The 57,490-nt window shown below is 66.5% G+C and carries 48 protein-coding genes, 1 other RNA gene and 1 riboswitch (2 of these 50 running past the window's edge); of the genes, 23 read left to right on the forward strand and 26 right to left on the reverse strand.

Annotated elements, in window-relative coordinates; genetic code table 11:
- Nucleotides 1-619 carry the 3' portion of an aldo/keto reductase gene (locus ABQ039_RS16050; RefSeq protein WP_349778665.1) on the forward strand. Its footprint begins 452 nt before the window's first position, so 619 of the gene's 1,071 nt are visible here — the last part of the coding sequence; its start codon lies beyond the left edge, outside the window; the stop codon is at nt 617-619.
- A gap of 193 nt (nt 620-812) precedes the next feature.
- Here the strand turns inward: ABQ039_RS16050 and ABQ039_RS16055 are convergent, their stop codons facing one another.
- From ABQ039_RS16055 to ABQ039_RS16070, 4 genes are all read right to left on the reverse strand, one after another.
- Nucleotides 813-1,451 (reverse strand): response regulator transcription factor, encoded by a 639-nt coding sequence (locus ABQ039_RS16055; RefSeq protein WP_349778664.1) that lies wholly within the window; start codon nt 1,449-1,451, stop codon nt 813-815.
- Between the two features lie 179 nt (nt 1,452-1,630).
- Nucleotides 1,631-2,680 (reverse strand): ABC transporter substrate-binding protein, encoded by a 1,050-nt coding sequence (locus ABQ039_RS16060; protein ID WP_046344227.1) that lies wholly within the window; start codon nt 2,678-2,680, stop codon nt 1,631-1,633.
- Nucleotides 2,680-4,065 (reverse strand): sensor histidine kinase, encoded by a 1,386-nt coding sequence (locus tag ABQ039_RS16065; protein WP_039510483.1) that lies wholly within the window; start codon nt 4,063-4,065, stop codon nt 2,680-2,682. Before ABQ039_RS16065 ends, ABQ039_RS16060 begins: the two co-directional genes overlap by 1 nt.
- Nucleotides 4,058-4,759, reverse strand: coding sequence for a response regulator (locus ABQ039_RS16070; RefSeq protein WP_349778663.1), 702 nt, complete (start codon nt 4,757-4,759; stop codon nt 4,058-4,060). Before ABQ039_RS16070 ends, ABQ039_RS16065 begins: the two co-directional genes overlap by 8 nt.
- A gap of 236 nt (nt 4,760-4,995) precedes the next feature.
- Between ABQ039_RS16070 and ABQ039_RS16075 the strand changes: the two genes are divergently transcribed.
- The 4 genes from ABQ039_RS16075 (at nt 4,996) to ABQ039_RS16090 (ending at nt 9,933) form a co-directional block, all read left to right on the forward strand.
- A complete protein-coding gene (locus ABQ039_RS16075) occupies nt 4,996-6,189 on the forward strand; it encodes an OprO/OprP family phosphate-selective porin (RefSeq protein ID WP_024938964.1) in 1,194 nt (397 codons plus the stop codon).
- A 102-nt stretch (nt 6,190-6,291) separates the two neighbouring features.
- Complete coding sequence (locus ABQ039_RS16080; RefSeq protein WP_024938963.1) at nt 6,292-7,620, forward strand: CitMHS family transporter; 1,329 nt, start codon at nt 6,292-6,294, stop codon at nt 7,618-7,620.
- A 121-nt stretch (nt 7,621-7,741) separates the two neighbouring features.
- Nucleotides 7,742-8,482, forward strand: a complete 741-nt coding sequence (gene phbB, locus ABQ039_RS16085; protein ID WP_024938962.1) for an acetoacetyl-CoA reductase — start codon at nt 7,742-7,744, stop codon at nt 8,480-8,482.
- A gap of 419 nt (nt 8,483-8,901) precedes the next feature.
- Nucleotides 8,902-9,933 carry a LacI family DNA-binding transcriptional regulator gene (locus ABQ039_RS16090; protein ID WP_349778662.1) on the forward strand — a complete coding sequence of 344 codons (1,032 nt, stop codon included), beginning with the start codon at nt 8,902-8,904 and terminating at the stop codon, nt 9,931-9,933.
- Nucleotides 9,934-10,112: 179 nt separating this feature from the next.
- Here the strand turns inward: ABQ039_RS16090 and ABQ039_RS16095 are convergent, their stop codons facing one another.
- Entirely contained in the window at nt 10,113-11,432 is a 1,320-nt protein-coding gene (locus ABQ039_RS16095) for an MFS transporter (RefSeq protein WP_184379220.1), read from the reverse strand.
- Between the two features lie 267 nt (nt 11,433-11,699).
- Between ABQ039_RS16095 and ABQ039_RS16100 the strand changes: the two genes are divergently transcribed.
- From ABQ039_RS16100 to ABQ039_RS16110, 3 genes are all read left to right on the forward strand, one after another.
- Entirely contained in the window at nt 11,700-14,156 is a 2,457-nt protein-coding gene (locus ABQ039_RS16100) for a TonB-dependent receptor domain-containing protein (RefSeq protein WP_349778661.1), read from the forward strand.
- Nucleotides 14,157-14,190: 34 nt separating this feature from the next.
- The gene (locus tag ABQ039_RS16105; protein WP_349778660.1) at nt 14,191-16,110 is read left to right on the forward strand and encodes an alpha-amylase family protein; all 1,920 of its coding nucleotides are present in this window, start codon (nt 14,191-14,193) and stop codon (nt 16,108-16,110) included.
- A gap of 342 nt (nt 16,111-16,452) precedes the next feature.
- Nucleotides 16,453-16,529, forward strand: a non-coding RNA gene (locus tag ABQ039_RS16110) — sX9 sRNA.
- Nucleotides 16,530-16,596: 67 nt separating this feature from the next.
- On the opposite strand, the gene ABQ039_RS16115 is transcribed toward ABQ039_RS16110, so the two are convergent.
- The 3 genes from ABQ039_RS16115 to rsgA all read right to left on the reverse strand — a co-directional run bounded on the left by ABQ039_RS16115 (nt 16,597) and on the right by rsgA (nt 19,866).
- Nucleotides 16,597-17,277 (reverse strand): type 1 glutamine amidotransferase domain-containing protein, encoded by a 681-nt coding sequence (locus ABQ039_RS16115; protein ID WP_349778682.1) that lies wholly within the window; start codon nt 17,275-17,277, stop codon nt 16,597-16,599.
- A 235-nt stretch (nt 17,278-17,512) separates the two neighbouring features.
- Nucleotides 17,513-18,775, reverse strand: coding sequence for a flavohemoglobin expression-modulating QEGLA motif protein (locus ABQ039_RS16120; protein WP_104556107.1), 1,263 nt, complete (start codon nt 18,773-18,775; stop codon nt 17,513-17,515).
- The gene (gene rsgA, locus ABQ039_RS16125; protein ID WP_349778681.1) at nt 18,775-19,866 is read right to left on the reverse strand and encodes a ribosome small subunit-dependent GTPase A; all 1,092 of its coding nucleotides are present in this window, start codon (nt 19,864-19,866) and stop codon (nt 18,775-18,777) included. The genes ABQ039_RS16120 and rsgA overlap by 1 nt, the downstream gene beginning before the upstream one ends.
- Nucleotides 19,867-20,019: 153 nt before the next feature.
- On the opposite strand from rsgA, the gene ABQ039_RS16130 reads away from it, so the two are divergent.
- The 3 genes from ABQ039_RS16130 (at nt 20,020) to ABQ039_RS16140 (ending at nt 22,712) form a co-directional block, all read left to right on the forward strand.
- Complete coding sequence (locus ABQ039_RS16130) at nt 20,020-21,291, forward strand: pyridoxal phosphate-dependent aminotransferase (RefSeq protein ID WP_024938954.1); 1,272 nt, start codon at nt 20,020-20,022, stop codon at nt 21,289-21,291.
- Nucleotides 21,291-21,968, forward strand: coding sequence for an SGNH/GDSL hydrolase family protein (locus ABQ039_RS16135; protein WP_349778684.1), 678 nt, complete (start codon nt 21,291-21,293; stop codon nt 21,966-21,968). The genes ABQ039_RS16130 and ABQ039_RS16135 overlap by 1 nt, the downstream gene beginning before the upstream one ends.
- A gap of 72 nt (nt 21,969-22,040) precedes the next feature.
- Nucleotides 22,041-22,712 (forward strand): methyltransferase, encoded by a 672-nt coding sequence (locus ABQ039_RS16140; protein ID WP_003483442.1) that lies wholly within the window; start codon nt 22,041-22,043, stop codon nt 22,710-22,712.
- A 940-nt stretch (nt 22,713-23,652) separates the two neighbouring features.
- Here ABQ039_RS16140 and ABQ039_RS16145 read toward each other — a convergent pair.
- Both ABQ039_RS16145 and ABQ039_RS16150 read right to left on the reverse strand, forming a co-directional pair.
- Nucleotides 23,653-25,842 carry a TonB-dependent siderophore receptor gene (locus tag ABQ039_RS16145; RefSeq protein ID WP_349778680.1) on the reverse strand — a complete coding sequence of 730 codons (2,190 nt, stop codon included), beginning with the start codon at nt 25,840-25,842 and terminating at the stop codon, nt 23,653-23,655.
- 290 nt (nt 25,843-26,132) lie between these two features.
- The gene (locus tag ABQ039_RS16150) at nt 26,133-26,924 is read right to left on the reverse strand and encodes a polysaccharide deacetylase family protein (RefSeq protein ID WP_181123469.1); all 792 of its coding nucleotides are present in this window, start codon (nt 26,922-26,924) and stop codon (nt 26,133-26,135) included.
- Nucleotides 26,925-26,969: 45 nt separating this feature from the next.
- On the opposite strand from ABQ039_RS16150, the gene grxD reads away from it, so the two are divergent.
- Nucleotides 26,970-27,896 (forward strand): Grx4 family monothiol glutaredoxin, encoded by a 927-nt coding sequence (grxD, locus tag ABQ039_RS16155; protein WP_054592925.1) that lies wholly within the window; start codon nt 26,970-26,972, stop codon nt 27,894-27,896.
- Nucleotides 27,897-28,061: 165 nt separating this feature from the next.
- Entirely contained in the window at nt 28,062-28,931 is an 870-nt protein-coding gene (locus ABQ039_RS16160) for a hypothetical protein (RefSeq protein ID WP_349778683.1), read from the forward strand.
- A gap of 290 nt (nt 28,932-29,221) precedes the next feature.
- Here the strand turns inward: ABQ039_RS16160 and ABQ039_RS16165 are convergent, their stop codons facing one another.
- The gene (locus ABQ039_RS16165; RefSeq protein ID WP_349778679.1) at nt 29,222-29,782 is read right to left on the reverse strand and encodes a DUF924 family protein; all 561 of its coding nucleotides are present in this window, start codon (nt 29,780-29,782) and stop codon (nt 29,222-29,224) included.
- Between the two features lie 140 nt (nt 29,783-29,922).
- Between ABQ039_RS16165 and ABQ039_RS16170 the strand changes: the two genes are divergently transcribed.
- From ABQ039_RS16170 to ABQ039_RS16190, 5 genes are all read left to right on the forward strand, one after another.
- Nucleotides 29,923-31,323, forward strand: coding sequence for an amidohydrolase (locus ABQ039_RS16170; RefSeq protein WP_349778678.1), 1,401 nt, complete (start codon nt 29,923-29,925; stop codon nt 31,321-31,323).
- Nucleotides 31,320-32,600: an amidohydrolase family protein gene (locus tag ABQ039_RS16175; RefSeq protein WP_039519020.1), complete on the forward strand. Its 1,281-nt coding sequence runs from the start codon at nt 31,320-31,322 to the stop codon at nt 32,598-32,600. Before ABQ039_RS16170 ends, ABQ039_RS16175 begins: the two co-directional genes overlap by 4 nt.
- A 37-nt stretch (nt 32,601-32,637) precedes the next feature.
- The gene (locus ABQ039_RS16180) at nt 32,638-33,033 is read left to right on the forward strand and encodes a DUF2809 domain-containing protein (protein WP_349778677.1); all 396 of its coding nucleotides are present in this window, start codon (nt 32,638-32,640) and stop codon (nt 33,031-33,033) included.
- 157 nt (nt 33,034-33,190) lie between these two features.
- Nucleotides 33,191-33,517, forward strand: coding sequence for a membrane protein (locus tag ABQ039_RS16185; RefSeq protein WP_024938943.1), 327 nt, complete (start codon nt 33,191-33,193; stop codon nt 33,515-33,517).
- Between the two features lie 246 nt (nt 33,518-33,763).
- Entirely contained in the window at nt 33,764-35,365 is a 1,602-nt protein-coding gene (locus tag ABQ039_RS16190; protein WP_349778676.1) for a rhamnogalacturonan lyase B N-terminal domain-containing protein, read from the forward strand.
- Between the two features lie 500 nt (nt 35,366-35,865).
- Here the strand turns inward: ABQ039_RS16190 and ABQ039_RS16195 are convergent, their stop codons facing one another.
- Entirely contained in the window at nt 35,866-36,681 is an 816-nt protein-coding gene (locus ABQ039_RS16195; RefSeq protein WP_046344285.1) for a cellulase, read from the reverse strand.
- A gap of 476 nt (nt 36,682-37,157) precedes the next feature.
- On the opposite strand from ABQ039_RS16195, the gene ABQ039_RS16200 reads away from it, so the two are divergent.
- The gene (locus ABQ039_RS16200; protein ID WP_054592930.1) at nt 37,158-38,102 is read left to right on the forward strand and encodes a DegV family protein; all 945 of its coding nucleotides are present in this window, start codon (nt 37,158-37,160) and stop codon (nt 38,100-38,102) included.
- Between the two features lie 602 nt (nt 38,103-38,704).
- Here ABQ039_RS16200 and ABQ039_RS16205 read toward each other — a convergent pair.
- From ABQ039_RS16205 to ABQ039_RS16230, 6 genes are all read right to left on the reverse strand, one after another.
- Nucleotides 38,705-40,285: a CocE/NonD family hydrolase gene (locus ABQ039_RS16205; protein WP_349778675.1), complete on the reverse strand. Its 1,581-nt coding sequence runs from the start codon at nt 40,283-40,285 to the stop codon at nt 38,705-38,707.
- Between the two features lie 366 nt (nt 40,286-40,651).
- On the reverse strand, nt 40,652-41,626 hold the full coding sequence (gene thiL, locus ABQ039_RS16210; protein ID WP_349778327.1) for a thiamine-phosphate kinase: 975 nt from the start codon (nt 41,624-41,626) through the stop codon (nt 40,652-40,654).
- Between the two features lie 110 nt (nt 41,627-41,736).
- Nucleotides 41,737-42,216, reverse strand: a complete 480-nt coding sequence (gene nusB, locus ABQ039_RS16215; protein ID WP_016902286.1) for a transcription antitermination factor NusB — start codon at nt 42,214-42,216, stop codon at nt 41,737-41,739.
- The gene (gene ribH / locus ABQ039_RS16220; RefSeq protein ID WP_005997267.1) at nt 42,213-42,677 is read right to left on the reverse strand and encodes a 6,7-dimethyl-8-ribityllumazine synthase; all 465 of its coding nucleotides are present in this window, start codon (nt 42,675-42,677) and stop codon (nt 42,213-42,215) included. Before ribH ends, nusB begins: the two co-directional genes overlap by 4 nt.
- A 258-nt stretch (nt 42,678-42,935) precedes the next feature.
- A complete protein-coding gene (gene ribB / locus ABQ039_RS16225) occupies nt 42,936-44,075 on the reverse strand; it encodes a 3,4-dihydroxy-2-butanone-4-phosphate synthase (protein ID WP_039519001.1) in 1,140 nt (379 codons plus the stop codon).
- Nucleotides 44,072-44,674 carry a riboflavin synthase gene (locus tag ABQ039_RS16230; RefSeq protein ID WP_024940586.1) on the reverse strand — a complete coding sequence of 201 codons (603 nt, stop codon included), beginning with the start codon at nt 44,672-44,674 and terminating at the stop codon, nt 44,072-44,074. Before ABQ039_RS16230 ends, ribB begins: the two co-directional genes overlap by 4 nt.
- A 162-nt stretch (nt 44,675-44,836) precedes the next feature.
- A riboswitch (FMN riboswitch) is annotated at nt 44,837-45,014 on the reverse strand.
- A gap of 219 nt (nt 45,015-45,233) precedes the next feature.
- Between ABQ039_RS16230 and ABQ039_RS16235 the strand changes: the two genes are divergently transcribed.
- Nucleotides 45,234-45,857 (forward strand): hypothetical protein, encoded by a 624-nt coding sequence (locus tag ABQ039_RS16235; RefSeq protein WP_024940587.1) that lies wholly within the window; start codon nt 45,234-45,236, stop codon nt 45,855-45,857.
- A gap of 95 nt (nt 45,858-45,952) precedes the next feature.
- On the opposite strand, the gene ribD is transcribed toward ABQ039_RS16235, so the two are convergent.
- From ribD to ABQ039_RS16260, 5 genes are all read right to left on the reverse strand, one after another.
- Entirely contained in the window at nt 45,953-47,047 is a 1,095-nt protein-coding gene (ribD, locus tag ABQ039_RS16240; protein ID WP_349778328.1) for a bifunctional diaminohydroxyphosphoribosylaminopyrimidine deaminase/5-amino-6-(5-phosphoribosylamino)uracil reductase RibD, read from the reverse strand.
- Nucleotides 47,044-47,529, reverse strand: a complete 486-nt coding sequence (locus tag ABQ039_RS16245) for a GNAT family N-acetyltransferase (protein WP_349778329.1) — start codon at nt 47,527-47,529, stop codon at nt 47,044-47,046. Before ABQ039_RS16245 ends, ribD begins: the two co-directional genes overlap by 4 nt.
- The gene (nrdR, locus tag ABQ039_RS16250; protein ID WP_006453216.1) at nt 47,526-48,050 is read right to left on the reverse strand and encodes a transcriptional regulator NrdR; all 525 of its coding nucleotides are present in this window, start codon (nt 48,048-48,050) and stop codon (nt 47,526-47,528) included. The genes ABQ039_RS16245 and nrdR overlap by 4 nt, the downstream gene beginning before the upstream one ends.
- A gap of 102 nt (nt 48,051-48,152) precedes the next feature.
- A complete protein-coding gene (glyA, locus tag ABQ039_RS16255) occupies nt 48,153-49,406 on the reverse strand; it encodes a serine hydroxymethyltransferase (protein WP_046344297.1) in 1,254 nt (417 codons plus the stop codon).
- Between the two features lie 191 nt (nt 49,407-49,597).
- Nucleotides 49,598-50,113 (reverse strand): RcnB family protein, encoded by a 516-nt coding sequence (locus ABQ039_RS16260; protein ID WP_054592507.1) that lies wholly within the window; start codon nt 50,111-50,113, stop codon nt 49,598-49,600.
- Nucleotides 50,114-50,339: 226 nt separating this feature from the next.
- On the opposite strand from ABQ039_RS16260, the gene ettA reads away from it, so the two are divergent.
- Entirely contained in the window at nt 50,340-52,001 is a 1,662-nt protein-coding gene (gene ettA / locus ABQ039_RS16265; protein ID WP_024940592.1) for an energy-dependent translational throttle protein EttA, read from the forward strand.
- A gap of 60 nt (nt 52,002-52,061) precedes the next feature.
- Here the strand turns inward: ettA and def are convergent, their stop codons facing one another.
- Nucleotides 52,062-52,577 carry a peptide deformylase gene (gene def, locus ABQ039_RS16270; protein ID WP_046344300.1) on the reverse strand — a complete coding sequence of 172 codons (516 nt, stop codon included), beginning with the start codon at nt 52,575-52,577 and terminating at the stop codon, nt 52,062-52,064.
- A gap of 211 nt (nt 52,578-52,788) precedes the next feature.
- Nucleotides 52,789-53,211 (reverse strand): arsenate reductase (glutaredoxin), encoded by a 423-nt coding sequence (gene arsC, locus ABQ039_RS16275; RefSeq protein ID WP_349778405.1) that lies wholly within the window; start codon nt 53,209-53,211, stop codon nt 52,789-52,791.
- Between the two features lie 658 nt (nt 53,212-53,869).
- Here arsC and ABQ039_RS16280 point away from each other — a divergent pair.
- Both ABQ039_RS16280 and ABQ039_RS16285 read left to right on the forward strand, forming a co-directional pair.
- On the forward strand, nt 53,870-54,283 hold the full coding sequence (locus ABQ039_RS16280) for a post-PEP-CTERM-1 domain-containing protein (protein WP_024940595.1): 414 nt from the start codon (nt 53,870-53,872) through the stop codon (nt 54,281-54,283).
- Nucleotides 54,276-55,934 (forward strand): PA domain-containing protein, encoded by a 1,659-nt coding sequence (locus ABQ039_RS16285; RefSeq protein ID WP_046344304.1) that lies wholly within the window; start codon nt 54,276-54,278, stop codon nt 55,932-55,934. The genes ABQ039_RS16280 and ABQ039_RS16285 overlap by 8 nt, the downstream gene beginning before the upstream one ends.
- 237 nt (nt 55,935-56,171) lie before the next feature.
- Here the strand turns inward: ABQ039_RS16285 and ABQ039_RS16290 are convergent, their stop codons facing one another.
- A protein-coding gene (locus ABQ039_RS16290) for a cellulose synthase subunit BcsC-related outer membrane protein (RefSeq protein ID WP_349778330.1) crosses the window boundary here: on the reverse strand, nt 56,172-57,490 show its end. Its footprint extends 3,226 nt past the window's final position; only the last 1,319 of its 4,545 coding nucleotides appear in the window; its start codon lies off the right edge, out of view — the gene reads right to left on this strand; the stop codon is at nt 56,172-56,174.

The following is a 57,490-nucleotide window of genomic DNA, read 5'->3' on the forward strand; positions in this document are numbered from 1 at the left end:
GTCGGGCAAGGTGCTCTACCTCGGCATCTGCAACACCCCGGCCTGGCGGGTGGCGCAGTTGCAGACATTGGCCGACCTGCGTGGCTGGTCGCCGCTGGTGGCGCTGCAGATCGAATACAGCCTGGTCGAGCGCAGCGTCGAACACGAGTTGCTGCCGATGGCACGCGAGCTGGGCCTGGGCGTGTTGCCATGGTCGCCGCTGGGCGGTGGCATCCTGACCGGCAAGTACAGCCGCGCCGATCTCTCCGACGACAACGCAGCCGAGGTCTCGACCAGCCGCAAGGGCGTGATCGCCTCGACCGGGCATCTCAATGCACGCTCGCTGGAGATCGCCGATGCGGTCGGTGCGGTCGCCGAGGAACTGGGTGCCTCGCGCTCGCAGGTGGCACTGGCCTGGACCTTGCGCAATCCGGCCGTGGTCTCGCCGGTGATGGGCGCGCGCACGCTGCAGCAGGCCGAGGACAACTTCGGTGCGCTGGAAATCGTCTTGAGCGATGAACACCTGGCTCGACTGGATCGGATCAGCGCGCTGGCGCCGATCTTTCCGGAGCGTTTCATCGGCCGGCCGATGGCGCAGCAGCTCATCTACGGCACCTACAAGGTGCAGTTACGCAGTTGATGGATACATCGCCGACGGACGATCCGTCGGCAGCGATGCACTGCCTCACGTGCAATGATCTTTCACCGACAACGGCACGACCGATCAATCCGTCGCGTCATCGCGCGTTTGCATCGCCGTTCTGCAAGGCGCTGCGTCCCAGCACGTCATCGTCATCGCAAAACACGATGCAGCACACGATCACCAGGAGCGATCAGCCCTCGCCTTCCGGCTCCAGCGCCTTGACCAGCACTGCCGCCTGCGTGCGGCTGTAGCAATCCAGCTTCTTCAGGATGGCGGTGACGTGCACCTTGACAGTGTTCTCGGCCAGCCCGAGTTCGTGCGCGATCTGCTTGTTGAGCAGGCCGTCGGCCAGGCTCAGCAGCACGCGGAACTGTTGCGGGGTGAGCTGGGCGAGCTTGGAGGCCAGTTGCGCGTCGGCCTCCGAGCGCTCGGCGGTCATCGGCGGGAACCAGGTGCCGCCCTCCAGCACGCTGGCCACCGCAGTGCCGATCGATTCGGCCGGGGTGGATTTGGGAATGAAGCCGGCCGCGCCGAACTGCTGCGCGCGCCGGATCACGCGTGGGTGATCGTTGGAGGAGATCACCACCACCGGGATGTCCGGATGCTCGCCACGCACGTGCAGCAGTGCCGAGAAGCCGCGTGCGCCGGGCATCGCCAGGTCCAGCAGCACCAGCTCGGCCTGGGGGTGCGAGCGCAGCATCGCGCTCAGCGTGACGGCGCTGGAGGCCTCCACCACGTCGGCTTGCGGCAGGGTCTGCTGCAGCACATGGATCACGGCGGCACGGAACAACGGGTGGTCGTCGGCGACGAGGATGGTGAGATCGGCCATGCGCCAAGTCTGGCACATGGCTGTGTCGGTTTCCCGCGTCCGGGCATCCATCCCCGCCTCGCTACGCGGGCATCCGGCCTGCCGGGCAGCCAGCATGGGCGTGGAAATCGCCGCCTCCATGCCCTGCACGCCAAGGCCGGCAGCGCGCGCCGCGCCGGCAAACAATCGTTATTGCTCGCCTAGCGCGGCGGCTGCGTGCTGGCCCGCCAGGCATCCAGGAACTGCCGGCGTTTGAGCTTGTCCAGATACACCAGCAGGCCGGGGCCAAGCGGGATCGGCCGGAACGGCGGCTGCGCCGAGCCGCCACGGCCGCCGGCGGCCGGCAGGATAGGCATCAGCCGCGCCTCGCGCGAGAGCACCTGCTGGCCGCGCGGCGAGAGCAGGTAATCCAGGAACCTGCGCGCCTCCGGCGCGTGCGGTGCAGTCCTGGGGATCACCGCAGTGCGCAAGGCTACCAGCGTGTAGTCCTGCGGCTGCACGATGCCCAGCGGCGCGCCGGCGTCGATGCGCGTCTGCGCGTAGGAGCCGAGCACGTTGTAGGCCAGCAGCAGCTCGCCACGGCTGACGCGGTCGAGCAAGGTGCCGGTGCGTTCTTCCAGCCTGACCTGGTTGGCCCCCAACGCGGCCAGCAACGCGCCGGCAATGCTGCCGACCTGCCCGTCCTGGGTGGCGAACAGATAGCCCACGCCGCTGCGCTCGACATCGTAGGTGCCAACCCGGCCGCGCAGCGGCGCGTCGGGCGCGCGCAGCAAGGCCAGCAACTGCCGGCGTGTGCGCGGCACCCGCGCGGCCGCCAGCTTGCGTGTGTTGTAGACGATCGCCACCGGCTCGTAGCTGATGCCGAACACTTCGTGCCGCCACTGCGCCCAGGCCGGCAACGCTTCGGTCTGCGCGGAGCGATGCGCGAGCGCGTGGCCGTCGTTCACCAGCTTGGTCTGCAGGTCCATGCTGGCGCTGATCAGCATGTCGGCGGCAGGCGTGGCCTTGCCCGGATGCAGATAGCGCTCGTAGATATCCCAGGCAATCACGTCCTCGTAGATCACCTCGGTGCCCGGATGCAGGCGCTGGTAGTCCTGGATGACCGCACCGAACACTTCCAGATCGGTGGAGCCTTGCACGCGTAATTGCGCCTGCTTCGGGCCGTGCGCGGGAAACACCCGCACATCGCCGGGCGCGGCGCGCGCAACAACCGGCGCCAGCAAGACCACCATCAGCAACAGCACGCGCATCACCGCGTCCCTCCAGGAAAATGCAACGAGGCGATCAGCCCGCCACCGACGCGGTTGCTCAGATCGATGCGCCCGCCGTGCGCTTCGACCACGCGCTTGACGATGGCCAGCCCCAGCCCCGCGCCGCCGGCCGGCGCATCCGGCCCGCGGACGAAACGCTCGAACACGCGCTCGGCTTCGGCGGCGGGAATGCCGGGGCCATGATCGGCGATGGTCAGCACGTGATGGCTGCCGTCGCTGGTGAGCGCCACCTGCAACGGCGCCCCGGCACCGTATTTGCAGGCGTTGTCGATCAGGTTCTTCAGCGCCTCGCGCAGCAGCAATGCATCGCCGCGCAATAGCGCCGGTTGCGGGTCGATCGCCAGGTGCACGCGCGGTGCGCCGTCGCTGCGCGGCAAGGCCTCGTGCAAGGCCTGGTGCAGCACTTCGGCCAGGTCCACGGTGGCAAAGCGCTGCAGGTTGGCGCGGTGGATCACGCTGGCGTCGCTGAGCAATTGATTGAGCAGCCGGCTCATATGGCTGGCATTGCGCTCGATCGCCACCAGGCTGCGTTGCATCTCGCGCGGGTCGTCGTCGTCCATCGCCAGCTGCGCCTGCGCGCGCAAGGCGGCCAGCGGCGTGCGCATCTGGTGCGCGGCTTCGGCCATGAAGGCGCGCAGGGTTTCGTTGCTGGACGACAGCCGCGCCATGAAGCGGTTGAGCGCGGTCACCATCAACTGCATTTCCTGCGGCGCCGGCACGCTGAGCGGTTTCAGGTCGGAGGGCTCGCGCCGCGACAGGTCGCGCTCGATACGCTGCAACGGGCGCAGGGCGCGATACACGCCCAGCCACACCAGGCCCAGGGCGAGCAGCGACAGCACGCCGATCGCCACCAGCGCGTTGAGCACCACATCGCGTGCCACCGCATCGCGCGCGCGCCGGGTCTGACCGACCTGCACGCGCACCTCGCCCTGCCCGGAGGCCGATGCCACCCGATGCATCACCACCGCAAAGCGCACCGGCTCGCCGCTGTAGTCGGCATCGAACAGCACCGGGCGCTCGTCGCCGGGCGCACGCGCCGGCAACGGCAAGCTCTCTTCGCCGGTGATGGTGCGGCCTTGCGCATCGAACACGCGGTAGAACACGCGGTCTTCCGGTGCCATGCCGAGCAGGTCCAGCGAGGCATACGGCAGGTCCACCTGCCAGTCGCCGCCGACCAGCGCCACGCTGTCGACGATGGACAGGGCCGAGGACACCAGCAGGTGGTCGTAGGAGCGGTTGGCGGCCCGCTCGCCGTAGTCGCGTGCGGCAAAGAACAGCACCACCGCGCCCAGCACCGACAAGCTGCCCAGATACAGCAGCAAGGTGCGCCGGATCGACGGTGCCACCATGCGCGGCTCAGCCATCGACGCCCGGCTCCACCGGCGCATGCGGATCGGCTTCTTCGAGCTTGTAGCCGGCGCCGCGCACGGTGATGATGCGCAACGGCGCTCCCGCCAGCTTGCGACGCAGGCGGCCGACATACAGCTCGATCGCATTCGGCCCGGCATCGTCGTCGAAACCGAACAAGCCGTTGCCGATCTCGTCCTTGCCCACCACATGGCCCAGGCGCCCGATCAGGATCTCGAACAGGCGGTATTCGCGATTGGGCAACTCGATCGGCACCCCGTCCAGCACCAGCGTGTGCGCGGCGTTGTCGAACACGAACCCGCCGATCTGCACCACCTCGCTGGCCTGCCCGCGGTTGCGCCGCAGCAGCACCCGGCAACGCGCCTCGAACTCGCGGAAATCGAACGGCTTGCCCAGGTAGTCGTCGGCCCCGACATCCAGTGCCTGCACGCGGTCTTCGATGCCATCGCGCGCGGTCAGCATCAGCACCGGCGTGGTATCGCCACGCTCGCGCATCCCGGCCAGCACGCGCAGTCCATCCAGCTTGGGCAGGCCGATATCCAGCACCACCAGATCGAAGCTCTGATAGCGCAGCACACTCGCCGCCGCCAGGCCATCGGACTGCCAATCCACCGCATGCCCGCTACGGCGCATGCGCCGCACGATGGCATCGGCGAGATCGGCGTTGTCTTCGACTAGCAGCAGGCGCATGGGCGGGGATTGGGGAGTCGGGATTGGGAATTCGCAAAGGCGGTTGGCCGCGGCCGGAAGGTAACAGGCCACGCAAACAAAAGCTTCTTTGACTCTTGCCAATCCCGACTCCCCAATCCCCGCCCCAAACGACAGGTTCATGACAGCTTCACCGGACTAGGCTGCTGCCAACGCGCCGCAGCGTGCTTGTGCGGTGCATCGCTGAACGTGATTCACACATGTACCTGGGAGGGTCTGTGAGCAACGACACCTTGCGTCTGCGCGTCTTCACCACCTGCGCCGCGCTGTGCCTGGCACCGGCCGCGCATGCGGCCGAGGGCGACGGCCCGGTCACCGCCGAGGTGGGTGGGCGCGTGCACTGGGACTTCACCGTGTTCGACAACGACGAACGCGGCACGCCCGAGCGCAACGACACCCAGTTCCGCCGCGTGTGGCTGGATGTGGCCGGCAAGTTCTACGGTTTCACCTACAAGGCCGAGGCGGAATTTGCCGGCCTGCAATACGAGTCCGGCAGCCGCGGCATCCTGGCGCGCGATGTGTACATCGCCAAGAAGTTTTCCGCCGGTACGCTGACCGTGGGCCAGTTCAAGCAGTACTTCTCGCTGGACGATCGCACCGGCTCCAACTACGGCCCGTTCCTGGAACGCGGCTATGCCTCCACCACGCTGGCGCCGATCTATCGCAAGGCGATCTCCTGGCAAGCCAATCGCCCCGATGCGACCTGGTCCACCGCGGCCTACAGCCTGGAAAGCATCGACAATTCCTCGACCAAGGGCGGCGCGCTCGGCACGCGGCTGACCTTCGCACCGGAGATGGGCGAGGCACGGCTGCGCCACCTGGGCGTGTCGCTGGCGCACGAGCGCTATTCGCATCCCGGCAGCGGCGGCGCGGCGTCCCTGCTGATCCGTCCACGTCCGGAAAACGATCTGGCCAACAACAGCCGCATCACCCTGGCGCGCTTTGCCGATGGCCGCGATACCGATTTCGACAAATGGTCGCTGGAATACGCCGAAGTGCTGGGCCCTTGGTCGTGGCAGAGCGAATTCAGCGGCGGCCTGCTCGACGACGGCTCCCAGCATGCCAAGGTGTTGGCCAGCTACGGCCTGGTCAGCTGGTTCGTCACCGGCGAGTCGCGCGGCTACGACCGCAAGACCGGACGTTTCAGCCGGATCAAGACGCCCAATCGTCCCTCCGGCGCGTTCGAGCTGGCCTTGCGCTACGACTACATGCGCGGCGATCAGCATCTGGATGGCCAACCCGACTTCATCAATGCCAGCACGCAGTCGTGGACGCTGGGCGGCAACTGGTATTTCAAGCCGAACCTGCGCGTGATGCTCAATGTGATCGACAGCCGCAACCGCGACCGCATGGCCGATGCGGTGGTCGATCACACGCTGGCGGTGACCGGCCGCTTCCAGTACGACTTCTGACCGTTTGCCTGACCTTCGCACGATGCGTCACCGCTGCCGCAATGCACCCGCCGCCGCGCGCTCCACTCTCCCCCTGCTGTACGCCTCAAAGGATTTGCCCGCATGCTGACCGCGCTCGGTTTCGGAATGGTGATCACCTTCATGTACCTGATCATGAGCAAGCGGCTGTCGCCGCTGGTGGCTCTGATCACGGTGCCGATCGTGTTCGCGCTGCTGGGCGGCTTCGGCACCGGCATCAACGAGATGATGCTCGACGGCATCAAGAAGATCGCGCCCACCGGCGTGATGCTGATGTTCGCCATCCTCTACTTCGGCGTGATGATCGATGCCGGCCTGTTCGATCCGCTGGTCGGCCGCATCCTGCGCCTGGTCAAGGGCGATCCGCTGAAGATCGTGATGGGCACAGCAATCCTGGCAATGCTGATCTCGCTCGACGGCGATGGCTCCACCACCTACATGATCACCGTGTCGGCGATGCTGCCGCTGTACCAGCGCCTGGGCATGAACGCGCTCAACCTCACCTGCGTGACCATCCTGGCCAGCGGCGTGATGAACCTGACCCCGTGGGGCGGCCCCACCGCGCGTGCCGCCACCGCCCTGCATGTGGATCCGGCCGATGTATTCGTGCCGCTGGTGCCGGCGATGGCGATGGCGATCGCCGGCATCCTCACGCTGGCCTGGTTTCTGGGCATGCGCGAACGGCGCCGCCTGGGCGTGGTGCGCCTGCCGGCCGACGGCAACTGGCTGGACACCAGCATCCCCGAAGAAAGCGATGCACTGCCGCGCGTGGAAGACACCGAGGACATGAAGCGGCCCAAGCTGCTGTGGGTGAACCTGCTCCTGACCCTGGCGCTGATGGCCGCGCTGGTGGTCGGCGTGCTGCCGATGCCGGTGCTGTTCATGATCGGCTTTGCGCTGGCACTGATGATCAACTACCCCAACCTGGCCGAGCAGCGCCGCCGCCTGGTCAATCACGCCGGTAACGTGCTGTCGGTGGTGTCGCTGATCTTCGCCGCCGGCATCTTCACCGGCATCCTGTCCAACACCGGCATGGTCGAAGCGATGTCGCGCAGCTTCCTGGCGGTGATCCCGGACAGCTGGGGCCCGTATCTGGCGGTGATCACCGCGATCGTCAGCATGCCGTTTACGTTCTTCATGTCCAACGACGCGTTCTACTTCGGCGTGCTGCCGATCCTGTCCGAGGCCGCCGGCCACTACGGCATCACCCCGGTGGAAATGGCGCGCGCCTCGCTGGCCGGGCAACCGGTGCATCTGCTCAGCCCGCTGGTGCCATCGACCTATCTGCTGGTCGGCCTGGCCAAGGTCGACTTCGCCGACCATCAACGCTTCACGCTGAAGTGGGCAGTGCTGATCTCCCTGCTGATGTTGGCGGGTGGGTTGCTGTTTGGCCTGTTTCCGTTGGCGCGCTAGCCGCGCGCCGGGATTCGGCATTCGGGATTGGGGATTCGCCAAAGCCAGAGCGAACCAATGCCCGCTGTTACGAATCCCCTCATCCCCAATCCCGAATCCCAACTCCGAAGGAGTTCAAGCAATGACACTTCGCATCGCATACGTCACCAGTGGCATGGGCAGTGTGGGTACCGCGATCTGCCAGAAGCTGGCGCGCAGCGGGCATACCGTAGTCGCCGGTTGCGGGCCCAATTCGCCGCGCAAGACCTCCTGGCTGCGCGAACAGCGCGAGCAGGGCTTCGAGTTCGTCGCCTCCGAAGGCAATGCCGCCGATTGGGATTCCACCGTGGCCGCGTTCGCCAAGGTCAAGGCCGAGGTCGGCGAGATCGATGTGCTGGTCAACAACGCCGGCGGTAGTCGCGACACCTTGTTCCGGCAGATGAGCCGCGACGACTGGAACGCGGTGATCGCCAGCAACCTGCATTCCCTGTTCAACATTACCAAGCAGGTGGTCGACGGCATGACCGCGCGCGGCTGGGGACGCATCGTCAACATCGGCTCGGTCAGTGCGCACAAGGGCCAGATCGGGCAGATCAATTTCGCCACCGCCAAGGCGGCGATGCATGGCTTCAGCCGCGCCCTGGCGCAGGAAGTGGCCTCGCGCGGGGTCACCGTCAACACCATCTCGCCGGGCTATATCGCCAGCGCCTCGATCAGCAGTTTCCCACCCGACGTGCTCGACCGCCTGGCCACCTCGGTGCCGATCCGCCGGCTCGGCAAACCGGCCGAAGTCGCCGGGCTGTGCGCCTGGCTCGCCTCCGATGAGGCCGCCTACGTGACCGGCGCCGACTATGCGGTCAACGGCGGGCTGTACATGGGTTGAGAGCCGCTGGCAGACCGTAGCGAGCAATCGTCAGCTCGATACAGACGGCGCGTCCGAGCAGGACTGTGCGGAGGAGACATGCGGTTCCAGCGCCGAGCGCGCCGGCCGGGCGCTGAGCGCAGTCCTTGCTGGTGGCGGTGAAGCATCACCGCTCTGACGCATCACTGCTCTGATGCTTGACTGCTCTGAAGCCTCATTTCCCCTGAAGCCTCGCTGCTCTGAAGCCTCACTCCCCTGAAGCCTCACCGCTCCACCCCCGCGCTAGTCGTGGCCGCTGTCATGCACGCCCCGCGCGCCTGCCGCTTGCATGCAGGTGCGTGATTGCGTTTGACCAGCGCGCACAAGCGGGCGCCACTGCGTCGATCAACCCGCCTCCAGCGCGAACTGATTACACTCGGCGTTTTCCGCACTGCGCTGACATGGCCAAACCTTCAGAACGCGCCACGCCGGGTGCCCGCCCGCAGATGGCCGACATCGCCCGCATGGCGGGCGTGTCCGAATCCACCGTGTCGCGTGCCCTGGCCGGCAGCCCGGTGGTGGCCGAGCGGACGCGTGCGTACATCAAGCAGATTGCCGCCGATGCCGGCTACCAGGTCGATCCGATCGCGCGCAGCCTGCGCGCCAAACGCTCCAACACGGTGAGCGTGGCGGTGCCGATGATGCATGCGCTGGACCAGCCGCTATCGGACCCCTTCATGATGACGATGCTGGCGCTGCTGGCCGAGGAACTGACCGGGCGTGGCTACAGCATGCTGCTGTCCAAGCTCGACCGGCATCAGGACGGGTGGGTGGAACAACTCACACGCGGCAGCCGCTCCGATGGCGTGATCGTGCTGGGGCAAAGTTCCGAACATGCCGCGCTGGACGAAGCCGCGCGCGATGGCCTGCCGATGGCGGTCTGGGGCAGCCGCATCGACGGGCAGTCGTATATCAGCGTGGGCAGCGACAATTTCCAGGGCGGCGCGCTGGCCACCGAACATCTGATTGCCAGCGGCCGTCGCCGCATCGCCTTTCTCGGCGACGACCAGTTGCCCGAGGTTGCACCGCGCTTTGCCGGCTATCGCCATGCACTGCAGCGGCACGGGCTGGAGTTCGATACGCGCCTGCATGCGCGCAGCCACTTCCTCAGCGAAGATGCCTACCGCCTCACCCGCGCGATGCTCAAGAAGACCGATCCGCCGGACGGGTTGTTCGCCGCCTCCGATGTGATTGCGGTCGGTGCGATCCGCGCCCTGGTCGAAGCCGGGCATCGCGTGCCGCAGGACATCTCGCTGGTGGGCTTCGACGATATTCCGCTGGCCGCCTACAGCCAACCGCCGTTGACCACGGTGCGGCAGGACCTGGGCCTGGCCGCGCGCCTGCTGGTGGACCGGCTGCTGGCGTTGATCGGCGGCGAGGCGGTGGAGTCGGTGGAGATGCCGGTGAAGTTGGTGGTGCGTGAGTCGGCGTGAGGCCGGGATTGGGGAATCGGGAATCGGGAATCGGGAATCGGGAATCGGGAATCGGGAATCGGGAATCGGGAATCGTAAGAGCGTGCGTGATGGCGTGCGGTGCATAGCTACGCGTTGCTGCCCGCGTGATCGCGGTCGGTTGCTTCAGTACGCAGCGACACAGACGTAACGCGTCGCGGCTACACCACTGCTGCCTTGGGCTTGCGGACGCGTACGCATAGCATCGCCACTGCGGCGGCCAGCATCAGTGCGCCGGCCAGGCGGATCACGTTGCGTGGGTCGCCGTGCAACAACCACTCGTAGTACAGCGGCAAGGTGACGATCTGGATCAGCATCGGCAGCACGATGAACAGGTTGAACAGGCCCATGTACACGCCGGTACGCTCGGGCGGAATGCTGTCGGCCAGCATCAGGTACGGGTTGCCCATCATGCTGGCCCAGGCGAGCCCGATGCCGATCATCGGCAGCAGCATCAGCCAGCGGTCCTGGATGCCCGGCAACACCCACATGCCCACACCGGCCGCGACCAGACAAGCCGCATGCGTGTACTTGGGGCCGATGCGGCGCACCACCGGCACCATCCCAAACGCAGCCAGAAACGCGACGAAGTTATAAAACCCGCCGATCTGCCCATTGACCAGGCCGGCCTGGCGGAAGCCATGCGAATCGGCTTCGGTGGTGCCGAACAAGCTGGTCGATAGCGACAGCACGATGTACTGCCAGTAGCAGAAGATCGCGTACCACTGGAACAGCATCACCGGCGCGAGCTGGCGCATGGTCAGCGGCATTGCGCGCAGGGCGCCGTAGATTTCGCGCACTGTGGCGCCCAGGCCGGCACCGGTCTGGCGCATCCGCGCGATCTCTGCCGGCGCAAGCACCGGCTCGCGCACGCTGCGCGCGGTGAGCAGGATCGAGGCCGCAGAAAATCCCGCACCGATCACGAAGGCGGCGATGGTGACATAGGGAATGTGGTGCGCATTGGCGGCGTCCTGGTTCATGCCCATCCACACCAGCAACGGCGGGGTGAGATAGGCCAGCGTCTGCGCAAGCCCGGTGAACGCGCTTTGGGTGAGATAGCCCAGCGGCCGCTGCGGTGGCGCCAGCACATCGCTGACCAGCGCACGGTATGGCTCCATCGCCACGTTGTTGGCCGCATCCAGGATCCACAGCAGGCACACCGCCATCCATAGCGCAGTGCTGAACGGCATCGCCAGCAGGCACAGGCTGCACACCAGCGCGCCCAGCACCATGTACGGCATGCGCCGGCCCCAGCGGGTCACCGAGCGGTCGCTCCACGCGCCGACGAACGGCTGCAGTACCAGCCCGGTGATCGGCCCGGCCAGCCACAGGTACGGCAGGCTCGCGTGATCGGCGCCCAGATAGTTGTAGATCGGGCTCATGTTGCTCTGCTGCAGGCCAAAGCTGTATTGCACGCCGAAGAAGCCGGCGTTGAGCGCCAGGATGCGCGCGAAGGAGAACGGAGTGGCGGTCGACGACATGCAGAACCCTGGGCATCGGTGCGGCTCCCAGTGGCCGCAGCGCACTGTACCCTGCCGTCTTTGCAATCGATTGTAACGCTGCGCCGCAACACGTTTCCGCTTGTCGAAACATGAGCGAGCGAGCCGGAAAATGATGCTGCAGCGCAAGATTGCAATCGATTGTATTGGGGCGTATTACTGCGCTCGCACTGCAGGCCACACGGCCACTCCCTGGGAGGGGAAGATGCAGGCGTCGGCACACCACCATCCGTGAGAGAGAGAACCGCGATGTCCACCTTGCACACCCTGCGCCTGCATGCCCTGGCCTGCGCGGTCGTCTCCTGCCTGTGCGCGCCTGCCGCGCTGGCGCAGGATGCGACCACGGCCGCACCCGTCACCCCGCCGGCCGCCGACAGCGCCGCGGTCAATCTGGATTCGGTGTTCGTCACCGGTACTTCCACCGCCACCACCAAGTTGAAGTCCAGCGTGTCGGTCAGCACCGTGGGCGCCGAGGCGATCGAACAGTCGGCGCCGCGCAGCACCGCCGAGATCTTCCGCAACATCCCCGGCATCCGCTCCGAATCCAGCGGTGGCGAAGGCAATGCCAACATCGCCGTGCGCGGCCTGCCGGTCGCCTCCGGCGGCGCCAAGTTCCTGCAGCTGCAGGAGGACGGCCTGCCGGTGATGGAATTCGGCGATATCGCCTTCGGCAACTCGGACATCTTCCTGCGCTCGGATTTCACCCTGGACCGCATCGAAGCCATCCGCGGCGGCTCGGCATCGACGTTCACCAGCAACGCGCCCGGCGGCATCATCAACTTCATCAGCAAGACCGGCGACACCGCAGGCGGCAGCGTCGGCGTGAGCCGCGGCCTGGATTACGACAACACCCGCGTGGACTTCGACTACGGCGCGCCGTTCGCCGAAAACTGGCAGTTCAACATCGGCGGCTTCTTCCGCCAGGGCGATGGCGTGCGCGATGCCGGTTACACCACCGACAAGGGCGGCCAGCTCAAGGCCAACCTGACCCGGCTGTTCGAGAACGGGTACGTGCGTGTCTACGGCAAATACCTCAACGATCGCGCCGCCGGTTATCTGCCGGTGCCGACCTCCGTGCGTGGCCGCGACGGCTCGCCGGACCTGGGCGGCTTTGCCGGCTTCGATCCGGGCAACGACACATTGTACAGCCGCAATTTCCGCAGCGATGTCGGCCTGGACGGCAACAACCAGCCGCGCCACACCGACCTGGGCGACGGCATGCACCCGATCTCGCGCACCATCGGCGCCGAGGCCTGGTTCGACCTGGGCAGCGGCTGGAACCTGAGCGAGAAGTTCCGCATCGCCGACAACAGCGGCCGCTTCGTCAGCCCGTTCCCGGCCGAGGTCACCGATGCCGCCACGCTGGCCGCGTCCATCGGCGGCGCCGGCGCGCAACTGGTGCAGGCCAGCGGCCCGGACGCCGGCCAGGCCTACACCGGCAACGCGATCCGCACGCATCTGTTCAACGTGGCGATCAACGACCTGGGCAACGTCACCAACGACCTCAGCGTCTCGCGCGAGTTCGGCGGCGACGGCCGCACGCTCAACCTGCGTATGGGCTATTACAGCTCGCGCCAGACCATCGACATGGACTGGACCTGGAATTCCTACGTGCAGAGCCTGGGCCGCGATTCGCGCCTGCTCAACGTGGTCGATGCCGGCGGCGTGTCGCGCTCGCAAAATGGCTTGTATGCGTACGGCACCCCTTTCTGGGGCGATTGCTGCATCACCCGCAGCTACGACGTGCGCTACGACGTCAACGCGCCGTACGTCGCACTGACCTTCGACAGCGGCAAGTTCAGCATCGACGGCAGCCTGCGTTACGACATGGGCGATGCACGCGGCAGCTATGCCGGCACCGCGATCGCGCAGAACCTGGACGTCAACGGCGATGGCGTGATCCAGCCGGTGGAACAGCGCGTGGCCACGGTCGATACCGCCAACGCACGGCCGGTGGATTACGACTGGAACTACCTGTCGTATTCGCTGGGCAGCAACTACCTGATCAACGACGACCTGGGCGCGTTCGCACGCATCAGCCGCGGCGCACGCGCCAATGCCGACCGCCTGCTGTTCGGCGTGGTCCGCGACGACGGCTCGGTCTCTTCCGATGAAGGCGTCAACGTGGTCCGCCAGGCCGAAGCCGGCCTGAAGTGGCGCCGCGACGGCCTGAGCCTGTTCGCCACCGCGTTCTCGGCGCGCACCGAGGAACAGAACTTCGAGGTCACCAGCCAGCGTTTCTTCAACCGCAGCTACGAGGCGCACGGCGTGGAGCTGGAAGCCAGCTACCGCTACGAAGGCTTCACCGTCAACGGCGGCCTGACCTGGACCGATGCGGAGATTTCCAAGGACCAGATCACTCCGGAAAACACCGGCAACGTGCCGCGTCGCCAGGCCGATGTGGTGTGGCAGTTGACACCCAGCTATCGCGGCGACGGCTACCAGTTCGGCATCAACCTGATCGGCACCACCGATGCCTATACCCAGGATTCCAATCAGCTGAAGATGCCGGGCTATACGCAGGTGAACCTGTTCGGCGACTACCGCGTGACCGACGCACTCACCGTCGCGCTCAACGTCAACAACCTGTTCAACACCTTCGGCCTGACCGAGGCCGAGGAAGCCAGCATCCCGGCCAATGGCATCATCCGCGCGCGCTCGATTGCCGGCCGCACCACCAGCATCAGCCTGCGTTACGATTTCTAAGGACCCCTCGCCGGGTTCGTCCCGGCGCTTGACAATGAGCACCTCCCCCACCGATTTCTCTGCATTGCGCGCGGCCTTTGCCGCGCCCCTGGATGCGCAGCGTGCGAGCGTGCTGTTGCCGCGCTTCGACCGCCATGCGCCGCGTCTGCTGGATGCCCTGCACGCTTTGTACGGCGCACGCCTCGACACTGCATCCTGGTTGACGCAGTGGCTGAGTGCGTTGGGCAGCCACGCACAGCAGCGCCCGCAGGCGCTGCAACAGCTGGACGTCACGCGTCAGCCCGGCTGGTTCGGCGAGCAGCACATGCTGGGCTACAGCGCCTACGTGGACCGCTTTGCCGGCACGCTGCAAGGCGTGGCCGAACGCGTGCCGTATCTGCAGGAACTGGGTGTGCGCTATCTGCACCTGCTGCCGTTCCTGCGCGCACGCGCCGGGGATAACGATGGTGGCTTTGCGGTCAGCGATTATGGCCAGGTGGAGCCGAGCCTGGGCAGCAACGACGATCTCGTCGCACTGACCACACGCCTGCGCGAGGCAGGCATCAGCCTGTGCGCGGATTTCGTGCTCAACCATACCGCCGACGATCACGCCTGGGCGCAGGCGGCGCGGGCCGGCGATGCGCGCTATCTCGACTACTACCATCACTTCGCCGATCGCACGCAGCCCGACCAGTACGAAGCCACGCTGGGACAGGTCTTCCCGCACACCGCGCCCGGCAATTTCACCTGGGTGGATGCCACTGGCCAGTGGATGTGGACCACCTTCTATCCCTATCAGTGGGATCTGAACTGGAGCAACCCGGCGGTGTTCGGCGAGATGGCGCTGGCGATGCTGCAGCTGGCCAATCTGGGTGTGGAAGCCTTCCGCCTGGATTCCACCGCGTATCTGTGGAAGCGCACCGGCACCGACTGCATGAACCAACCCGAGGCGCATACCCTGCTGGTGGCGCTGCGCGCGGTCACCGACATCGTTGCGCCGTCGGTGGTGATGAAGGCCGAAGCCATCGTGCCGATGACGCAATTGCCGCCCTACTTCGGCAGCGGTGCGGACCAGGGCCACGAATGCCACCTGGCCTATCACAGCACGCTGATGGCGGCCGGCTGGTCGGCGCTGGCACTGCAACGCGGCGACATCCTGCACAACGTCATCGTGCATAGCCCGCCCTTGCCGGCCAACTGCGCCTGGCTGAGCTATGTGCGCTGCCACGACGACATCGGCTGGAACGTGCTGCAACACGAAGCCGCCGGCAACGCCGCGCAGCCGCCATTCGCGCTGCGCGATGTCGCGCGCTTCTATGCCAACGAGGTGCCGGGCAGCTACGCGCGTGGCGAGAGCTTCCAGAGCAGTGGCGACGGCGTGCACGGCACCAATGGCATGGCCGCGGCACTGGCCGGGATCCAGGCCGCACAGGCATCGGGCGATACGGCGGCGTTGCGCATGGCGGTGGATCGGCTGGTGTTGCTCTATGCCATCGCGCTGGCGATGCCGGGCGTGCCGTTGATCTACATGGGCGACGAACTCGCCCTGCCCAACGACGGCAGCTACCGCGACGATCCGCAACGTCGGCACGAAGGTCGCTGGTTGCATCGCCCGGCGATGGATTGGCAGCTTGCAGCACAGCGCGAAGATGCAGCCAGCCTGAGCGGCACGGTGTATCGCCGGCTACGTGGATTGATCCGGCAACGTGCCGCGCTCCCCACACTGGCCGCCGATCAGGCGCTGGGTAGCCTTGCGCTGGGCGATGCACGCCTGTTTGCATTGACGCGTGGCGATCGCTTCTTGGCCGTGCACAACTTTGGCGACCAACCGCTGACGGTGGAGCTTGCCGCGCTCGGAGATGGCCGATGGAAGGTGGTGGCGGATGGCGGCGAGACGGCTGCCGAATCGCTGGGCGATAACATGCGGCTGGTGCTGCCGGCGTATGCGGTGCGCTGGCTGGAGCGTGTTGTTTGAACGGGATGGTGCAAGTTCCTAGCGTTCCTAGAGCGCTTGCAGGGCGGACAATCTGCGGCTTGGACGGACGATCTGTCGCTTGGCAGCAGGGCCCTTGTCCGCCCACCATCGCGGGACACGCCGCAAGTACGTCCGTGTAGGCTCTTACGCGGCATCCATGCCGCGTAAGGTCCCGCGACGGTGGGCGGACAAGGGCCAGTCACCATGGCCGGCTCGTTTGGTTACGAGCACCGGCTTGCGTCCGGTTGTCGGACGCTGCCGCGCTCTGAAAGAACACGACGAATAACGCTAGAAACTACTGCGCTCACCGTCAGACAGGTGCGGCAACCGCTCGGCACAGGTATGTACCAAGCGTACACCCCGGTCCCTCCGCGACGTCCGCACCTTAGCTGACGACTACTTGCTCCGTCTTGTTGGCCGCTCCAAATCAAACGTCGCGATGTCTTCCGGTGGCCGTCCATGCATCACCAGACGACAACCGCAGAATCAGCGCTTCGACAACTCAAGCAACGCCTCGGCAGCCTTCTCCGACGAAGCCGGGTTCTGGCCGGTGACCAGCAAGCCATCGGTGACCACATGCACACCCCAGTCGGCGCCCTTCTCGTAGCGGCCACCAAGTTCCGTCAGCACGTCTTCGACCAGGAACGGCACGATCTTGGTCAGGCCCACGCCCTCTTCTTCGCTATTGGTGAAGCCGGTGACGCGGCGGCCCTTGACCAACGGCTTGCCATCGCTGCCCTTGACCCGGCGCAGCGCGCCCGGTGCATGGCACACCAGGCCGTGCGGCTTGTTGGCCGCGGCGAATGCCTCGATCAGCGCGATCGAATCCGCGTCTTCGGCCAGGTCCCACAACGGACCATGGCCGCCCGGATAAAACACCGCATCGAAGTCAGCAGCCTTGACGTCCGCCAGGCGCTGCGTGCTGGCCAATGCCTGCTGCGCGTCGGTGTCCTGCTTGAAGCGCTTGGTGGCCTCGGTCTGTGCATCGGGCTCGTCGCTCTTGGGGTCCAGCGGTGGCTGACCACCCTTGGGCGAGACCAGGGTGATGTCTGCGCCGGCATCCTTGAACACGTAGTACGGCGCGGCAAATTCCTCCAGCCAGAAGCCGGTCTTCTTGCCGGTATCGCCAAGTTGGTCGTGGGAAGTGAGCACCATCAGGATTTTCATCGTATCGCCTCGTGTCATGGCCCATCTCGGGCAAGGCGAACAGTGTCCGGTGCAGCCCGTTGCAGCATCGTGTAGAGCGCGTCGGCACGATGCTTACCGTTCAGCGCCTTGCAGTGGTAGCAATGCAATGCCAGGCATGCGTCACGTACTGCGCCTTGTCACCCGACCCGCCTGCGACTGCTTCGCCGCGCCACCGCGCTGGCGCGGCAACCTCGCGCAAGTTACTCGGCAAGCGTCAGACGTTCATCGCCGGTGGCTGCAGCTGGTCCATGCGGATGCGATTGGCGAACAACGAAAACGCCAGCATGCCGGCCAGGCCGCTGACCCGGCTCACCCACGGCGGCAACCAGCGCGGGGCGACCAGCACGCCGCTGTCGAACAAGGGCGCAAGGCGCGCCACATCGCCCAGGGCCATCTTGCCGGCGAACAGGTAACGGCACAGCTGCAGCTGATCGCGCTGCAGCGCATGCCGGAAGAAGGTGTGCACCGCCACCAGCCCGCGCAGGTACACCGTGTCCTTGGTGAAGGCACCGCCGCCGGAGGTCGGCACGCCGCGGAATACGCGCTGCGCCGAGGAAAAGCTTTCCGCCGCGCTCTGCCCGCCTGCGGTGAAATAGCGGAACACCTCGATGAAGTCCGCACCCGAGCGCGCCATCGCAATCGCCTCGATACGCAGGCTGATGCGCTTCATGCGTTCGATATCGATGCTGCCGGTGATCTGCTCGGCAAACGTCGCCAGGCCTTCCTGGGTCGCGGTGGTCCGCGGCGAGGAAATGCCCAGGCTGGGCAGGTGCACCTGCGCACGCCCGTTGAGCGCGGTCAGCGAATGCACCAGCGCCTCGTGATGGAACAGCTGCGCGCGGTCGTAATCGCTGAAGGTGGCACCGCTGCGCAGGCGGATGCGATGCGCGCCGGCCGCCGCCTTGGCCAGCAGATCCGGATCCAGCGTGACGGTGATGACACGCCCTTCGAAGAAGGCGTCCAGATCGTTCTGCAGCTGCATGCGCAGGGCGGTTGCCGACACCGGCACCTGTTCTTCCGGCGCCAGCAGTTCGCGGTCCAGCTCCTGCGCGATCTGGATGAAATGCCGCGCCGCCTCGCGCGTGCTCGGGCCGTTGCCCGGCATCGGGTCGTCGGGCACGCCGAACAGCTGCGCCGAGTAATCGCTGACTGCGGGAGTACCCAGCGATTCCAGCAGGCCGGCGGCCAGGCCCCAGCTATGTGTCGAGTCGATCAGGTAGGCGCCCAGCGGGTGATGCGGATCGGCCTGCTTGGCAATGGCCGCCAGCTCGCGCCGGGTATCGCCGAAATCCAGTCGCGGATACTCCACCTGCGGCAGCTCCGGCTGCCCACGTGCCACGCTCTGCAGGAACGGCTCCTGCAGCGAGCGCGGCCAGCTGGCCAGCGCGAGCAGGCGCACGCCGCGCACGGCCTTGACCAGGCGCGCATCCAGCGCCGCATGATGGACGATGTCCGGCGGCCCCTTGCGCGATGGCATCAGCGGCGTCCGTTGCGGTCGACGCTGGCAGGCCGCCGGCCCGATCCCTTGCCCCGGTTGTTCTGCGCCAGGCGTGTGGCGAGCTTTTCGGCCGCTGCGGCCACTTCCACGCGCAGCTTCATGTAATTGGCCACCCGCTCCGGATCCAACGTATCGGCCTCGATCGCCGCACGCACCGCACAACCGGGCTCGGCGATATGCGCGCAATCGTTGAAGCGGCAACGCGCCGCCAACGCCTCCACATCGGAGAAGCCGCCCTCGGCCAGATCCTCTTCGCCAGTGGGCTTGAGCTCGCGCATGCCGGGCGTATCGATCAGGCAGGCACCGGACGGCAACGGAATCAAGGCGCGATGGGTGGTGGTATGCCGGCCGCGCGAATCGTTCTCGCGCACCGCATTGGTCTTCATCTTCTGCGACCCGAGCAGGGTATTGGTCAGCGTCGACTTGCCCGCGCCCGACGAGCCCACCAGCACTGCGGTACGGCCATCGCCCAGCCACGGCCGCAGCGCCGCCACGCTGTCCGGATCCTTGGCGTTGACCGCGCGCAACGGGATGTTCTGCGCTTCCAGTTCCTCCAGCACGGCCAATGCATCCTCGGCGTATTCGGTCTGGTCGGCCTTGGTCAGTACGACCACCGGTTCGGCACCGCCGCCGCCGACCAGCAGCAGGTAGCGTTCGATGCGGCGCGGATTGAAGTCCGCATCCAGCCCGCACACGATGAACACCGTATCGATGTTGGCCGCGATCACCTGCTGGTGGTAATGCTCGCCGGCCGCACCGCGCTTGATCGAGGTGCGCCGCGGCAGCAGGGCCACGATGCGCTTGCCCTCCATCAGCACCCAATCGCCCACCGACGCCCGCTCATGGCTGGGAAACCGCGGCCGCTGCCACTCCGGCAGCGACTCGGCCTTGAGACCGGCCTCCGGCGTATCGGCCACCACATAGCCGGTGCGGTGCTGCTCCACCACCCGCGCCGGCAACGCCTGCGGATGCGCGGCAAAGAGCGCCTGCCAGGCAGGATCCTCGGCAGGGCCAGGCCAGGGCCAGCCAATGGACTGGAGGGTGGGGTAATCGGGGGACACAATGCTCATGGGGCGATTCTAGCTGGCTGGCCGCAGCGGCTTGTGCAATCGGGCCTTGCGCCCGGGCTGAAGCGCCCCTTGACATCGTTGCCGATGCAAGCATGTCCGCCTGTCATATTTCCGCTACCATGCCAAGCCTCACGCCTACAACCGGCCCGTCGCATGTCCACTGCCCCGCAAAAGCCGCTCGCCATCCGCGAGCGTCTGTCCGAAGTCCGCTACGAAATCCGGGGCGAGCTGGCGCGACGAGCGCGGGAACTGGAGGCGCAGGGCCGCAAGCTGATCAAGCTCAATATCGGCAATCCGGGCGCGTTCGGGTTCCGTGCGCCGGAGCATCTGCAGCGCGCGATCGCCGACGACATGGGCCGCACCGATCCGTACACCCATCAGCAAGGCCTGCCGGAAGCGCGCGAGGCGATCGCCACCGCGTATGCGCGGCGCCAGCACCCGGATGCGCATCCGGACCGCATCTTCGTCGGCAACGGCGTCAGCGAGCTGATCGACCTGTCGCTGCGTGCGCTGCTCAATCCCGGTGACGAAGTGCTGGTGCCCTCGCCCGACTATCCGCTGTGGTCGGCCGCCACCATCCTCAACGATGGCCGGCCGGTGTATTACCGCTGCGCACCGGAAAACGGCTTCCAGCCGGACCCGGTGGAAATCGAGACGCTGGTGTCCTCGCGTACCCGCGCCATCGTGCTGATCAATCCGAACAATCCCAGCGGCGCCAGTTATTCGCGCGAACTGCTGGAGCGCATCGTGGCCATCGCCAGCAAGCACAACCTGCTGCTGATGGTCGATGAGATCTACGACCAGGTGCTCTACGACGACGCCGCCTTCGTGCCGGTGGCGCCGCTGGCCGGTGCGCATCCGTGCATCACCTTCGGCGGCCTGAGCAAGGTGCACCGCGCCTGCGGCTGGCGCGTGGGCTGGGCGCTGCTGTCGGGCGAGCAGTCGCGCATCAACGACCTGCGCAATGCGATGGACCTGCTCGGCGCCTTGCGCCTGTGCGCCAACGTGCCGGGCCAGTACGCCATCGACGCGGCAGTCAACGGGCCGGACACCATCTCGGCGCTGTGCGCGCCGGGCGGCCGTCTGTACGAAACCCGCCGTGCGGTGATCGAGGCCTGCGCGGCCAGCGAGCACCTGTCGCTGGTGGCGCCGGCCGGTGCGCTGTATGCGTTCCCGGCGGTGGTCGGCCCGGCCGCGCGCAACTTCGACGACCATGAATTCGCGCTCGACCTGATGAACGAGGAAGGCGTGCTGGTGGTGCCGGGTTCCAGCTTCAACGTGCCCTACCGCCACCACTTCCGCGTGACCCTGATGCCGGAAGCGCCGGTGATGCGCGATGTCTTCGCACGCATCGACCGTGCGCTGGCACGCCGCGCCGAGGCGGTCACCAAGGTCGTGCCGCTCAAGTCGCGCAGCGTGGCGTGATGGCGGCGGCCGGCACGCCGCTGCGCTATCTGGCGCTCGGCGATTCCTACACCATCGGCGAAGGCGTTGTCCCCGAGCAGCGCTGGCCGGTGCAACTGGTCGACGGTTTGCGTGCCTACGGCTGGAATGTGGCGCCGCCGCAGATCATCGCCACCACCGGCTGGACCACCGACGAGCTGCAGGCCGGTCTCGATGCCGCTGCGCCGCAGGGACCGTTCGAGCTGGTGAGCCTGCTGATCGGTGTCAACAATCAATACCGCGGACGCTCGCTGGACGAATACCGCAGCCAGTTCGATGCGTTGTTGCAGCGTGCGATCGGGTTCGCCGGCGGCCTTGCGGCACGCGTGTTCGTGCTGTCGATTCCCGATTGGGGGCTGACTCCGTTTGCGCATGCGCAGGGCGGCGATGCGCCACTGATCGGCGCACAGATCGATGCCTTCAATAGCGTGGCCGCCGAACGCTGCGCCGCGCGCTCGGTGCGCTTTGTCGACATCACCGCCACCAGCCGCGATGGCGGCGACGCTGCCGACATGCTGGTCGACGATGGCCTGCATCCCTCCGGCGCCATGTATGCGCGCTGGACCGCACTGGCACTGCCAGCGGCGCGCGATGCGATAGCGGCTGCCAACGCGATCGGGATGGACCACGCCACGCGTGAGCAGCCCCAATCGCCTTAGCAGGCCCCAAGCTAGCCGCGCACCAAGCCTTATTGCCAAGGAACGACATTGCACAGCACCGCTACCCAACCCATGAGCCGCGCGCAGGCGCTGGCGATCGCGCGCGCGTTTTTGCCGCCGCATCCGCTGGGCAATCGCTACGACTATTACTACACCCAGGCCAAGCTGCGCACCGACCCGCTGTATCCGGGCGTGCTGGCCGAGTTGCGCAGCACCACCGCGCCCGTGCTGGATCTGGGCTGCGGGCTGGGCCTGCTCGCGCACGCATTGCGTGCCGATGGCCAGGCATTGGCGTATCACGGGGTGGATGTGGACGCGTCCAAGATTCGCCGCGCGCAACACATCGCGCAGCGCTCGGCATTGGGCAATACGCAGTTTGCCGTGGTCGATCTGAGCGTGGCCTGGCCGCAACACCGCGGCAGCGTGACCATTCTGGACGTGCTGCAGTATCTGCAGGCCGACATGCAGGCCAGCCTGTTGCGCAGCGTGGCGCAGATGCTCACACCGGGCGCGAAGCTGGTGATCCGCAGCGCATTGGGCGATGCCAGCAGCCGAGGCCGCACCAGCCGCGTGACCGACGTGCTGGCGCATCTGAGCGGCTGGATGCAGCGCATGCCGCGCAGCTATCCCACCCGCGACAGCCTGCAGGCGCAGCTGGATGCCGCCGGTCTGCGTGCGACGTTTGCGCCGTTGTATGGCAACACGCCGTTCAACAACTGGTTGATCGTGGCCGAGCCGCGCTGAGGCCGTGCACAACGTGCCTGGCTCGCTTTACAACGACTGACAGAACGTAACGCGCGGTCGCCGGACGGATGTGGACGGCACGCAGAAACCGGGGTGTAGGCATAGCAAATGCCGCACCGGGCACCGGCCGCGCAGTCGTTTTGACGGCCGCTGTTGACGTCAAGGGGATGATCCCGGGCCACGTTGTTCAAGGGCGGTGTCCCACGCCCCAGAGAGTCCGCTGGTTGCCTTGTTGAAAGCCATGCACACCGACCATCTCGACGGGCCCTTGCCCGCCTACCGTCGCGGGACCTTACGCGGCCTGGATGCCGCGTAAGAGCCTACAGGGACGTACTTGCGGCGTGTCCCGCGACGGTGGGCGGGCAAGGGCCCTGCAGCCAGGATCAGCCGCTCTACAACTGATCCATCCGCGCCGACCAATCATTTCGGGACAACCAACTCATCGAGCCGCCGCTTTGTCTAGATGCAGGCAAAGGCCTAGTTCGCCGAGTGCGCGGCGCCCTCACCGCTCGCGGGACACGCCGTGAATCCGTCCATGGAGGCTCGGTGGCGGCATCCTTGCCGCCACACGGTCCCGCAATCGGTAAGGGCACCGCGCCAGAGAATTTGTAGGTTGCGTTGTTGAAGGCCCTGCACACCGACCATCTCGACTGGTCCTTGCCCGCCCACCGTCGCGGGACCTTACGCGGCATGGATGCCGCGTAAGAGCCTACAGGGATGTACTTGCGGCGTGTCCTGCGAGGGTGGGCGGGCAAGGGCCCTGCAGCGAGTCGCAGAGCAGCCGCTCTACAATTGATCCATCCGCGCCGACCAATCACTTCGGGACAACCAAGTCACCGAGTCGACGCGCCGTTTGGATGCAGGCAAAGGCTTGGTTAGCCCACCGTCGCAGGACCTATGGCGGCATCGATACCGCCAAAGCCTGCCGTCTTGAGCAAGCTCAGAACTTCCAGGACAGCGTCAGCTCCACATCGCGCGGGTCGCCGTAGATCAACTGGCTTTGATAGACGATGTTGGCGTAGTACTTGCGGTCGAACAGGTTGCGCACGTTGAGCTGCGCAGACCATGCCTGGTTGATGTCGTAGCGTGCCATCGCGTTGGCCAACACCACGCTGCCCTGGGTCAGCCGCTGCGTTGTGCCCTGTGGCCCGGACATCAATTCGTGGATGGCCGACTGCCAGCTCAGGCCTCCGCCCACGCGCCATGGGCCGGTCTGCCAGCTGGTGAACAGGGTGGCCTCGCGACGCGGACTGGTCGGATTGACGTCGACACCGCTGGCATCGTTGGCATCGAACTGGGCAAAGCCGAACGCGATCCGCCATTGCTCGGACAGCTGCCCGTCGAGCTGGAATTCCACCCCTTGGCTAACCGTGCCCTTCGCCGCCAGGAAAGCCTGATTGGTGGTGCCGGGCACGAATTGTCCGGGGTCGTTGACCGCCAGGTTGTCCTGCTCGATACGGAACAACGCCAGCGCCGCGTTGAGCTGGCCACCGAGGTATTCGCCCTTGGCGCCGACCTCGTAGCTGTTGCCTTCCAGCGGGGCGAGATAGCGCCCGCTGCGGTCGCGATTGTTCTGCGGCTTGAAGATGCCGGTGTAGCTGGCGTAGAGCGAATGGTGGTCGTCCACGTCCAGTATCAGGCCGGCGTACGGCGTGGTGCGGCCGCGACGCTCGTAGGTGTTGGCCGGCACCAGTTGATCGGTGTTCTTCCAGTCGGTGACGCGTGCGCCGACGATGGCCGTGAGCGCGTCGGTCAGGCTGACACGGCCGGCGGCATAGGCGGCCACCTGACGCACGTCGCGCTCTTCGCCCTTCACCAGCGGCGTCCATTGCGGCTGCGCCATGCTGCCGGTCCAGGCGTAGACGCTTTCGGCCGTCAGTACCTGCGGCGGCTGCGGCCCGTTGGACCAGCTGCGCACGTTGCGGTTCATCCAGGTGGCGCCGGCGACCAGTTCGTGGTTGCGGCCCCACCAGGTCAGCGGCACGCTGAGATAGGCATCCAGGCTGTTTTGCGCCGTGAGTGCGGGATAGCGCCCGCCAAAAGTGTTGGCAAGGCCCAGGCCGGTCTGGCGGTCCGGGTAATCGAAGTAGCCGAACAGCACCGACTTCCAATCGGCTTCGAACCGCTGATGCGAATATTCCACGTGCAGCTGCGCACCGTTGTCGAAGCGATGGGTCAGGCCGGCAAACGCATTGGTGGTGTCGGCCACGCCGCGCGCCCAGCGCGGCGTGAACGCATCCGAGCGTGCAAAATCGGTGCGGCTGCCGTCGCTGAAGTACGCCGGCACCCCGCCCCAGGTGGTGCCGCGGCCGTCGTTGCGCTGCTTGTTGACGCCGATGTAGCCGCGGGTGGCATCGCTGAAATCCGCATCGACGATGCCGTAGAACAGCGACGATTGCTTGCTGTAGTAATCGCGGAACGACTGCTTGTCCTCGCAGCTGGCAACCACCCGCCCACGCACGTTGCCGGCGGCGTTCAACGGCGATTGCAGGTCGACGGTGCCGCGATAGCGGTCCCAACGCCCTGCCGACAGATCGACCCGACCGGTGAACACATCGCTGTCGGCATGCTTGCGCACCAGGTCGATCGACGCGGCCGGGCTGCCCGCGCCGGTGGTCAGGCCGTTGGCGCCGCGGATGATTTCCACCCGGTCGTAGATCGCCATGTTCTGCTGCACATCGCCGGTGTAGTCGGTGGGAATGCCGTCGATGCGGTAATAGTCCACTTCGAAGCCGCGCGCGTTGATGTAGGTGCGCTCGGTGTCCCAGGTCGGCGAGTTGAAGCCGGCCACGGTGTCGGTGACGTCCTGCAGCGATTGCAGGTTGCGGTCGACGATCTGCTGGCGTGTTACCACCACCACCGATTGCGGCGTCTCGCGCAGTGACAGCTCCAGCTTGGTCGAACTGCGCGCCACATCGGCGGTGTAGGAGTCGCTGCCTTCGGTCGCGGCGCCGCGGTGTGCCTCGATCTGCAGGCGGTCCAGATCGACCGGGTCGCGCGTGCTCGATTGCGCCGCAGCCGCCAACGGCCACGCGCAGGCCAGCGCCAGCAGGGAGTACGCCAGCGGGAGCTGCGGCGAACGGAGATCCGCACGCGCAAGCGCGCGCACAGGGACAGTGCGATGGGACATGGGGTCAGCCTCAAGAGCGAGTATGGCCGTCGATGACGGCTATTGAGGCTGGCGTCGGCAGCGCCACCGGAAGGCGCGCACCGTTTGCTGGCTGGGGGCGCATGTTCGATCCGCGTTAAATCGCTGTCAATACATGCGCGGGTCGATGACGGAACTCAGGAGCGCCAGCTCCAGGCAATCCGGCGAACAAAAAAGACGCGTCGCACCAGAGCGTTCCCGCCGACAGGGACGAAGGATCCGGCAACGCACGCTCTGCTTCCACGCCATCGGCTAGGCGGTGCGCAAGGACCTCAGAGCGGACGCCGCCCGGCCAGGCCGCGTGCGTGCATCGCTTCCAGCACGCCGCGCAGGATGGTGAGGTTGTGGCCGTGCGCGGCGCCTTCGTGCAGCAGCACGATGGCGCCGGGGCGCAGGTCGCGCACGATGCGGGCCACGGTGGCCTGCGGCTCGCAACGCACCCCGTCGAAACCGCGCGCGCTCCAGGCCACGCGGGTCAGCCCGTGCGCACGCAGCGGCGAGGCGACAAAGGGATTGGTCATGCCCACCACCGAGCGGTACAGCCGCGGCGCCTGCCCGGTGATGGTGGCCAGCACGCGCTGTGCCTGGCCGATTTCCTGCGCCATGCGGTGCGGGCCCAGCGCCCAGAACCAGGCCTGCGGATGGGTATGGCTGTGGTTGCCGATGCCATGCCCGCGGCGCACGATCTCGCGCACCAGTTCAGGCCGTTGCTCGGCGCGCGCGCCGACCACGAAGAACGTGGCCTTGGCATCGAAGGCGTCCAGCAGGTCCAGCATCGCCGGGGTGTCGTCGGAGGGGCCGTCGTCGATGGTCAGCCACACCTGCGGCGCGCGGCCCGGCAGGCGCGCCAGCACCGGCGCGTACAGGCGCGCGCGCGGCAGGAACACCGGCACCACGAACAAGGCGTGCGACACCAGCAACGCCGGCACGCCCCAGGCCCAGCCCAGATGCCACCACAGCAGCGCCACCGCCGCCTGCGACAGGGCCAGCAGGCCCACCCAGCGGTACGGGTGCGAGGGGATGCGATACAGCGTTTGAAGCGTGGTCATGCCGCATGATGCCATGCGGCGTAGAATGCCCGGACTCCACGATCTGACCGAAGTGCTGCCATGTCCCTCGATCCCGCCCTGCGTTCCCGCATCGATACGCTGCTGCAATCCAGCCGTGTGGTGCTCTTCATGAAAGGCCAGCCCGGCATGCCGCAGTGCGGTTTTTCGGCCAAGGCGGTCGGCGTGCTGGACGGTCTGGGCATCGACTATGCCCACGTCAACGTGCTGGCCGACCAGGAGATCCGCGAAGGCATCAAGGCCTACGGCGACTGGCCGACCATTCCGCAGCTGTATGTGGACGGCGAGCTGATCGGCGGCAGCGACATCATCCTGCAGATGGCCGACAGCGGCGAGTTGAGCAGCATGCTGGGCCTGCAGGCGCCAGACCGGACTCCGCCCAAGATCACCATCACCCCGGCCGCGGTCGAGATGCTCAAGGGCGCGCTGGCCGATGCGCCGGATGCCTCGCTGACGCTGGCCATCGATGCCAACTTCCAGCCGAACTTCCAGCTGGCGCCGACCAACCCGAACGCCATCGCGGCCGAATCCAACGGCCTGCGCGTGCAGTTCGATCTGGCCAGCGCCCGCCGCGCCGACGGCATCACCATCGACTGGGTGGACGACATCCGCGGCCGTGGCCTGGCCATCGACAACCCCAATGCGCCCAAGCCGGTGCAGGAGCTGTCGGTGCGCGATGCCGACGACCGCATCAAGGCCGGTACGCTGACCCTGGTGGACGTGCGCCCGGCCGACGAGCGTGCCCTGGCCAGCGTTGCCGCGCCGTTCCGCACGCTGGACGCGCACGAGCGCGCCGCCATCGAGCAGTTGCCCAAGGACACCCCGCTGGCGTTCCTGTGCCATCGCGGCGGGCGCAGCCTGCAGGCGGCCGAGCACTTCCGCAGCCTGGGCTTCAGCAATGTCTACAACGTCACCGGCGGCATCGACGCCTGGTCGGACGAGGTGGACAACGGCGTGGCCAAGTACTGAGCAAGCCAGACGGCACAGCCGGTGGCGGGAATCCGCATCCGGCGATGGCCCGCCGCAACCGCCGGCCAGGTTTTGAGCCGCGTTTGCTACAGTGCACACCCCGAACGGGCGCTCCACCGAGCGTCCGTTTTTTCATGGATCGATATGCACAAGGACGTCGCTGCAATGCACACCCGCCTGCTCTCTCTCGCACTGGCCGCGCTGTTGCCGCTGGCCGCACAGGCCGCCGAGCCGGCGCGCGCAGTCGTGCTGGTACAAACCTACGACAGCCAGCCAAGCGAAGACCCGCTGGAATACATTCCGGTGTGGCTGGGCAGCGGCGTGGCGAAGGAGTCCAGCATGCCCAGGTCGCTGCTGAGCCAGCCGCTGCAGGTCTTCAATGCGGGCGTGTCCAGCGGTACCGTGCGGCTTGCGTCGCTGAGCGTCGACGACAACAGCATGTGCGGCGGCACGGCAAGACTGCGCTTGAAGGGCACCAGCACGCTGTCCGATTCGCCGCTGTTATCGACGGTGGATCTCAATCCAGGCAAGCGCTTTGCCAGCCGTAACGCCACCGCTGCCGAACAGGCCGAGCTGTTGCGCCAGGCCGGCGCGACTGCGCAGCTGCGCAACAGCGTCAAGCCGGCGGCGTTGGCCCAGGCGTTGACGGCATTCACTGCCGATCGTGCGCAGGATCTGGCGGCGCTGCAGATCGTGACCGACACCCGGCAGCCGCAGCGACGCGTGGCCGTGCTGACCTCCCATCACCCGACCAGGACCGGTAATCCGGACAACCCGACCGGTGTCCTGGCCGTGCTTGCGATCTTCGAGCATGACGGCAGCAGTTGGCAGTTCCGCAAGGGCAGCGCGGCCAGTGGCTGCGACGATTGCGAAGACCTGCCACTGCGTACGCACCTGCTGCAGTTCGGCGATATCGACGGCAACGGCACGCTCGACTTCGTGCTGTCGGAAAGCGGCTACGAGAGTTACGGCTTCTACCTGCTGCTCGGCGAAGGCACGCACTGGCGTTCGGAAGGCTTGATGGGCGGCTGTTGATCAATTGCCGCGCGATGGCCGATGTCCGCAGCGGTATCGGCGTCACGTTGCGGCACGCACCGGATCCGGAAGAGCGCAACTCGCCGCCGCGTAAGTCATTCGCATCGCCGTTGCGAGGCTATTGGTGTGATTGCACCGCCGCACGATGTCGATCAACGCGCGACAGCGCGCGCGTGTGCGCCATCAACCGATCGCATCGATCGCCCGCTCGATCCGCGTGCCCATACGCAATGTGCAGCGCGAAAAAGCCACAGCTACGTGCAACCGCGGCAGGCCAACCGTCGCCTCCCTCAGCCAGCAAATCCGCCGTCATCGAGAAACTGCTGCTCTTCGGCGGTGGTCTCGCGCCCCAGTACCGCATTGCGATGCGGGAAGCGTCCGAAGCGCTGGATGATCTGCTGATGCTCCACGGCCCAGCGCGTGGTTTCTGCATCGTCCAGCGCGGTGATCAGCTGCACCGAGCGCGCCTGCTCCTGCAGATCTTCGGCATGCTCGAACGGCAGATAGAAAAACAGCCGCAACTGCGCGGACACCTGTTGATCGAAGCCGCTGGCGATTGCCTGCTTGGCGCAGGACAGCGCCAGGCCATCGGTGGCGTAGGCATGCGCGCTGCCGCGGAACGCGTTGCGCGGAAACTGGTCGAGCAGGATCAGCAAGGCCAGCGCATCTTCGGCACGTTCCATCCAGTGCGCGTACTCGCCACGCGCCGCTGCAAAGTGCTGCTCGCTGAAATGCTGGCGGAAGTTGGCATCAAACGCATCGTTGTGCGTGAACCAGCGGGCCGAGCCGGCCAGTTCCCAGAAAGCCAGTACCACATCGGCCTGTTTGTTGCGCTCTGACTTGACGATCATCGACGTATTCCCTGACGAATACGGCATAGCATGCACTGGCGCATGTGATGAGCCCGCCGCCGCCGACGGTGCAGCACTTGGCAAGCACGCCGCCGGCCGCTAGGTTTGCGGCTGACGTTTTCGTTGCACCGGGGAAATCCATGCGTTCCATCCTGTTCGCCGCGTTCGGCGCGGCCGTGCTGTGCGGTCCTGTGTCTGCGGCATCGCGTTTCGTGCAAGACCCCTATCCCAGCACCTACCGTGCGCTCGCGTCCGCTCCGGTGTTGATCCAGCACGCCACCGTGCTCACCGGCACCGGCCAGCGGCTGGACGACGCCGACGTGCTGCTGCGCGACGGCAAGGTGGCCGCGGTCGGGCGCGGGCTGGAGGCGCCGGCAGATGTGCGCCGCGTCGACGGCACCGGCAAATGGGTCACGCCCGGCATCATCGACGTGCACTCGCATCTGGGCGTGTATCCCAGCCCCGGCGTCAGCGCGCACAGCGATGGCAACGAGATGACCGCCCCGGTGACGCCGAACGTGTGGGCCGAGCATTCGATCTGGCCGCAGGATCCCGGCTTCGGCACCGCCCTGGCTGGCGGCGTCACTTCGCTGCAGGTACTTCCCGGCTCGGCCAATCTGATCGGCGGGCGCGGCGTCACCCTCAAGAATGTTGCCTCCACCACTTACCAGGGCATGAAGTTTCCCGGCGCCCCCTGGGGCCTGAAGATGGCCTGCGGCGAGAACCCCAAGCGCGTGTACGGCCAGAAGGGCGGCCCCGGCACGCGCATGGGCAACGTGGCCGGCTACCGTGCCGCCTTCATCGATGCGGCCGAGTATCTGCAGAAGAATGCACCGAAGAAAAAGACTGCGAAAAAGCGCCATTGGTGGAGCCGCGGCGGCGACAACGACAGCAGCGGCGATGCCGGCGGCAAGCGCGATCTCAAACTCGACACGCTGGCCGGCGCGATCAACGGCGACATCCGCGTGCATATCCATTGCTACCGCGCCGACGAGATGGCGACCATGCTCGATCTGTCCAAGGAGTTCGGCTTCCACATCGCCGCCTTCCATCACGGCGTGGAGGCCTACAAGCTGGCCGACCGGCTGGCGCAGGAGAACGTTTGCGGTGCGCTGTGGGCCGACTGGTGGGGGTTCAAGATGGAAGCCTTCGATGGCATCCAGGAAAACATCGCGCTGGTCGACAGGCCGGCCAACAGCTGCGCCATCGTGCATTCGGATTCGGAAGAAGGCATCCAGCGCCTGAATCAGGAAGCGGCCAAGGTGCTCGCCAACGCGCGCCGCAGCGGGATGGAGATTCCGCCCGAGCGTGCGATCCGCTGGCTCACCAGCAATGCCGCCAAGGCGCTCGGCATCGAGCAGCAGACCGGCGCACTGGAGCCGGGCAAGATGGGCGATATGGTGGTGTGGAACGGCAATCCCTTCAGCTCCTACGCGCTGGCCGAACAGGTCTATATCGACGGCGCGCAGGTCTACGACCGCCACGATCGCCGCCTGCAGCCGGTGTCGGACTTCATGCTCGGCCAGGAGGTGGCGCGATGAGCCGCACCACTGGACTGCGCCCGCGTCTGCGCGCGATCTCTGCAGTGGTCCTGGCAGTGCTTGCATTGCCCGCATTCGGCCAGCAGGTGCTGATCCGTGGCGCGACCGTGCATACCGCCACCGCACAAGGCACGCTGCGCAATACCGATGTGCTGGTGCAGGGCGGCGTGATCCGCGCGATCGGCAGCAACCTGGCCGTGCCGGCCGATGGCCGCGTGGTCGAGGCCAGGGGCCGCCCGCTGACGCCGGCCCTGTTCGGCGGCATCACCGAGATCGGCATCGAAGAAGTCTCCGGCGAAGACAGCACCGTGGACAGCGGCGTCAAACTCAGCGACCAGCCGATGCGTCCGGAATTCGACGTCACCCTGGCCTACAACCCCGATTCGGTGCTGGTGCCGGTGGCGCGCGTGGAAGGCATCGGCTTCACCGCGCTGGGCGCGACCACCAGCGGTGCCTTCATCGCCGGGCAAGGCGGCGTGGTGCGGCTGGACGGCAGCCCGGACCCGCTCGGCCCGCATGCCCTGTTCATCCGCATCGGTGCGGCGGCCTCCGATCTCACCGGCAGCTCGCGTGCCGCGCAATGGATGCTGCTCGACCAACTGGTGGCCGAAGCGCGCGGACGCGTGCCGGCCGACTCACCGCATGCGCTGCTGACCCCGGTCGGCCGCAGCGTGCTGGCCAGGTACCTGGCCGGTCAAGGCCGGATCGTGGTGCAGGTGGAGCGTGCCGCAGACATCCGCCAGTTGCTGCGTTGGGCGCAGCGCGAAAAGGTGCGCATCGCCATTGCCGGCGGCGCCGAGGCCTGGAAGCTCGCGCCGCAACTGGCGCAGGCCAGGGTGCCGGTGCTGGTGGACGCGCTGGCGGACCTGCCGTCCACCTTCGACCAGATCGGTGCCACGCTGGAAAACGCCGCACGGCTACGCGCGGCGGGCGTGGAGGTCAGCTTTGCCCAGAGTGGCGATGCCTCGCATAACGCGCGCAAACAGCGCCAGCTGGCCGGCAATGCGGTGGCCAACGGCTTGCCGTGGGAAGCCGGCCTGGCCGGCCTGACCCGGGTGCCGGCGGAGATCTTCGGCGTGGCCGATCGCATCGGCAGCATTGCGGTCGGCAAACAGGCCGACCTGGTGCTGTGGGAAGGCGACCCGCTGGATGTCGCCCACTACGCCGAGCAGGTGTGGCTGGGCGGTCGCGACATGCCGATGCGCTCACGCCAGACCGAGCTGCGCGAGCGTTACATGCAACCGGCCGGCGCGTTGCCGCGGGCCTATCTGAAATGATCGGGAGCGGCGTGCGCATGGGAGCGCGGTGACCCGCATGGCGTTGGGCGTGCGCTGCGTCTACCTGCTGATCGCGCTCGCCGTGTTTGTCATCGAAGTGGCGATCGGTGCTGGCAGACTTGGCGGGCCGTGGGTCCGCGGCAGCCTGGGCGATGTGCTGGCGGTGATCCTGGTGTATTGCGGATTGCGCGGTGTGCTTGCGCTGCCGCCACGCTGGGCGTGCGTGCTGGCGGTGGCGATCGGGTGCCTGATCGAAGGGCTGCAGGCGCTGCATCTGGCCGACCGGTTCGGGCTGCGCCCGGGCAGCGCGGCCTACATCGCGCTTGGCAATACCGCCACCGTGCACGATCTGCTGATGTATCTGGTCGGCGGCGGGGTGGCGTACATCGGCGATATGGCATCGTGCCGCGTCGCCGCGTCTTCCCAGCGATAAACAACTGCATTGATACACTCCCTCGGGCCTACCGCATGTTCTGCGTCTCCTCATCGACACTGATCGACAGCGTTGGCATCCCGTCCCGGCAACGGCAGCAACGGCGTGCCTGCGCCGCCGCTGCGTCGCAGTGACCTCGCTGTTCCAGGGAGGCGGCCTGCGCTCGATCGATCGCGTCGTATTGCGCCAGGCGCCGGCCAATCTGCTCCGCGGGCTGGAAGCGGTCGGTGGGCGGCTGATCCTGACCGCCGATGCACTGCACTTCCAGCCACATCCCTACAACATACAGACCCGGTCGTTGACCGTGCACCTGAGCCAGATCGCAGCAATGCAGCCACGCTGGACGCGCCTGTTCGGGCTGCTGCCGGTGGCGCCGACATCGCTGGCGGTGCAGCTGCATGACGGCGGCGAGCACCGTTTCGTGATCGGCAAACGCGAACAGTGGATGGCTGCCATCGCCTCGGCGCGCGACGCCCTGGGCTGACGCTACCCCCGACAAGTGCATTGCGATGCGCCAGGTCGCAATGCACGACTGGCGCATCGCAACGCCCTGGCGTCGTCCCACCTGCCTGCGCATCGCAGAGGGAGCGTGAACTGCGCTGCGTTTCAGCACTGCATCTTGTACGCGGTGCACGCTCTGCAGGTCCGTGCCATCGCCGTCGTTGTCCTGCCCGCCTAATATCGCGCGTCGGCACCGCAGCGACGCCCCTACTTCGGCATGGAGATCGATATGCCCCGCACTATCCTGCGCATCCTGGCCTGCACATTGTTCCTGTACGGCGGCGTCAGCGCGCCGGCCATCGCCGCATTTGGCGTCACCCGCAGCGGCGACCGTGTCGTTGTCGATACCGGCGCCGAGCTGGTGTTTGCGGTCAACACCAGCAACGGCGACATCGTCTCGATGCGTTATCGCGACAACGCGCTGCAGACCACTGAGTCGAAGGGCTCGCAAATCGCCTCGGGCCTGGGCAGCGCCAGTGTGGAGTCGCGCGTGGTGGGCGCCACGATCGTGGTTTCGGCCAAGGCCGGCGACCTGATCCAGTACTACATCGCACGCAAGGGCCGCAACGCGATTTACATGGCGACCTATGCACCGACGCTGCTGCCGATCGGCGAGCTACGCTTTGTCACCCGCTTGAACGTTGCCAAGCTGCCCAATGCGCAGCAGGAGCCCGACTCCAATGTCGGCAGCCCGGTGGAAGGCGAGGACGTGTTCCTGCTGCCGGACGGACGCACCAGTTCCAAGTTCTATTCGGCGCGACGCATGATGGACGACCAGGTGCACGGCGTCAGCGGTTCGGGCGTGGCGGTGTTCATGCTGATGGGCAACCGCGAGCGCAGTTCCGGCGGGCCGTTCTTCAAGGACATCGCCACCCAGAAAACCCGCGTGACCCATGAGCTCTACAACTACATGTATTCCGATCACACCCAGACCGAGGCATTCCGCGGTGGCCTGCATGGGGTGTACGGGCTGCTGTTCACCGATGGCGGGACGCCCTCCAGCGCACAACTGGACACCGCCTTCGTCGATGCAACGCTGGGTTTGACAGGTTATCTCGCCAGCGACGGGCGCGGCGCGCTGAGCGGCAGGGTGAGCGGCGTGCTGTCCGGCCAGCCTGCCGTGATCGGCCTGCGCAACGACCAGGCCGAGTACTGGGCCACCGCCAACGGCAGCGGCGATTACCAGATCGCCGGCGTGCGCCCGGGACGCTACCGCATGACGCTCTATCAGAACGAACTGGAAGTCGCGCAACGCGATGTGGAGATCCATGCCAACGCGACCACGCAAGCGGCGCTGCAAGCGGTTGTGCTGCCGGGGACCATCAAATGGCAGATCGGCACGGCCGATGGCACGCCGACCGGTTTCCGCCATGCGGATCTGCTGCCACGCGCGCATCCATCCGACAAGCGCATGCGCTGGACCCCGGTGACCTATACGGTTGGATCGAGCAGTGCGGGCAGCTTTCCGGCAGTGCAATGGCGCGGCATCAACACCCCGACCCGCATCGACTTCACCCTGGGCTCCAGTGAAGTGCGTGGCTATCGCCTGCGCATCTTCCTGCCGCTGACGCAGGTCGGCGCGCGCCCGCAGATCAACGTCAATGCGCGTTGGAATGGTCCGGTGCCGGCCACGCCCACGCAACCCAAGACACGCGGCATCACCCGCGGCACATGGCGCGGCAACAACACGCTGTATGAGGTGGACATCCCGGCATCTGCGCTGCAATCGGGCAGCAACCGGATCGAGATCGGCATCGCCTCGGGATCGCCGGACAACGGCTTTCTCAGCCCGGCCGTGGTGTTCGACAGTATCCAGCTGGTGGCGCTGTAAGCAATCCGCCAATCCAGCGAGCGGTGGTCGGACAAGCAAGGGCTGCACGTAACAACGCGTCGCACCCATTGCAGAGACCGTGGCACTGCCCGCATTCGCCTGACACGTGTGCAAAGCTGGCGGTGGCAGCGCCAGCCACACCGATATGGCAATCACCGCGCGCAACTGCGTGCGGTGATTGCGGCGGTGCATGAGATTCCGGAAGCGGCAGACCCTCACACTGCACGGTCGATGCACGTCGCCATGCATATGACCTGCGCGCTGACTCGGCCTGCCCGACTGCCGTCAGTCGATCTGCTGCGCGAGCCGTCGGCAGCCAGGACGCGAGGCATGCAATGCGTGCGTCGCGCACATGCCACCTCGTTGGCTCTCGAGCGGCCTGCAATCGTCGACGATTGTCAGGCCAGCGCCGCAGGTGCGATCACCGGCGTGCGGTGTGCTGCACGCCGGTCTTTACGCTAATGACGCACCCTCGGCCATGTCGCCGATGGGCATCGTGCTTACTGCGCATCCAGCGTCGCGCTCACCTTGGCCCAGCCATTGCCGCGCACCACTTCGAAACCGGCTTCGGCTGCATGCAGATACATGCTGTTGTTGTAGCGCCCATCCTTGGACCGGTTGGTCTGCAGCCAGTTGAGGAAGGGCTTGGCGTCCACGTTGAGGCTGCCGCTGGTCTTGAGCGTGGCCTGCCCGGCGGTGCCGGTCGGGATGAAGGTGTAGACGTAATAGCCGGCGCCGGAGTTGAAGCCCTCCCACAGGTCGAAGGTACGCCCGCCCGCGGTGATCACCTTGCTGGCAGTCAGTGTGCCGATCGGCCAGGAGTTGTGGTCGCCCCAGATCATCACTTCCAGCTGCGGGTTGCCCTTGGCGGTATCCCAACGGAAGAAGATGTCGTAGGCAAAGTCGCCTGCGAGATTGGTCCCGCCGGCGCTGTAGGTGAACTTGAGCGGGATCTTGCTCAGCGAGGAAATCTGCCGCGGAAACAGCGTGTCGCTGGTCGGGTTCCAGTCGTAATGCCAGCCGCGCACGATCGCCGGATAGCCGTAGAGATTGTAGTCGGCGAAGTTGAAGGTGACGGTCAGCTCGGGCGTGCTGCCGGTGCCGAACGTGCCCTGGATGATGTTGTTGGGATCGTTAAAATTATTGACCCACGCATAGTGGTTACCAAAGATCTTGTAGGGACCGGCCAGCGCCGCCGGCGTCAGCGCGACCAGACCCACGGCCAGTGCAGCCTTCCACCAGCGCGATGCGCGCCGCCGTGTAGTAGGCGCCTGTGCGCCAGTCTGAGTAAGGGTGCTGGATTGGCTGTTTTGCATGTTGACTCTCTCCGAGTAAGTTCAGCGCGGCGATGCCGGTGCGGCAGCGTCGAGAGCCGCTTTGCAGCGGTCGCGTCGGACCCTAGCAGCGGCGTTGTGACGGGAGCTATAGCAATTGCAGCAGGCCTCGCTCGCCATCTGCGATAGCGGGCGCCACCTTGCAGCCGAAGCGTGCGCCGATCCTCAGTTCGCAAGGTAAATCGCAGTGGGACAGGATGTACCGGTCATCTGCATGACGGCGCGGTGCGCGCCAATGCTGCGGAGCCACATCGGGGCGATCTGCGTTTTGACAGCGCCTGCAGCTGCTCGCGGCGGTCCATTCGCCTCCGTCGAGCTTGCCTGATGACCGCGCGCCAGGCTCCCGTCCGCGGCTTGCGCGCTTCGGCACCCGGCCTTCGACCGCAGCCCTACTCGCCTCCGCTGTTTTGCGATAGCGTTCGCAGTTACAGATAACGCAACAGCCGGAGGGGGCGACGATGCGCATCGGAATCGTGGTGGACAGTGCCTGCGATTTGCCGCAGGACTTCATTCAACAAAACAACGTCATCGTATTGCCGATCAGCGTACGTATCGGCGAAGCGGTATTGGCCGATCACCGCGATGAGGAAGCGACGCTGAGCTTTCTGCAGGCACATGTGGCCGAGCGTGGGCACGAGGCGGAAACCACGCCGTTTTCCGTCAACCAGATTCGCGACCTGTTCCTGCAACGGCTGGTCATCGACTACGACCACGTGTTCTGCCTGACCATCTCCAAGCTGCGCAGCCAGATCTTCGACAACGCGATGCAGGCCAGCTTCGCGATCCTCAACGATTACAAGCCGATCCGGCAGGCCGCCGGCCACACCTCGCCGTTCGCGCTGCGCGTGATCGATACGCTCAACCTGTTTGCCGGCCAGGGCATCACCGCGGTGGAAGCGGTACGCCTGCGCGCGCAGGGTCAGGGCGTGGCGGCAATCCGCAGTCGGCTCGAACAGCTGGCCGAACACACCTACGGCTACATGATTCCGCGCGATCTCTACTACCTGCGTGCGCGTGCACGCACCAAGGGCGATCGCAGCGTGGGCCTAATCAGCGCCGCGCTGGGCAGTGCGCTGGACATCAAGCCAGTGCTGCGCGCCTACCGCGGCGTCACCGAACCGGTGGCCAAGTTGAAAGGCTTCGAGCCGTCGACCGAAAAGCTGTTCGGCTTCACCGTGCGCAAGATCCGCGAGGGCTTGATGACACCGACCGTCTGCGTGGGCTACGGCGGCGAACTGGCCGAGCTGCACGCCCTGCCCGGCTACGCCGCCCTGCAAAGCGCCTGTCAGACCCACGACGTGGAATTGTTCGAAAGCGTGATGAGCCTGACCGGCATGGTCAACGTCGGCAAGGGCGCACTGGCCGTGGCATTTGCAGCCGAACCGCATACCTTTGCGGCCTGAAAACAAGGCCGGCGCGCGGCGCCCTCGCCGACTTCAGGACACGCCGATCTACAGCTGACCTATCCGCGCACCCCGGATCTCCAAAGACAACCACGCACACCGACCATCCCGACATGTCATGCCCTGCTTGCCCGTGCACAGCGACCCTCTTGACTGGTCCTTGCCCGCCCACCGTCGCGGGACCTTACGCGGCATGGATGCCGCGTAAGAGCCTACACGGACGTACTTGCGGCGTGTCCCGCGAGGGTGGGCGGGCAAGGGCCCTACCGCCAGGCCGCAGACCAACCGCTCTACAACTGATCTATCCGTGCGGGCAATTTACTTCCAGACACAAGACAGTCAACAGTCGGGTCACAGCCTCGTTTGTTAGATGCGGCCAAAATTCCGGTTAGTCGAGCGCGCAGCACCCTCACCACTTGCGGGAAGCGCCATGACTCCATCCCTGAAAGCTCAGTAGGCGGCATCCATGCCGCCAAGGGTCCCGCAAGCGCGAGGACAGCGCACCTGAGAGTTAATCGATACTTTCCAAAGCTTGCGCGTTGCTCGGCTTGCATTGGGACCATGACTGGACGCGGCACCATCCGAGTTAGCCCAGCGCAGTGTTACCGCAGCGGCACGTTCAATACCGATGGCGTTGCCGCCGGCGAGGTAAACGTCACTGTGCCACCGCCATCGCTGGCATCGGTGTAGCGCACGTCCTGCGTGTCGATCACCAGCACCAGGCGCTGCCCTGCCGGAATCTCCGTAGCAGCCGCTTGCAGTGGCCAATCCAGCGTCACTGCTTGGCCAGGTCTAGCCCCGCGTAGCGAGTACGGCGCATGCGTGATCAGTTGCGCCACGCCTAGCGCGTCCATGCGATACAGATACGCGAACAGGCTCACTTTCGATTGGCTGGGTACCACGGTCACGCGCAGCGATGGACTGCCAGCCAGCCGCCGTAGCGTGTTCGATGGCGCACCCACCCACACTGCCGCGCCGATGCGATTGACCAACGGAATCGAGGTGGTGACCGGCACACCGATGCCTTGCAACAGGCCACTGACCAGGACCACGCCCGAGTCGGCCAACGTCGGCACATCGGTGGCAATGCGCGATTGCCAGCCGCTGGCGGTGCCGCCGATCAAACCGCCGGTGGGGCTGAGCAATCCGGACGGTGCGGATAACCCCAGGCGCGTGTTGCCCTGTTGCACCGACGCCCAGTCCGCGTACTCCAGCCATTGCCCCGCGCGCGGCGACAACCGCACCGGCGCTTCGCTGTCCACGCCGTTACGCAGCTGCTTGAGATGACGATCGAACCAGCGCGTGGTCGCCGTGTAGACCTCGTTGGGCAGGCCGAGCGCGCCCGGCAGCTCTGCGGTGGCGTGATCGCCCTGGCTGAGCAGCAACTGCTTGGGCCCGCGCAACTGATTGAAGAATGCGATGGTCTGGTTCGGCGGAAACAGGCCGTCGTTGAAGGCATTGCCCAGTAGCACCGCCGTGCCACGCGCATTGAGCGCGGCCACATCGCTTGCCGGGCTGCGCGACGCGGCCTGCGGCAGGAAGCCCTGCACGGCGCCGTCGTAATCGCCAACGGCAACCCGTGTGCTGATCTTCGCCAGATCCGGGCCGGGACGTCCGGTCAACGCGCCGGCACCGACCAATAGCCCAACGCCTTGCTGGCTGACGGTGCGGTTGGAATACAGCGACGCTTCCAGATCGGCCCAGCCGCTGAGCGCAGCCACGGCCTTGATGCGCGGATCGCGCTCGGCCGCCAGCAGGCTGATGCCCGCGCCATACGAGATGCCCGACGCCCCGATCGCATTCGCATTGGCCGGCGTATGCGCCAGCGCCCAGTCGATCACCGCGCTGACGTCTTCCACGGTGTCGGCGCCGGCGATATCGATCTGCCCGGCCGAATCCCAGAACCCGCGCGAGGTGTAGCTGACGACCACGTAGCCATCGCTGGCCAGCTGGGTCGCGCGGCCGAGGTACTCCAGATTCGGCAACGACCAACTGGCCGGCATCACGATCAGCGGAAACGGCCCGCTGCCCTGCCCCTGCGGCACCAAGACCAGTGCGCCCATCGGCGCGCCGTCCCAGCCGGGAATCCGTTCGTAGGTCTTGCTGAAAGCGCCCGCCACCGCCGACGCCGATGCCACCAGCAGCGCCAGTGCGGCGATGCCTCCGATCCAAGGCTTGTTCATGGTTCTCTCCCACGCAAGGCCGGGCCGGGATGGCCCAGCGGCAACTGCCATGCATCCGTGGTTCGGGGGAGAACGTCGCGAACGTACCAGACGGTACGGTATGGCTCAAGGGCTGGGATTCGGGATTCGGGATTCGGGATTCGGGATTCGGGATTCGGGATTCGGGATTCGGGATTCGGGATTCGGGATTCGGGATTCGGGATTCGGGATTCGGGATTCGGGATTCGGGATTCGGGAGCGTGCGCGCCGCAGTCGCGGGCCCGGCCGGCAAGTGGAAACAACGTGCGCTTATCGCCTGGCCGCTCCCGACCCGCAGACGTTGGCTGCAATGCAGCACGCCCGCGCAACGCTTCCTGCGCGCTCAGCTCAGCCCACGAAGTGCTGATATCCGCGTTGCGGCGGCTGCCACGGGTTGCCGTCGGCGTCGTGGACCATCACGCCCGGCGTGGCGACGATCTGGCCGATGCGCGTCACCGCGACTCCGGCGAAGTCCATCGCCTGCACCACCGCGTCGCGGTGTTGCACGGCGGCGGTGAAGCACAGCTCGTAGTCGTCGCCGCCGCCGAGTTGCCAACCGATGCATTGCAGCGCACTGATCCCGGTGCTGCGCGGCATCGCCGGCAGAGCCGCCAGCGCCAGCTGCGCGCCCACACCGCTGCGTTCGCACAGATGGCCCAGATCGGCGAGCAAGCCGTCGGAGATGTCCACACAGGCATGCGCAAGCCCACGCAAGCGCAGCCCGGCCTGCACGCGCGGCTGCGGGCGCAGCAGCCGGCCGCGCCACAGTTCGTGCAACGGATCAGCCGCCGCGCAGGTCACGTCCAGCTGGCCGGCCTGCCACAGCGACAAGGCCGCCGCCGCCTCGCCCGGCGCGCCGGTGACCCAGACGTCGTCGCCCACGCGCGCGCCATCGCGACGCAGCGCCGCGCCCGGCGGCAGGCTGCCGATCGCGGTCACCGCACACGCCAACGGCCCGCGCGTGGTGTCGCCACCGACCAGCGCAATGTCATGCGCATCGGCCAGTGCAAAGAATCCATCGGCGAATGCGTCGACCCAGGCAGCATCGTCGTGCGGCAACGACAGCGACAGGGTGCACCAGCGCGGCTGCGCGCCCATCGCGGCCAGGTCGGACAGATTGACCGCCAGCGTCTTCCAGCCCAGATCCTCGGCACGCGTCTCGTGCGGGAAATGCACGCCCGCATTGAGCGTATCGACGGTGATCGCCAGTTGCTCGCCCGGCGGCGGCTGCAGCAGTGCCGCATCGTCGCCAATCCCCAACGGCACATCCGCACGCGCCGCAATGCGCGCGCGCAAGCGGGCAATTAGATCGAATTCGGGCATTTGAAGGGCCGGGATTGGGGATTTGGCAGTGGGGATTGGTCACGGCGCACATTGGCAGGGACCAGCGCCGCGGCCAATCCCCAATCCCAACTGCCCAATCCCGCGGCGCCTCAGGCGCCGCTAGCGCCCGACTCCACCTTGCGCCACTCCACCGAGGCGCGATCCAGCACGCCGTTGACGTAGGTGTGGCCGTGCTCGGAGCCGAAGCGCTTGGCGGTTTCGATCGCTTCGTTGATCACCACGCGGTACGGCACGTCCTGGCGATACAGCAGCTCATAGGCAGCCAGGCGCAGCACTGCACGCTCGATCGCGTCGACCTCTTCCACGCCGCGATCCAGATACGGGGTCAGCGCGGTATCCAGCTCGGCGCGGTTGCTCAGCACGCCTTCGACCAGGTTTTCGAAATAGGCCAGATCGGCCACTTCGTGCGCCTGCTCATGCGCAAACTGCGAGATCACCTGCTTGGCGAACCCGCCGGAAATCTGCCAGGCATACACCGCCTGCAAGGCACGCCGACGCGCGCGCGAACGCAGCACCGGGTCGATGCCGTCGCGACGGACGTGGCGGGCGTGTCCACCGGACTTGCTCATGGCAACAACTCCATCAAATTGACCAGTTCCAATGCCGCAAGCGCGCATTCTTCGCCCTTGTTGCCATGGCTGCCACCGGCACGCGCCTCGGCATCTTCCACGCGCTCGACCGCGAGCACGCCGTTGAGCACCGGCACGCCGGTCTGCAACTGCACGCTCATCAGGCCTTCGGCGCACAGGTCGGCGACGTGTTCGTAGTGGCGGGTGTCGCCGCGGATCACGCAGCCCAACGCGATGATCGCCGCATGCTGTCCGGATTGCCCCAGGCGGTTGGCGGCGATCGGAATTTCCCAGGCGCCCGGCACGCGGATCACGTCGATGGCGTCCTCGCCGATGCCGTTGCCGGCCAGGCTCTGACGCGCACCGGTGACCAGCGCGTCGGTGATGCGGGCATTCCAGCGGCTGGCGATGATCGCAAAGCGCGCGGTGGTGGGGCGGAGATCGCCTTCGTAGTGGGTCATGCGGGTCGGCAACTCGAGGGGGCGGCAAGTTTAACAGCTGCCGGGGCCTGGCCCCGGCCGGTGCGTGGCGGCCGGGGTGCCGAAGCAGCCCCGGCCATGTCGCCAGGAAACGAATGTGGAACGCGCAGCACGGGCTGGTGCAGCTTGCAGCTGGCAGGGTCGATACGCAGCAACCGCGCGAACCACTCGGACAGCGCGGTTGCTGTTGCGCGCCCTGCAACCACCAGACAGCGGCGGCTCCAGGCCGCCCGCGCCACGTCAGGGCAGCGCGGCCGCCGGCACCGAGCGCACCCCTTCGCCCGCGTGGCATTCCAGGTACTCCACCACCTCCAGCCCGAACCCGGCCAGACCCACCTGACGCCGCGGCGTGCCCAGCACGCGCAGCTTGCCCAGGCCCAGTTCGGCCAGGATCTGCGCCCCGGCCCCGTTGCGCCGCCACTGGCTGACGTCCTTGGCGTTGGTGGCCGCTTCCGGTTGCTGGCGCAACCGCGCCAGCAAGGATTCGGTGTCGCGCGGTGCCGACAGCACCACCATCACGCCCTGCCCTTCGGCGGCGATCGCACGCAAGGCATCGGTGGCGGCCACGCCAAAGTCGTCGCGTTGCCAGTGCAGCAGATCGGCCAGCGGGTTTTCCACCTGCACGCGCACCAGCGTCGGCGTGGCCGGATCGGCAGTGCCGCGCACCAGCGCAAAGTGCAGGTCGTGGGCGATGCGGTCGCGGTAGGTCACCAGCGTGAACGGGCCGAACTCGGTGCTGATCTCGCGCTCGTCCACGCGCTCGACGGTGTGCTCGTTGGCCAGGCGGTAGGCGATCAGATCGGCGATCGAGCCCATCTTCAGCCCGTGCTCGCGCGCGAACACTTCCAGCTGCGGGCGGCGCGCCATGCTGCCGTCCGGGTTGAGCACTTCCACCAGCACGCCGGCCGGTTCCAGCCCGGCCAGCATCGGCAGGTCGCTGGCCGCTTCGGTATGGCCGGCGCGGGTCAGCACGCCGCCGGGCTGGGAGATCAGCGGGAAGATATGCCCCGGCTGGCTCAGATCCTGCGGCTTGGCATCCGGCCGCACCGCGGTGCGCACGGTGTGTGCGCGGTCGTAGGCGGAGATGCCGGTGGTCACGCCTTCGGCCGCCTCGATGCTGACGGTGAAGTTGGTCTGGAACTGCGCGGTGTTGTTGCGCACCATCGGCGCCAGGCCGAGCTGCGCGCAGCGCTCGCGGGTCAGCGACAGACACACCAGCCCGCGCGCGTGGGTCACCATGAAGTTGATGTCCGACGGCTTGACCAGCTCGGCGGCCATGATCAGATCGCCTTCGTTCTCGCGGTCCTCGTCATCGACGATCACCACCATGCGGCCGGCGCGCAGTTCCTCGATCAATTCCGGAACGGGTGCGAAATTCATGCCGCACCCCGCGTGCCCAGCAGGCGTTCGACATAGCGCGCCACCAGGTCGATTTCCAGATTCACCGCCGCGCCAACCGCGGTCTGCGCAAACGCGGTGTTGGCCACCGTGTGCGGAATCAACGCGACCTCGAAGCCGTCCGCGTCCACTTCGTTGACGGTGAGGCTGACCCCGTCCACGCAGATCGAGCCCTTCTTGGCGACATAGCGCAACACCGCCGGCGGGGCGGCAAACCGCCAGCGCTGCGCGCGCGCATCGCCATGTACCGACTGCACCTGGCCCAGGCCGTCGACATGCCCGCTGACCAGATGCCCGCCGAGGCGGTCGGTCGGGCGCATCGCGCGCTCCAGATTGAGCAACGCACCTTCCGGCAAGGCGCCCAACGTGGTCAGCGACAGGGTTTCGGTGGAGGCATCGGCCTGGAAGCTGCCGGCGTCGAAGGCGATCACGGTCAGGCACACGCCATTGACGGCAATGCTCTCGCCCAGTTGCACCGCCTCGAACGGCAGGTTGCCGGTGGCGAAGGTGAAACGCACATCGCCGCCCTGCGGCTGGCGCGCCGCCAGATGGCCGACGCCTTCGATGATTCCGGTAAACATCAGCGCACCCCCGTCGTTGATGACGACAGTGCGGACGGAGTGCGGTGAAAGATCGCGACGCAGCGCGACAGGTGACGCATGGACATAGTCGTTTCTCGCAGGAGTTGAGCGAAAAACGCCACAAGGCAAACAGGCGCGCGCACAGCCGCAAGGCTGCGCGTTGGCCGTCTTCTTTCATCCGGACTATACCGTCGGCCCCGGCATCGCACCGGATCTGCTGACCTTGCGCAGCAGGGGTTCGCGTGGATCCGCTCAACCCTGAAGTGCAAGCGCTCGCGGGCTCGCATGCTTGCGCATGCCTACCGCCGGTGGGGAATCGCACCCCGCCCTGAAGACGTTCGTGAGTACCGGCGAACCGGTGCGCAAAGTCTAACAGGGCACATCGGCGCGATGGCTGAGCGTGGGCCAAGGCTGGCAGGACACTGCGTCATGTGGGGAAATCCCCCATAGCCAGGATTGTGAAGGATCTGTTAATTTACGCGCCGCGACGGGAGACGTCGCTTTTTTCCCTCCCGCAAAGGGACGGAGACACGGACATCAATTCGGAGAGAGACATCCAATGCGTAACACCCTGATTCTGGCTGCCCTGCTGGCCGCCGCACCGTTTGCCGCATCGGCCGAAGGCCTGAGCTATTCCTACGTCGAAGGCGGCTGGAACCGGACCGAAATCAACGTCAACGACGCGTCCGACGACATCGATGGCGGCTACATCCGCGGCTCCTGGCAGATTGCCCAGCCGGTCTACCTGCTGGCCAGCTACGAGCGTGCCACCAAGGACTACAACCTCGGCAGCGGCTTCGTGATCGACGGCACCCTGCAGCAGGCCACGGCGGGTATCGGTTACCGCCAGGAAATGACCGAGCGCGTCGAGTTCACCGCCGACATCAGCGTGCTGCGCACCAAGGTCGAATCCGATCTGCGCCTGCGCGGCCGTTCGATCGACAAGGCATCCGATTCGACCAACCTGGGCTTCGCCAACCTGGGCCTGCGCGGCAAGCCCTCGCCGCGGACCGAAGCCTGGATCAAGGCCGGCTACATCGACGGTAGCGACGTGGACGAAGGCGAGTTCGTCGGCACCCTGGGTGGTCAGGTCAACTTCACCCGCACCTGGGGCCTGGTCGCCGAAGCGCAGTTCGTCGACAACGCCAACCAGTACAAGGTCGGCGTGCGCGCGAGCTTCTGATCGAGGCGACTCAGATACACCAAGGCCCCGCATGCGGGGCCTTTTTCATGCGCACAACAGCACAGCTGCGCGGTATCGCGCGGGCCATGCAGCGCTCACCCGGCAACAACCGGCGTATAGCGCAGACGCAGATCCTGACCGAGCTGGCGCACATCCAGCAGCTGCAACGCAGCGCGCTGCGCCATCGTCCCGATGCCCAGCCCGGCCAGCAGCGGCCTGGCGGTATCGCCCAGCAGTACCGGCGCCATGTAGACCAGCAGTTCGTCGACCAGGCCGGCCTGCAGCAGCGCACCACCCAGCGTTGCGCCGGCTTCCACATGCACCTCGTTGATGCCGCGCTCGCCAAGCAGGGCCAACACAGCCGCCAGATCGAAGCGGCCGGCTTGCAACGGCATCGCAAGGAACTGCGCATCGTCCAGCGACGGCGCGGCGACATCCTCGCCATGCAGATACAGCGTGGGCGCATCGCCCTGACGCAGGTTCCTGCATGCCAACGTCCGTAGCCCGGCATCGAGCACCACGCGCAGCGGCGGCACGACCGGCGTGTCATCGCCCAGCCGCACCGTCATGGAGGGGTCGTCGGCCAGCACCGTGCCCGCACCAGTGAGGATCGCGCCCGCACGCGCGCGCCAGCGCTGCACGTCTGCGCGCGCGTCACTTCCGGTGATCCACTTGGATTCACCGCTGGCCAGCGCCGTACGCCCATCCAGGCTGGCGCCGAGCTTGACCCGCAACCACGGCAGCCCACGCTCCACCCGTGACAGAAACCCACGATTCAGCGCGCGCGCCTGTGCCTGCAGGACGCCGCTCAGCACCTCGATCCCGGCCTCGCGCAGCAACGCAAACCCGCCGCCGTTGACCTGCGGAAACGGGTCGGCCATCGCCGCAACCACACGCGCAATGCCGGCATCGATCAAGGCCAGCGCACAGGGCGGCGTGCGTCCGTAGTGCGCACACGGCTCCAGCGTGACGTAGGCGGTGGCGCCACGCGCCAGCGCGCCGGCCGCGCGCAGCGCGAACACTTCCGCATGCGGGCCGCCGGCACGTTGATGAAAGCCCTCGCCCACGCATACGCCATCGCGCACGATCACGCAGCCAACCATCGGATTGGGGCGGGTGGTGTAGGCGCCACGCTCGGCCAGGCGCAATGCCTGCGCCATCCAGCGATGGTCGTCGGCCGTTGCGCTCATTGCGTTGCCGCTTGCGGTTCGATACACATCACCACGATCTGCATCGGCCCCAGCAGTAATTCTGCATGCGTCTGCCAGCCCAGCCGCTGATAAAACGGCACCAGCACTGGTTGGCAATACAGGTACAACGCCGGCACGCCCATGCGCGCGGCGGCCTGCACGCAGTGCGTCACCAGCGCCTCGCCGATGCCCTGCCCGCGCGCCTGCGGCTGCACGTACAGCGACGCCAGCCATGGCGACCATTGCCGAATGCGCGAATCGTCGTTTTCCAGCAGGCTGACCGACCCGAGCCACTGCGCCTGATCGAGCGTCACCCACGTGGTCGGGATCACCCCGTCGCGGGTGTGGCTGCGCAACTCGCTCAAGGCCTGATCGAAATTCCAGTCCGGCAACAGACTGCCGAAGGCCTGCAGATGCGCCTGCGCGATGGCGGGCAGCAGCTGCGGCGTGTCGGCCACGCACGCGATGCGCATGGCGCTCACCGCTTGCCGGGCTTGCCGGCGCGCTCCAGGGCCGCTTCCAGCAACGGCAACTGCTCGATGCCGACCGGGAGCTCGCGCTCAAGCTTTTCGATTTCCTCGCGGAAATCGGCCACGTCCTGAAAGCTGCGGTACACCGAGGCGAAGCGCACATAGCCCACATGATCGAGCTTGCGCAGCTCGACCATGACGTATTCGCCCACCCGCAGCGAGCCCACCTCGCGCTCGCCGGACATGCGCAACTGATGCACCACCGCGCGCACCGCCGCTTCGATCTGCTCTTCGGACACCGGGCGCTTTTGCAGCGCGCGGTCGAAACTGGTGCGCAGCTTGCGCGCATCGAACGCCTCGCGCCCGCCATCGCTCTTGACCACGGTCGGCAGCTTGAGCTCGATCGTCTCCAGGGTGCTGAAACGCTCGCCACACGCCTCGCACTCGCGACGCCGACGAATCGTCGTCCCGTCTTCGGACACCCGCGAATCGATCACGCGGGTGTCGTTGTGCTGGCAGAAGGGGCAGTGCATCAGGTCGCCGAGATTGGGAAGTGGGGATTAGGGATTGGCAACAGCAGGAGCAAGGACGCGCTTACCGCGCATCCCCAATCCCGAATCACCAATCCCGGCACCTCAGCCATACACCGGATACTTCTTGCACTGCGCGGTCACCGCGTCGCGGACCTTGGCCAGCACCGCTTCGTCGCTGGGGGCGTCGAGCACATCGGCGATCCAGTTGGCCAGGTCGATGCTGTCCTGCTCCAGGTAACCGCGGGTGGTGATTGCCGGGGTGCCCAGGCGCAGGCCGGAGGTGACGAACGGCGAGCGCGGGTCGTTGGGCACCGAGTTCTTGTTGACGGTGATGTGCGCCTTGCCGAGCGCGGCCTCTGCGTCCTTGCCGGAGACGTCGCGGCCGATCATGTCCACCAGCATCAGGTGATTTTCGGTGCCGCCGGACACGATCTTGTAGCCGCGCGCGATCAGCGTGTTGGCCATCGCCTGCGCGTTCTTGACCACCTGCTGCTGGTAGGTCTTGAATTCCGGCTCCAGCGCCTCCTTGAACGCCACCGCCTTGGCCGCGATCACGTGCATCAGCGGGCCGCCCTGAATGCCGGGGAACACGATCGACTGCAGCTTCTTCTGCAGCTCTTCGCTCGCGCCCTTGGCCACGATGATGCCGCCGCGCGGGCCGCGCAGGGTCTTGTGCGTGGTCGAGGTGACCACGTGCGCATGCTCCAGCGGGCTCGGATACACGCCTGCGGCGACCAGGCCGGCCACATGCGCCATGTCCACGAACAGATACGCACCGACGCTGTCGGCGATGGCGCGGAAACGCGCCCAGTCGATCTTCTGCGAATACGCCGAGAACCCGGCCACGACCATCTTCGGCTTGTGCTCGGTGGCCAGTCGCTGGACTTCGTCATAGTCGATCAGGCCCTGCTCGTTGACGCCGTACTGCACGGCGTTGAACAGCTTGCCGGAGACGTTGACCTTGGCGCCGTGGGTGAGGTGGCCGCCATGGGCCAGGCTCATGCCCAGGATGGTGTCGCCGGGCTGCAGCAGCGCCAGATACACCGCCTGGTTGGCCTGCGAGCCGCTATGCGGCTGCACGTTCGCATAATCGGCGCCGAACACCTGCTTGATGCGCTCGATCGCCAACTGCTCGGCAATGTCGACGAACTCGCAACCGCCGTAGTAGCGCTTGCCCGGGTAGCCTTCGGCGTACTTGTTGGTCAGCTGGCTGCCCTGGGCCTCCATCACCAGCGGGCTGCAGTAGTTTTCGCTGGCGATCAGCTCGACGTGATCCTCCTGGCGGCCGGCTTCAGCAGCGATGGCCTGGGCCAGTTCGGGGTCGTAGGTTTCCAGTCGGACGTCGCGCGAGAACATGCAGAGCTCCGGGGCAGCTGTTGCCAGTAGGGGCGCAGATTGTAAGCCCCCGCATGGACAGGTGACCAATTGAGACGCGGGCGCAGGCCGGGCGCGCCATTGCGGGTTCCGTCCTGAACGACAAAGGCGCACCGGAGTGCGCCTTTGCGGGTTCCCTGCCTACCCAGGCCTGACCCGGACGGTAGACAGGCTTAGTTGTTGAGCACCAGGTCGGCGATCACACCGGTGGCGATGGCCACCAGCAGCAGATTGCCGGTGTTGTCGCGCTGCCACCGGTAGCCATACGGCGGGCGGCGCAGGTTGTAGCGATCGTAGTCGTTGATCACGTAGACCGGGCCGTGGTAGCGCTGGCCGCGGGCCCAGTACGGGCGCGGCGGCGGGCCGGCGCGGTAGTAGCCGGGGCGATCGTAGACATAGACCCGGTTGCGGTCGTAGCGACGGTCCTGATAACGGGCATCGCGATACCCCTCGCGGTAGCCGTTGCTGTAGTAACGGCGGTCATCGCGGCGGTCGGCCCGGCGCTCGTCATGCCAGTCGCGGCGGTCGTTGCGCCAATTGCCACGGTGATCGCGGTCGTGGCGATCGTCGCGATCATGACCACGACGGTCGTGGCCGCGGCCCCAGTCGTCGGCAAACGCTGCCGGGGCCACGGAGCCCAGCGCCAGGATGGAGGAAAGCACAACAGTCACGATGCGTTTGCGGTTCATGGGATTGCTCCTGTCTGCGATGTCGCAATTTCATTAAGGCGCTGGCCGCCTTAACGCATTCTTGCTGGAATCGATTACGAAAACGCCCATTCAGGTGGAAGGTAAGCTGCCGTTTAGCTGCCGACGCGCCGCCGCGAGCCAGGCCGGTTGCCCGTATAATCGGCGCAATCCCTTTTCCGCTGCCTCCGGCCCCGGCCGGTGGGCTGCCTGCGTCCACGGAGCACCCATGTCGCAATACATCTACACCATGAACCGCGTCAGCAAGGTGGTCCCGCCCAAGCGGCAGATCATCAAGGACATCTCGCTGAGCTTTTTCCCGGGCGCCAAGATCGGCCTGCTGGGCCTGAACGGCGCCGGCAAGTCCACGGTGCTGAAGATCATGGCCGGCGTGGATACCGATTTCGAGGGCGAAGCCCGTCCCCAGGCCGGCATCAAGGTCGGCTACCTGGCGCAGGAACCGCAGCTCAACCCCGAGCACACCGTGCGCGAAGCGGTCGAGGAAGGCGTGGGCGACGTGCTGCAGGCCCAGGCCGCGCTGGATGCGGTGTACCTGGCCTATGCCGAGGAAGGCGCCGATTTCGACGCCCTGGCCAAGGAACAGGAACGCCTGGAAGCGATCCTGGCCGCCGGCGATGCGCACACCCTGGAAAACCAGCTGGACGTGGCCGCCGATGCGCTGCGCCTGCCGCCGTGGGACGCGGTGGTCGGCAAGCTGTCCGGTGGCGAAAAGCGCCGCGTGGCGCTGTGCCGGCTGCTGCTGCAGAAGCCGGACATGCTGCTGCTCGACGAACCGACCAACCACCTGGACGCCGAATCGGTGGAATGGCTGGAGCAGTTCCTGGCGCGCTACACCGGCACCGTGGTGGCGGTAACGCATGATCGCTACTTCCTCGACAACGCCGCCGAGTGGATCCTGGAACTGGACCGCGGCCGCGGCATTCCGTGGAAGGGCAACTACACCGACTGGCTGACCCAGAAGGACGAGCGCCTCAAGCAGGAAGACAACCAGGAAAAGTCGCGCCAGAAGGCGATCCAGAAGGAACTGGAATGGTCGCGCCAGAACGCCAAGGGCGGCCGCACCAAGGGCAAGGCGCGTCTGGCCCGCCTGGAAGAACTGCAGTCGGTGGACTACCAGAAGCGCAACGAGACCAACGAGATCTTCATCCCGCCGGGCGAGCGCCTGGGCAATGCGGTGATGGAGTTCAAGAACGTCTCCAAGAAGTTCGGCGACCGCCTGCTGATCGACAATCTGTCGATGATCGTGCCGCCCGGCGCCATCGTCGGCATCATCGGCCCCAACGGTGCCGGTAAGTCGACCCTGTTCAAGATGATCACCGGCGCGGAGAAGCCCGATTCCGGCGAGATCGTGGTCGGCCCGACCGTGCAGCTGTCCTACGTGGACCAGAGCCGCGACAAGCTGGAAGGCAACCACAACGTGTTCCAGGAGATTGCCGGCGGCCTGGACATCCTCAACATCAACGGCGTGGAGATCCAGTCGCGCGCCTACATCGGCCGCTTCAACTTCAAGGGCCAGGACCAGCAGAAGATGGTCGGCTCGCTGTCCGGTGGTGAGCGCGGTCGTCTGCACATGGCCAAGACCCTGCTGCAGGGCGGCAACGTGCTGCTGCTCGACGAACCGTCCAACGACCTGGACATCGAGACCCTGCGCGCGCTGGAAGATGCGTTGCTGGAGTTCCCGGGCAACACCTTCGTGATCTCGCATGACCGCTGGTTCCTGGACCGCATCGCCACGCACATCCTGGCGTTCGAAGGCGACTCGCACGTGGAGTTCTTCCAAGGCAACTACCGCGAGTACGAAGAAGACAAGCGCCGCCGCATGGGCGATGACGCAGGTCCCAAGCGTCTGCGCTTCAAGGCGCTCAAGTAAGCACGACAAGGGCGCCGCAAGGCGCCCTTGTCACATACGGGTGCAGCTGCGACCGATGGCCTACAGGTCGTAGGACAGCACGTCTTCGAAGCCGAAGGTGGCGAAGTTCTCGATCCGCGAGGGATACAGGCGGCCGACCAGATGGTCGTACTCGTGCTGCACCACGCGTGCGTGGAAGCCTTCGGCCTCGCGCTCGATCGGGCTGCCATCCGGCGCAAAGCCGCGGTAGCGAATGTGGCGATAGCGCGGAATGACCGCACGCAAGCCGGGAATGGACAGACACCCTTCCCAGCCGTTTTCCATCTCCTCCGACAGCGGTTCGATCTGCGCATTCGCCAACGCGGTGCGCGGCACCGCCGGTGCATCGGGATAGCGTTCGCTGGCTTCGAAGCCGAACACCATCAGCTGCAGGTCCACCGCGATCTGCGGTGCGGCCAGGCCAACGCCACGCGCATCGTCCATGGTCTCGAACATGTCGGCCACCAGCGCGCGCAACTCGGCACTGCCCAGGTTGGTCACCGGCGGCGCCACGCGCAGCAGGCGCTTGTCGCCCATGCGGATAATCTCGCGAATCATCTGACTGCTCCCGGGAAACGTTGCGGCGATTCTAAGACCTGTGCGGTAGGTGGGGGTGAGGTTGGGGAGTCGGGAGTCGGGAGTCGGGAGTCGGGAACGGGAATTAGGGATTGGTCGCTGGGGCGTCAGTGGCGCTGCTTGGCGTTTCGCATCTTGATCTGAGGTGACTGCGTTTGATGTGGGATGACTGCGTGTTTCGGGTATCTGTCTATCAGCCCGTTACGCGTTGCCCGGCATCGTCCAGCACGCGTTCGCCGTCTTCCTTGACGAAACCGCTCGTCGCGGGCGGCAGCAGGTCGAGCACGCGTTCGGAGGGGCGGCACAAGCGCGTCCCCAATGCGGTTTGCACGAAGGGGCGGTTGATCAGGATTGGATGCGTGAGCATTGCGCTCAGCAACGTTGCGTCGTCCAGCGCGGGATCGTCGAGTTCCAGTTCCAGATACGGGGTGCCTTTCTGACGCATGGCCGCGCGAACCGGGATGCCGGCGGCGGCGATCAGGGACTGCAGTGTTTCGCGGGTGGGCGGGTGCTGCAGGTCATCGACGATCTGCGGTTCGATGCCGGTGTGGCGGATCAGGGCGAGCGTATTGCGGGAGGTCCCGCAATTGGGGTTGTGATAGATGACGGCGTGCATGGGAACCTGGTGCGCGGAGTGGTCAAGACTGTAACGCGCTGCGGTCGAATGGCGCGCAGCGTGCAGAGCCAGCGCAGCGTAAGCGCAGCCCGCGCCGATGCCGATGCCGATGCCGATGCGCATTAACGCACGGGTTGCGCACGTTGCTGCGGCCGCGCTACTTGCGCAGACCAGGCCACTGGCCGCGGTGGAATAAAAGCTCCTCTCCCCCCGGGAGAGGGGTTGGGGCGAGGGTACGGGGCGAAGCTCAGGTGCACCCGAATCCCTGCTCTCAACCTCCACCAGGCTTCGCACGACCCCTCATCCGCCCCTTCGTGGCACCTCTCCCGATGGGAGCAGGGAAATGAGTCGTCCGGATCTTGGCTGGGGCACCTTCTACCGATGAGAGAAGAGAGGCTTCCGGCCCGGTCGGCTCGCGTCAAAAATCTGTCCGATCCGGATACCCGATGCCGCTGCAATTCCCGGAAATTCCCCAACGCAAGTGCGGCGATAACCGTTTCAGGCTCTCGCTTCGCATTCAGCGGCCAATATGTCAAAAGATTGACACACATCACGGATTCATGATTCAGTCATGAACAGACTGAAACGGAAGGATTCCCCCGATGCCGGTGTCTGCACGGCGTCCCTTTTCCCTGTTGGACTCAAGGAAACCCCAACGATGATGAGCTTTCGTAAGCCCGGATGGATGCTGTCCGGTGTGTTGTGTGTCGTCTGCCTGCCGGCCCTGGCCGTGGCGCAAGAGGCTGCAACCAGCAGTTCCAAGGTGGGTATCGATCCCGTCACCGGCAAGCTGCGCCCGCTGACCGACGCCGAGAGCGCGGCGCTGGATCAGCAGGCCGCGTCGGCTGCCCGCAGCAGCGCTGCCCGCACTGCGGTTCCGCAGACCGAATCGGCCGCACGCGCGACCGAGCGACGCCTGCCCAACGGCACCGTGGCGCGCAAGTTGCCGGCCACGCAGATGAGCTCGCTGATGGCGACCCGTCAGGCCGATGGCCGCATCGTCATCGAGCACAGCGAAGACGCCGACACCCAACCCGCCCACGCCGAGCACGGAGCGCTGCCGCATGAATAAGCCCTTGTTGCTGTTGTCCCTGGCCGTGGCTGCGGCCATCGCGCCGCTGCATGCAAGCGCCGCCAACGTCACGCTGATCAATGGCGATGCCGGCACCAGCGTCGGCTTGAACGACCCCACCAGCGCAGCGCCCTTGGGCGGCAACCCCGGGCGCTCGGTCGGCGAGCAGCGTCGCATCGCCTACCAGTACGCGATGGACCTGTGGGGCGCGGTGCTGCAGAGCAACGTCGAGATCAAGGTGTATGCCTCGTTCGCGCGGCTGACCTGTACCGCCACCGGCGGCACGCTGGGCCAGGCCGGCCCGAACTGGATCGTCAACGACTTCCCCGGTTCCAAGCCCAATACGCTGTATCCATCCGCGCTGGGCGACGCGATCGCCGGGCAGGATCTGGTCCCCGATCCCAGCGATCCGGCCGACGTGTTCTCGCAATTCAACGGGGATCTGGGCAAGCCCGACTGCCTGGCCGGCTCGGGCTGGTACCTGGGCCTGGACGGCAAGACGCCCGAAGGCCAGATCAACTTCCTCAACGTGGTGATGCACGAGATCGGCCACGGCCTGGGTGCGGCGGGCTTCCTCAACAAGACCACCGGCGTGCTCGGCTCGGGCAGCGGCCTGACCGACGTCTACACCGCGCAGGCCTTCGACAACGTGCAGAACAAGCGCTTCGACGATCCGGCCATGACCAACGCGCTGCGTGCCGAAGCGATGCGCACGCCGGGGCGTACGGTGTGGGCCGGCACGCGTGTCAACCGCGAGGCGGCGCTGATCCTGGATCCGCGCACCCTGTTGCAGGTGAGCGCACCGGCCAGCGCGGCGGGCAAGTTCGAGGTGGGCTTTGCCAGCTTCGGGCCGCTGGCCACGGCGGCCAATTTCCCGGCCCGCGCAGTGGTGACGGTCAACGACGGAGTGGCTGCCGCATCGGCCAGCGATGGTTGCGAAACGCCGTTCGTCAACGCGGCCGAGGTGGCCGGCAAGGTGGCGCTGATCGACCGCGGCACCTGCGCGTTCGCGATCAAGGTCAAGAACGCACAGCTCAACGGTGCGGTGGGCGTGATCGTGGCCAACAACGCGGCCGGCGTGCAGACGATGGGCAATGCCGCCCCGCCGATCACCGACATCACCATCCCGGCGATCATGGTGTCGCAGACCGATGGCGCGCGGCTGAAGGGCAGCGCCGGAGTGGTGGCGGCGTTGTACGAAGACCCCGAGCTGTTGCAGGGCACCGATACCGCGGGCCGCACGCGGCTGTATTCGCCCAGCGTGGTGGCCGGCGGGTCGACGTTCTCGCACTTCGATACCGACCTGCAGCCGAACGCGTTGATGGAACCGTTCGATACGCCGGAAGTGCAGGCGCATCTGAACATCGACCTGACCCCGGCGCTGTTTGCCGATATCGGCTGGACACTCAATCGCGGGCTGGCCAAGCTGGGCAACTGCAATACGCTGGTGCCGACGCTGGAGACCGGCGGGCTGATTCCCGGCGCGAACATCTCGGCTGAAAACAGCCTGTGCAAGTCGCAGAATGCCGGCAACCGTCTGGGGTACCTGACCTGCATGGACGAGCACGCACGCGAGTTGCAGAACCAGGGTGCGATCAGCCGCATTCAACAGGCAGCGGTGTTTGTCTGTGCCACCAAGGTGCGCCCGTAACAACAGGCGCAGTCTGCGTTAATCGATGCAATGCGAACGGCGCCGGGAGGCGCCGTTCGTTTATCCGTGCTCACACTGTTCAAGCTGCGCCACGCGCGGCGATGTCCACACCCCACCGAGGGCGCGCGCGCGTCAGCATGCGTGTACAGCGCGCAGCAAAACGCCGGCCAGAGACACCCACCACAGCGCAGACCAACCGCCACAGCCAGAGGGCCGCGCAGTCGGTCTGCCTTGTCCTCAACGATCGGCAGCGTATGGCGAAGTCAGCACCTGTGGTGCGCGACCCAGTGCCGCACCCAGCCGATCCATCACGAACCGCAGATAGAGATTGCTGCTGAACTGGTTGTAGTCGCGCGCATTGTTGAAGGTCATGCGCCCGCCCAGGAACAGCTGCGGCGCCACCTGCCATTCGGCCGCGCCACTGAGGTTGTAGGACACGCCGGTGCGGGTTTCGCCCGCATACACCGGGTCGGTGTAGCGGTTGACCAGCCCGAGCAAGGCCGCCAGCGAGGCGGCATCGTAGGCGGCCTGCTGCAGGGTGGGATCGGTCGGAAAATACGGCGAGGCGTCGGTACTGAAGTGCTGCACGCCGATGCTGGCATCGACCTTCCAGTTGACCGTCTGGCCGGCGCTGCGGCCGCTCCAGTGCACCGGGAAACCCAGGTCCACATACTCCTGCGGGCTGAAGTAACCGCCATGGCCGTAGGTGAAGCCGCTGAGGTTCCTGTCGTACTGCATGGCGGTCAGATTGATGCCGGCCGTCAGCGACTGGTGCCGGGTTTCCAGTGCATGCACGTAGAAGCCCAGGTCGAGCTGGCGCTGGTCGTTGTCGGCGACGTTGTTGCCGAGCAAACGGTGCGCGGCAAGATTGGCATAACCGCCCAGCAGCCCATTGTCGGCAGTGGCCGACAACGACACGCCATTGCTGGTCACCCCGCCCCATTCGCGGCCGCTGCGTGCATCCTGCGCGCCGGCGAACGACAGCACGCTGTCGGTGACCGCGCGCCGCGAGGCTTCGGCCGACCAGCTCACCGCATCGCCAAGCTCGCCGCGATAGCCGACGCCGCCGATGAGGTTCTGTTCCTGGAAGCCGATCGGGGTGCTGCCGATGTGGGCACTGAACCCGCCATTGCGATAGCGCACGCCGACGCCCACCCCGGTGTCGTCCTGGCTGAGCCGGCGCGTGCCGTTGCCGGTGGCGGCCATGCTATTGAGCGTGGCGGCCAGCCCGGTCGGGGTCTGTTGTGCGGCGGCCGTGCTGCCGGCCAGCGCGCGCAACGCGGCCGCATCGCCGGCAGCCAGCTGTTCGCTGAGCGCGGCGTTGCCGAGGATGTCGCGCGCCAGTTGGGCGATCGGCGTGTTGGAGGCGTTGATGCCGAGCAGGTAGGCCGGCAACGGTTCGTTGGCCAGCGCCGCCACGGCGGCGGCATTGCTGTTGTTGTTCTCGACCAGCAGGTCGTTGAACAGGCCGGTGTTCAAGGCGTAGCGACGCAGGCGTTCACGCGTGGCGGCGGTGTCACCTTCGGTGGCGAGCAACTGGTACATCGACGAGCTGA

The organism is Xanthomonas sp. WHRI 6108, assembly GCF_040202385.2.
Taxonomy (GTDB): Bacteria; Pseudomonadota; Gammaproteobacteria; order Xanthomonadales; family Xanthomonadaceae; genus Xanthomonas; species Xanthomonas arboricola.

Coding starts and splice junctions, on each gene's coding strand:
- ABQ039_RS16055 (WP_349778664.1), bottom strand. CDS start 1,451: ATGGCCGATCTCACCATCCTCGTCGCCGACGACCACCCGTTGTTCCGT.
- ABQ039_RS16060 (WP_046344227.1), bottom strand. CDS start 2,680: ATGCGCGTGCTGTTGCTGATGGTGGTCTTGCTGGCGCCGGTTGTTGCG.
- ABQ039_RS16065 (WP_039510483.1), bottom strand. CDS start 4,065: ATGGCTGAGCCGCGCATGGTGGCACCGTCGATCCGGCGCACCTTGCTG.
- ABQ039_RS16070 (WP_349778663.1), bottom strand. CDS start 4,759: ATGCGCCTGCTGCTAGTCGAAGACAACGCCGATCTCGCCGATGCCATC.
- ABQ039_RS16080 (WP_024938963.1), top strand. CDS start 6,292: ATGCTGACCGCGCTCGGTTTCGGAATGGTGATCACCTTCATGTACCTG.
- phbB (WP_024938962.1), top strand. CDS start 7,742: ATGACACTTCGCATCGCATACGTCACCAGTGGCATGGGCAGTGTGGGT.
- ABQ039_RS16090 (WP_349778662.1), top strand. CDS start 8,902: ATGGCCAAACCTTCAGAACGCGCCACGCCGGGTGCCCGCCCGCAGATG.
- ABQ039_RS16095 (WP_184379220.1), bottom strand. CDS start 11,432: ATGTCGTCGACCGCCACTCCGTTCTCCTTCGCGCGCATCCTGGCGCTC.
- ABQ039_RS16100 (WP_349778661.1), top strand. CDS start 11,700: ATGTCCACCTTGCACACCCTGCGCCTGCATGCCCTGGCCTGCGCGGTC.
- ABQ039_RS16105 (WP_349778660.1), top strand. CDS start 14,191: ATGAGCACCTCCCCCACCGATTTCTCTGCATTGCGCGCGGCCTTTGCC.
- ABQ039_RS16115 (WP_349778682.1), bottom strand. CDS start 17,277: ATGAAAATCCTGATGGTGCTCACTTCCCACGACCAACTTGGCGATACC.
- ABQ039_RS16120 (WP_104556107.1), bottom strand. CDS start 18,775: ATGCCATCGCGCAAGGGGCCGCCGGACATCGTCCATCATGCGGCGCTG.
- rsgA (WP_349778681.1), bottom strand. CDS start 19,866: ATGAGCATTGTGTCCCCCGATTACCCCACCCTCCAGTCCATTGGCTGG.
- ABQ039_RS16130 (WP_024938954.1), top strand. CDS start 20,020: ATGTCCACTGCCCCGCAAAAGCCGCTCGCCATCCGCGAGCGTCTGTCC.
- ABQ039_RS16135 (WP_349778684.1), top strand. CDS start 21,291: ATGGCGGCGGCCGGCACGCCGCTGCGCTATCTGGCGCTCGGCGATTCC.
- ABQ039_RS16140 (WP_003483442.1), top strand. CDS start 22,041: ATGAGCCGCGCGCAGGCGCTGGCGATCGCGCGCGCGTTTTTGCCGCCG.
- ABQ039_RS16145 (WP_349778680.1), bottom strand. CDS start 25,842: ATGTCCCATCGCACTGTCCCTGTGCGCGCGCTTGCGCGTGCGGATCTC.
- ABQ039_RS16150 (WP_181123469.1), bottom strand. CDS start 26,924: ATGGCATCATGCGGCATGACCACGCTTCAAACGCTGTATCGCATCCCC.
- grxD (WP_054592925.1), top strand. CDS start 26,970: ATGTCCCTCGATCCCGCCCTGCGTTCCCGCATCGATACGCTGCTGCAA.
- ABQ039_RS16160 (WP_349778683.1), top strand. CDS start 28,062: ATGCACACCCGCCTGCTCTCTCTCGCACTGGCCGCGCTGTTGCCGCTG.
- ABQ039_RS16165 (WP_349778679.1), bottom strand. CDS start 29,782: ATGATCGTCAAGTCAGAGCGCAACAAACAGGCCGATGTGGTACTGGCT.
- ABQ039_RS16170 (WP_349778678.1), top strand. CDS start 29,923: ATGCGTTCCATCCTGTTCGCCGCGTTCGGCGCGGCCGTGCTGTGCGGT.
- ABQ039_RS16175 (WP_039519020.1), top strand. CDS start 31,320: ATGAGCCGCACCACTGGACTGCGCCCGCGTCTGCGCGCGATCTCTGCA.
- ABQ039_RS16180 (WP_349778677.1), top strand. CDS start 32,638: ATGGCGTTGGGCGTGCGCTGCGTCTACCTGCTGATCGCGCTCGCCGTG.
- ABQ039_RS16190 (WP_349778676.1), top strand. CDS start 33,764: ATGCCCCGCACTATCCTGCGCATCCTGGCCTGCACATTGTTCCTGTAC.
- ABQ039_RS16195 (WP_046344285.1), bottom strand. CDS start 36,681: ATGCAAAACAGCCAATCCAGCACCCTTACTCAGACTGGCGCACAGGCG.
- ABQ039_RS16200 (WP_054592930.1), top strand. CDS start 37,158: ATGCGCATCGGAATCGTGGTGGACAGTGCCTGCGATTTGCCGCAGGAC.
- ABQ039_RS16205 (WP_349778675.1), bottom strand. CDS start 40,285: ATGAACAAGCCTTGGATCGGAGGCATCGCCGCACTGGCGCTGCTGGTG.
- thiL (WP_349778327.1), bottom strand. CDS start 41,626: ATGCCCGAATTCGATCTAATTGCCCGCTTGCGCGCGCGCATTGCGGCG.
- nusB (WP_016902286.1), bottom strand. CDS start 42,216: ATGAGCAAGTCCGGTGGACACGCCCGCCACGTCCGTCGCGACGGCATC.
- ribH (WP_005997267.1), bottom strand. CDS start 42,677: ATGACCCACTACGAAGGCGATCTCCGCCCCACCACCGCGCGCTTTGCG.
- ribB (WP_039519001.1), bottom strand. CDS start 44,075: ATGAATTTCGCACCCGTTCCGGAATTGATCGAGGAACTGCGCGCCGGC.
- ABQ039_RS16230 (WP_024940586.1), bottom strand. CDS start 44,674: ATGTTTACCGGAATCATCGAAGGCGTCGGCCATCTGGCGGCGCGCCAG.
- ABQ039_RS16235 (WP_024940587.1), top strand. CDS start 45,234: ATGCGTAACACCCTGATTCTGGCTGCCCTGCTGGCCGCCGCACCGTTT.
- ribD (WP_349778328.1), bottom strand. CDS start 47,047: ATGAGCGCAACGGCCGACGACCATCGCTGGATGGCGCAGGCATTGCGC.
- nrdR (WP_006453216.1), bottom strand. CDS start 48,050: ATGCACTGCCCCTTCTGCCAGCACAACGACACCCGCGTGATCGATTCG.
- glyA (WP_046344297.1), bottom strand. CDS start 49,406: ATGTTCTCGCGCGACGTCCGACTGGAAACCTACGACCCCGAACTGGCC.
- ABQ039_RS16260 (WP_054592507.1), bottom strand. CDS start 50,113: ATGAACCGCAAACGCATCGTGACTGTTGTGCTTTCCTCCATCCTGGCG.
- ettA (WP_024940592.1), top strand. CDS start 50,340: ATGTCGCAATACATCTACACCATGAACCGCGTCAGCAAGGTGGTCCCG.
- def (WP_046344300.1), bottom strand. CDS start 52,577: ATGATTCGCGAGATTATCCGCATGGGCGACAAGCGCCTGCTGCGCGTG.
- arsC (WP_349778405.1), bottom strand. CDS start 53,211: ATGCACGCCGTCATCTATCACAACCCCAATTGCGGGACCTCCCGCAAT.
- ABQ039_RS16280 (WP_024940595.1), top strand. CDS start 53,870: ATGATGAGCTTTCGTAAGCCCGGATGGATGCTGTCCGGTGTGTTGTGT.
- ABQ039_RS16285 (WP_046344304.1), top strand. CDS start 54,276: ATGAATAAGCCCTTGTTGCTGTTGTCCCTGGCCGTGGCTGCGGCCATC.